Source organism: Agrobacterium sp. CG674 (genome assembly GCF_053521645.1).
In genome coordinates, this window is the sequence record NZ_JBNWDZ010000008.1 from 112,793 (window position 1) to 170,463 (window position 57,671).

At 57.8% G+C, this 57,671-nt stretch carries 53 protein-coding genes (2 of these 53 running past the window's edge); 21 read left to right on the forward strand and 32 right to left on the reverse strand.

The genetic code is table 11. From position 1 onward, the window contains the following. Together rutD and ACQZ51_RS19630 are read left to right on the forward strand one after the other, a co-directional pair. Positions 1-189, forward strand: partial view of a pyrimidine utilization protein D gene (gene rutD, locus ACQZ51_RS19625; protein WP_448779788.1) — the 3' end only. The gene continues 600 nt to the left of window position 1, outside the view; only the last 189 of its 789 coding nucleotides appear in the window; its start codon lies off the left edge, out of view; its stop codon occupies positions 187-189. Between the two features lie 58 nt (positions 190-247). Continuing rightward, a complete protein-coding gene (locus ACQZ51_RS19630) occupies positions 248-772 on the forward strand; it encodes a flavin reductase (RefSeq protein WP_448779789.1) in 525 nt (174 codons plus the stop codon). A 30-nt stretch (positions 773-802) separates the two neighbouring features. On the opposite strand, the gene ACQZ51_RS19635 is transcribed toward ACQZ51_RS19630, so the two are convergent. The 4 genes from ACQZ51_RS19635 to ACQZ51_RS19650 form a co-directional block, all read right to left on the reverse strand. Beyond that, positions 803-2,005 carry a putative bifunctional diguanylate cyclase/phosphodiesterase gene (locus ACQZ51_RS19635; protein WP_448779790.1) on the reverse strand — a complete coding sequence of 401 codons (1,203 nt, stop codon included), beginning with the start codon at positions 2,003-2,005 and terminating at the stop codon, positions 803-805. Positions 2,006-2,378: 373 nt separating this feature from the next. Then, a complete protein-coding gene (locus ACQZ51_RS19640; protein ID WP_448779791.1) occupies positions 2,379-2,561 on the reverse strand; it encodes a hypothetical protein in 183 nt (60 codons plus the stop codon). 146 nt (positions 2,562-2,707) lie between these two features. Beyond that, entirely contained in the window at positions 2,708-3,544 is an 837-nt protein-coding gene (locus ACQZ51_RS19645; RefSeq protein WP_448779792.1) for an alpha/beta fold hydrolase, read from the reverse strand. A gap of 649 nt (positions 3,545-4,193) precedes the next feature. Next, on the reverse strand, positions 4,194-5,555 hold the full coding sequence (locus tag ACQZ51_RS19650; RefSeq protein WP_448779793.1) for an enoyl ACP reductase FabMG family protein: 1,362 nt from the start codon (positions 5,553-5,555) through the stop codon (positions 4,194-4,196). 274 nt (positions 5,556-5,829) lie between these two features. On the opposite strand from ACQZ51_RS19650, the gene ACQZ51_RS19655 reads away from it, so the two are divergent. The 4 genes from ACQZ51_RS19655 to ACQZ51_RS19670 all read left to right on the forward strand — a co-directional run bounded on the left by ACQZ51_RS19655 (position 5,830) and on the right by ACQZ51_RS19670 (position 8,476). After that, positions 5,830-6,624: a DUF1206 domain-containing protein gene (locus tag ACQZ51_RS19655; protein ID WP_448779863.1), complete on the forward strand. Its 795-nt coding sequence runs from the start codon at positions 5,830-5,832 to the stop codon at positions 6,622-6,624. A 122-nt stretch (positions 6,625-6,746) separates the two neighbouring features. Further along, a complete protein-coding gene (locus ACQZ51_RS19660; RefSeq protein WP_448779794.1) occupies positions 6,747-7,445 on the forward strand; it encodes a CoA transferase subunit A in 699 nt (232 codons plus the stop codon). Between the two features lie 9 nt (positions 7,446-7,454). Further along, positions 7,455-8,084, forward strand: coding sequence for a 3-oxoacid CoA-transferase subunit B (locus ACQZ51_RS19665; RefSeq protein ID WP_448779795.1), 630 nt, complete (start codon positions 7,455-7,457; stop codon positions 8,082-8,084). A 131-nt stretch (positions 8,085-8,215) separates the two neighbouring features. Continuing rightward, a complete protein-coding gene (locus ACQZ51_RS19670; RefSeq protein WP_448779796.1) occupies positions 8,216-8,476 on the forward strand; it encodes a hypothetical protein in 261 nt (86 codons plus the stop codon). On the opposite strand, the gene ACQZ51_RS19675 is transcribed toward ACQZ51_RS19670, so the two are convergent. From ACQZ51_RS19675 to ACQZ51_RS19765, 19 genes are all read right to left on the reverse strand, one after another. Then, positions 8,473-9,252, reverse strand: a complete 780-nt coding sequence (locus ACQZ51_RS19675) for an iron ABC transporter ATP-binding protein (protein WP_448779797.1) — start codon at positions 9,250-9,252, stop codon at positions 8,473-8,475. The two genes, ACQZ51_RS19670 and ACQZ51_RS19675, sit on opposite strands and share 4 nt — an antisense overlap. After that, positions 9,249-10,190: an iron chelate uptake ABC transporter family permease subunit gene (locus ACQZ51_RS19680; RefSeq protein ID WP_448779798.1), complete on the reverse strand. Its 942-nt coding sequence runs from the start codon at positions 10,188-10,190 to the stop codon at positions 9,249-9,251. Before ACQZ51_RS19680 ends, ACQZ51_RS19675 begins: the two co-directional genes overlap by 4 nt. Continuing rightward, entirely contained in the window at positions 10,183-11,106 is a 924-nt protein-coding gene (locus ACQZ51_RS19685; protein ID WP_448779799.1) for an ABC transporter permease, read from the reverse strand. Before ACQZ51_RS19685 ends, ACQZ51_RS19680 begins: the two co-directional genes overlap by 8 nt. Positions 11,107-11,156: 50 nt before the next feature. Continuing rightward, entirely contained in the window at positions 11,157-12,059 is a 903-nt protein-coding gene (locus ACQZ51_RS19690; RefSeq protein WP_448779800.1) for a siderophore ABC transporter substrate-binding protein, read from the reverse strand. Further along, positions 12,056-12,367 (reverse strand): DUF2218 domain-containing protein, encoded by a 312-nt coding sequence (locus tag ACQZ51_RS19695; protein WP_448779801.1) that lies wholly within the window; start codon positions 12,365-12,367, stop codon positions 12,056-12,058. Before ACQZ51_RS19695 ends, ACQZ51_RS19690 begins: the two co-directional genes overlap by 4 nt. A gap of 60 nt (positions 12,368-12,427) precedes the next feature. Further along, positions 12,428-14,707, reverse strand: a complete 2,280-nt coding sequence (locus ACQZ51_RS19700) for a TonB-dependent receptor domain-containing protein (protein ID WP_448779802.1) — start codon at positions 14,705-14,707, stop codon at positions 12,428-12,430. 117 nt (positions 14,708-14,824) lie between these two features. After that, positions 14,825-15,805 (reverse strand): FecR family protein, encoded by a 981-nt coding sequence (locus ACQZ51_RS19705; protein WP_448779803.1) that lies wholly within the window; start codon positions 15,803-15,805, stop codon positions 14,825-14,827. 98 nt (positions 15,806-15,903) lie between these two features. After that, positions 15,904-16,443: an RNA polymerase sigma factor gene (locus tag ACQZ51_RS19710; RefSeq protein ID WP_448779804.1), complete on the reverse strand. Its 540-nt coding sequence runs from the start codon at positions 16,441-16,443 to the stop codon at positions 15,904-15,906. Positions 16,444-16,555: 112 nt separating this feature from the next. Further along, positions 16,556-17,422: a sugar phosphate isomerase/epimerase family protein gene (locus ACQZ51_RS19715; protein WP_448779805.1), complete on the reverse strand. Its 867-nt coding sequence runs from the start codon at positions 17,420-17,422 to the stop codon at positions 16,556-16,558. Further along, positions 17,419-18,729, reverse strand: coding sequence for a DUF6005 family protein (locus ACQZ51_RS19720; RefSeq protein WP_448779806.1), 1,311 nt, complete (start codon positions 18,727-18,729; stop codon positions 17,419-17,421). Before ACQZ51_RS19720 ends, ACQZ51_RS19715 begins: the two co-directional genes overlap by 4 nt. After that, positions 18,726-20,000 carry an AMP-binding protein gene (locus ACQZ51_RS19725; RefSeq protein WP_448779807.1) on the reverse strand — a complete coding sequence of 425 codons (1,275 nt, stop codon included), beginning with the start codon at positions 19,998-20,000 and terminating at the stop codon, positions 18,726-18,728. The genes ACQZ51_RS19720 and ACQZ51_RS19725 overlap by 4 nt, the downstream gene beginning before the upstream one ends. Next, positions 19,997-21,724 (reverse strand): IucA/IucC family protein, encoded by a 1,728-nt coding sequence (locus ACQZ51_RS19730; protein ID WP_448779808.1) that lies wholly within the window; start codon positions 21,722-21,724, stop codon positions 19,997-19,999. Before ACQZ51_RS19730 ends, ACQZ51_RS19725 begins: the two co-directional genes overlap by 4 nt. Next, positions 21,708-23,495, reverse strand: coding sequence for an IucA/IucC family protein (locus tag ACQZ51_RS19735; RefSeq protein WP_448779809.1), 1,788 nt, complete (start codon positions 23,493-23,495; stop codon positions 21,708-21,710). Before ACQZ51_RS19735 ends, ACQZ51_RS19730 begins: the two co-directional genes overlap by 17 nt. A gap of 216 nt (positions 23,496-23,711) precedes the next feature. Then, complete coding sequence (locus tag ACQZ51_RS19740) at positions 23,712-24,761, reverse strand: Gfo/Idh/MocA family protein (protein ID WP_448779811.1); 1,050 nt, start codon at positions 24,759-24,761, stop codon at positions 23,712-23,714. Between the two features lie 6 nt (positions 24,762-24,767). Continuing rightward, complete coding sequence (locus ACQZ51_RS19745) at positions 24,768-25,553, reverse strand: ThuA domain-containing protein (RefSeq protein WP_448779813.1); 786 nt, start codon at positions 25,551-25,553, stop codon at positions 24,768-24,770. 61 nt (positions 25,554-25,614) lie between these two features. Next, positions 25,615-26,640, reverse strand: a complete 1,026-nt coding sequence (locus tag ACQZ51_RS19750) for an ABC transporter ATP-binding protein (protein WP_448779815.1) — start codon at positions 26,638-26,640, stop codon at positions 25,615-25,617. Between the two features lie 10 nt (positions 26,641-26,650). Next, positions 26,651-27,484, reverse strand: a complete 834-nt coding sequence (locus ACQZ51_RS19755; protein ID WP_448779817.1) for a carbohydrate ABC transporter permease — start codon at positions 27,482-27,484, stop codon at positions 26,651-26,653. Then, positions 27,481-28,449: a carbohydrate ABC transporter permease gene (locus ACQZ51_RS19760; protein ID WP_448779819.1), complete on the reverse strand. Its 969-nt coding sequence runs from the start codon at positions 28,447-28,449 to the stop codon at positions 27,481-27,483. Before ACQZ51_RS19760 ends, ACQZ51_RS19755 begins: the two co-directional genes overlap by 4 nt. A 68-nt stretch (positions 28,450-28,517) precedes the next feature. Beyond that, entirely contained in the window at positions 28,518-29,771 is a 1,254-nt protein-coding gene (locus ACQZ51_RS19765; protein WP_448779864.1) for an ABC transporter substrate-binding protein, read from the reverse strand. Positions 29,772-30,044: 273 nt separating this feature from the next. Between ACQZ51_RS19765 and ACQZ51_RS19770 the strand changes: the two genes are divergently transcribed. The 3 genes from ACQZ51_RS19770 (at position 30,045) to ACQZ51_RS19780 (ending at position 31,708) form a co-directional block, all read left to right on the forward strand. After that, a complete protein-coding gene (locus ACQZ51_RS19770) occupies positions 30,045-31,082 on the forward strand; it encodes a substrate-binding domain-containing protein (RefSeq protein WP_448779865.1) in 1,038 nt (345 codons plus the stop codon). A 110-nt stretch (positions 31,083-31,192) separates the two neighbouring features. Continuing rightward, complete coding sequence (locus ACQZ51_RS19775; RefSeq protein ID WP_448779821.1) at positions 31,193-31,387, forward strand: hypothetical protein; 195 nt, start codon at positions 31,193-31,195, stop codon at positions 31,385-31,387. Between the two features lie 162 nt (positions 31,388-31,549). Continuing rightward, positions 31,550-31,708, forward strand: coding sequence for a hypothetical protein (locus ACQZ51_RS19780; RefSeq protein WP_448779823.1), 159 nt, complete (start codon positions 31,550-31,552; stop codon positions 31,706-31,708). A 3-nt stretch (positions 31,709-31,711) separates the two neighbouring features. On the opposite strand, the gene ACQZ51_RS19785 is transcribed toward ACQZ51_RS19780, so the two are convergent. From ACQZ51_RS19785 to ACQZ51_RS19805, 5 genes are all read right to left on the reverse strand, one after another. Continuing rightward, entirely contained in the window at positions 31,712-32,593 is an 882-nt protein-coding gene (locus ACQZ51_RS19785) for an SMP-30/gluconolactonase/LRE family protein (protein WP_448779825.1), read from the reverse strand. A 65-nt stretch (positions 32,594-32,658) separates the two neighbouring features. Then, positions 32,659-34,314, reverse strand: coding sequence for an acyltransferase (locus tag ACQZ51_RS19790; RefSeq protein WP_448779827.1), 1,656 nt, complete (start codon positions 34,312-34,314; stop codon positions 32,659-32,661). Positions 34,315-34,385: 71 nt separating this feature from the next. After that, positions 34,386-34,766 (reverse strand): response regulator, encoded by a 381-nt coding sequence (locus ACQZ51_RS19795; RefSeq protein WP_448779829.1) that lies wholly within the window; start codon positions 34,764-34,766, stop codon positions 34,386-34,388. Beyond that, positions 34,756-38,163 (reverse strand): chemotaxis protein CheB, encoded by a 3,408-nt coding sequence (locus ACQZ51_RS19800; protein WP_448779831.1) that lies wholly within the window; start codon positions 38,161-38,163, stop codon positions 34,756-34,758. Before ACQZ51_RS19800 ends, ACQZ51_RS19795 begins: the two co-directional genes overlap by 11 nt. Positions 38,164-38,213: 50 nt before the next feature. After that, complete coding sequence (locus ACQZ51_RS19805) at positions 38,214-38,783, reverse strand: PAS domain-containing protein (RefSeq protein WP_042616760.1); 570 nt, start codon at positions 38,781-38,783, stop codon at positions 38,214-38,216. Between the two features lie 220 nt (positions 38,784-39,003). Between ACQZ51_RS19805 and ACQZ51_RS19810 the strand changes: the two genes are divergently transcribed. Then, positions 39,004-39,201, forward strand: a complete 198-nt coding sequence (locus tag ACQZ51_RS19810) for a Flp family type IVb pilin (protein WP_192065965.1) — start codon at positions 39,004-39,006, stop codon at positions 39,199-39,201. A gap of 5 nt (positions 39,202-39,206) precedes the next feature. Here the strand turns inward: ACQZ51_RS19810 and ACQZ51_RS19815 are convergent, their stop codons facing one another. Continuing rightward, complete coding sequence (locus tag ACQZ51_RS19815; protein ID WP_448779833.1) at positions 39,207-40,103, reverse strand: methyltransferase domain-containing protein; 897 nt, start codon at positions 40,101-40,103, stop codon at positions 39,207-39,209. Positions 40,104-40,164: 61 nt separating this feature from the next. On the opposite strand from ACQZ51_RS19815, the gene ACQZ51_RS19820 reads away from it, so the two are divergent. Genes ACQZ51_RS19820 through ACQZ51_RS19835 form a run of 4 tightly spaced genes read left to right on the forward strand, consistent with a single transcriptional unit; the run spans position 40,165 to position 42,575 of the window. Next, positions 40,165-40,941, forward strand: a complete 777-nt coding sequence (locus ACQZ51_RS19820; protein ID WP_448779867.1) for a ComF family protein — start codon at positions 40,165-40,167, stop codon at positions 40,939-40,941. Positions 40,942-40,987: 46 nt separating this feature from the next. Next, positions 40,988-41,242 (forward strand): glutaredoxin 3, encoded by a 255-nt coding sequence (gene grxC / locus ACQZ51_RS19825; protein WP_042616758.1) that lies wholly within the window; start codon positions 40,988-40,990, stop codon positions 41,240-41,242. Positions 41,243-41,289: 47 nt separating this feature from the next. Beyond that, positions 41,290-42,150 carry a carbon-nitrogen hydrolase family protein gene (locus ACQZ51_RS19830; RefSeq protein ID WP_448779836.1) on the forward strand — a complete coding sequence of 287 codons (861 nt, stop codon included), beginning with the start codon at positions 41,290-41,292 and terminating at the stop codon, positions 42,148-42,150. After that, positions 42,147-42,575 (forward strand): DUF1178 family protein, encoded by a 429-nt coding sequence (locus tag ACQZ51_RS19835; protein ID WP_042616756.1) that lies wholly within the window; start codon positions 42,147-42,149, stop codon positions 42,573-42,575. The genes ACQZ51_RS19830 and ACQZ51_RS19835 overlap by 4 nt, the downstream gene beginning before the upstream one ends. A 7-nt stretch (positions 42,576-42,582) precedes the next feature. On the opposite strand, the gene ubiG is transcribed toward ACQZ51_RS19835, so the two are convergent. Continuing rightward, on the reverse strand, positions 42,583-43,329 hold the full coding sequence (ubiG, locus tag ACQZ51_RS19840) for a bifunctional 2-polyprenyl-6-hydroxyphenol methylase/3-demethylubiquinol 3-O-methyltransferase UbiG (protein ID WP_448779838.1): 747 nt from the start codon (positions 43,327-43,329) through the stop codon (positions 42,583-42,585). A 209-nt stretch (positions 43,330-43,538) separates the two neighbouring features. Between ubiG and ACQZ51_RS19845 the strand changes: the two genes are divergently transcribed. After that, positions 43,539-44,396, forward strand: coding sequence for an SH3 domain-containing protein (locus ACQZ51_RS19845; RefSeq protein WP_448779840.1), 858 nt, complete (start codon positions 43,539-43,541; stop codon positions 44,394-44,396). Between the two features lie 64 nt (positions 44,397-44,460). Here the strand turns inward: ACQZ51_RS19845 and ACQZ51_RS19850 are convergent, their stop codons facing one another. Next, positions 44,461-46,296, reverse strand: coding sequence for a DEAD/DEAH box helicase (locus ACQZ51_RS19850; RefSeq protein ID WP_448779842.1), 1,836 nt, complete (start codon positions 46,294-46,296; stop codon positions 44,461-44,463). A 356-nt stretch (positions 46,297-46,652) separates the two neighbouring features. Between ACQZ51_RS19850 and ACQZ51_RS19855 the strand changes: the two genes are divergently transcribed. From ACQZ51_RS19855 to clpB, 6 genes are all read left to right on the forward strand, one after another. Continuing rightward, positions 46,653-47,930 (forward strand): aspartate kinase, encoded by a 1,278-nt coding sequence (locus tag ACQZ51_RS19855; protein WP_243257962.1) that lies wholly within the window; start codon positions 46,653-46,655, stop codon positions 47,928-47,930. Between the two features lie 168 nt (positions 47,931-48,098). Next, entirely contained in the window at positions 48,099-50,366 is a 2,268-nt protein-coding gene (gene ptsP, locus ACQZ51_RS19860; protein WP_448779844.1) for a phosphoenolpyruvate--protein phosphotransferase, read from the forward strand. Positions 50,367-50,395: 29 nt separating this feature from the next. Beyond that, positions 50,396-51,475 carry a peptide chain release factor 1 gene (gene prfA, locus ACQZ51_RS19865; RefSeq protein WP_042616751.1) on the forward strand — a complete coding sequence of 360 codons (1,080 nt, stop codon included), beginning with the start codon at positions 50,396-50,398 and terminating at the stop codon, positions 51,473-51,475. After that, on the forward strand, positions 51,472-52,335 hold the full coding sequence (gene prmC / locus ACQZ51_RS19870; RefSeq protein WP_448779847.1) for a peptide chain release factor N(5)-glutamine methyltransferase: 864 nt from the start codon (positions 51,472-51,474) through the stop codon (positions 52,333-52,335). The genes prfA and prmC overlap by 4 nt, the downstream gene beginning before the upstream one ends. 383 nt (positions 52,336-52,718) lie before the next feature. Continuing rightward, a complete protein-coding gene (locus ACQZ51_RS19875; RefSeq protein ID WP_448779849.1) occupies positions 52,719-53,606 on the forward strand; it encodes a DUF4167 domain-containing protein in 888 nt (295 codons plus the stop codon). A 1,283-nt stretch (positions 53,607-54,889) separates the two neighbouring features. Beyond that, the gene (gene clpB, locus ACQZ51_RS19880) at positions 54,890-57,508 is read left to right on the forward strand and encodes an ATP-dependent chaperone ClpB (RefSeq protein ID WP_448779851.1); all 2,619 of its coding nucleotides are present in this window, start codon (positions 54,890-54,892) and stop codon (positions 57,506-57,508) included. A gap of 64 nt (positions 57,509-57,572) precedes the next feature. On the opposite strand, the gene ACQZ51_RS19885 is transcribed toward clpB, so the two are convergent. Continuing rightward, positions 57,573-57,671, reverse strand: the 3' portion of a protein-coding gene (locus ACQZ51_RS19885; protein WP_448779853.1) for a M23 family metallopeptidase. 1,839 nt of this gene lie beyond the right edge of the window; 99 of the gene's 1,938 nt are visible here — the last part of the coding sequence; its start codon lies off the right edge, out of view; its stop codon occupies positions 57,573-57,575.

Below are 57,671 nucleotides of genomic sequence, written 5' to 3' on the forward strand. Positions count from 1 at the left end.
CGCACATTGGTCATTGCGGCCAGGGATGACGTGCTTGTGCCCTATACGCGCTCTGTAAGGCTTGCAGAAGGCCTGCCGAATGCCGAGCTGGTTCTACTTGAGGAAGGTGCCCATGCCGTCAACATTACGTGTGCCGAGCTTTTTAACGCCAGCCTGGAGAAATTTCTCTTAGCTCCGGCATCGGCCTGATGGAGGTCGTCCAATGTGCTTGATTTCGTTTGATGTTTTGTTAGGAAGGTTTGGTTAGATGCAGACATTGTCTCTGGATAAGGAAGTTACAATGGAGACGAAGACTGCCGAGCAGCGCAGCCTGGATTTTCGCAACGCCATGTCGCAACTGGCAGGCGCGGTCAATATCGTCACGACTGATGGCCCGGAAGGCAGAGCCGGTTTTGCGGCCACAGCCGTTTGCAGCGTTTCAGACAGTCCACCGACCGTACTGGTGTGCCTGAACCGCAATTCTTCCGCCTATAAATCCGTCGTCGGAAATGGCGTTCTATGCGTCAACACGCTGGCGGCGGATCAGGAGCAGCTGAGCAGTCTTTTCGGCGGTAAGACGCCTGTGGATGTCCGGTTTGCTGCTGGAGAATGGAGCACGTTGCAAACCGGCGCGCCGGTACTGGCTGGTGCGCTTTGCTCCTTCGATTGCCGCATTCGCACCATCCATGATGGCGGCACGCATGACATTCTGATCTGCGACGTTATTGATACGGTCGTCAGCGCCGGCGAAGAAGCGTTGATCTACTTCAAGCGTGGCTATCGCCAGCTCTGACGGGTGCGCCGCAAGCGCTCAAATCTGTATCTAGCTGGCTGACAGAAGTACCTGTCGTGTCAGCGCATCGCTCGCCACTGGGCGGCCGAAGTAATAGCCCTGAAAGGCGCTGCAGCCGCAGTCCAGCATGAACCTGTATTGTTCCTCGGTCTCAATTCCTTCCGCCAGGATTTGAAGACCGAGATCATGCCCCATCTTGCAAATGTTGCGTGCCAGCCTGGCACCGCGCTCTGTCGAAACAGCCCAAACGAAGCTGCGGTCGATCTTTAGCTGCTGGAGCGGCAGTTCCTGAAGGTAACTCAGGCTTGAATAGCCGGTGCCGAAATCATCAAGGGCGATGTTGATGCCGTGCTGTTTCAGCGTCCTGATCTTGCTGATCAGTTGATCCACCTCGCTGACGAACATCGTTTCCGTCAATTCAAGCTTGAGCAGATGCGGCGCGACAGATGCTTGCGACAGCGCTGCGATCACGCACGGTACGAAATCTTCCTGAAAAAGCTGGTCGGGGCTGACGTTGACGGACAGGACGAGATCTCTCGTCTCGGGTCGATCGCGCCATTGGCGGAGTGTTTCGATACTCGTATCCAACGCCCATCCGCCGATGTCTGGCATCAGTCTTGCGCGTTCTGCGACCGGAATAAACTCGTCAGGGGGAATGTAACCCAGACGCGGATGCTTCCATCGCAGCAGGGCCTCTGCGCCGATGACATTACCTGCGTGGTCGACCTGCGGCTGCAGGAACAGCTCGAATTGCTTCTTTGCCAGTGCGTGGCGCAATTCGCGGACATATCTGCTTTCGGGACCAAGCTTGTATTGGACCAGCATGAGGCCACCGCACAAAAGCAGTACCGACATTGCGGCGTTCACCCACGACGTGATGGCTCGCACATCATCCGGCAATGGCGTTGCAAGATTTGTATCCAGGGCGGAGGCGGAAAACAGAATGAACCCTGCGATCGACGTGGCGATTATGCCCAGCTGGAAGCGACTGGGGTCAAGCTGTTGGTTGACGAAACCTGCAAGCGCTACGATGAGGAAATAGATGTGCGAAACGCGGGGTGCCGCCTCGTTGGGCACATCGAACAACAACGAAAAACCAAAGATGAATAGGACGCAGGCGAATTGAGAGATGAGCATTCCCAAGGACATATGCCCCATGCGCGCCGTCAGCCAACCGCCCGATATGGTCGCGAAGAGTAGCCCCTCAAAGAGAACCAGCGACCAGTTTTCCAAGAATACGAATAGTACCAGCCACAGCCCGCTGACGAAAACACCTACTGGAAGTGCTATACGACAGATGAATTCTAGGTGCTGGAGCTGTTGTTTCTTGGTTCGTGCGGTAGAACCTGCTCTGGAATTCTTTGACAAGGTAGCTCGCTACTGCGTTGATCCCGCACAGCTTATCAAAAAAAATCGGTGTCAGCGACGGCTTAGCTTTGCTACTTTTCGAATTGTCAAAAAAGGCGTTAGTAAGGCTTTAAATTTTATTGCGGGGAGGTCAACCCTATTGCTCATTCGAGCACCGCAAAACGGGTTTTGATCGTCCATGTGTGCAAGCCCTGCAACGTCATGATGAACTGCGTGGCACGGGCTTGCGGCACTCGCCTCAGCTTCCGCCGGGGCTGACCTCATCGGCATCATCTTCTGGCAGCGAGCCTGCGCCCGGCGTTTTGCTCTTATCCGTTAAGCTTTCTTTGGCGTGGGGGCCCGCCGGCGGATTATCGACCGGGGCCGGGTTCTTTTCGTCTTTTCCCTCGATGGATTCCTGTGCTGCATTGTCTTTGGTCATATGGGTGATCCCGCTTGGTTTCGTTAACAGGCAAACGTCAGCGGCGAACCGAAGTTCCAGTCCTGTGAACCGGATAGAGGGATATCGACATCTGCGCGCTCCCGCTCCACGCCGTGGCGTGAAGGCAAGAGCGCGCAATCGATGCATTAGCCTTTGATGAAGGCGAGGAGATCAGCGTTCAGCACGTCTGCATTGACCGTGAGCATGCCGTGGGAGAAGCCGGGGTAGGTCTTGATCGTCCCGTTCTTCAAAAGCTTTATGGCCTTGTGGGCGGCATCGGCAATCGGAACGATCTGATCGTCTTCGCCATGGAGAACCAGCGTCGGAACGCTGATGGCTTTCAGATCTTCGGTCTGATCGGTTTCCGAAAACGCCTTGATGCCATCATAATGGGCTTTCGCGCTGCCCATCATGCCCTGACGCCACCAATTCTGGATGACGCCTTCATGCACGGTCGCGCCATCCCGGTTGAAGCCGTAGAACGGGCCTGCGGGAACATCGCGGAAGAACTGTGCGCGGTTGGCGGCAAGCGCCGAGCGGAAACCATCAAAGACTTCCATGGGAAGACCCTCGGGGTTGCTTTCGGTCTTCAGCATCAGCGGCGGAACGGCAGAGACGAGAACGGCTTTGGCGACGCGGCCAGCGGGTTCGCCGTGCTTTGCAACATAACGGGCAACTTCACCGCCACCTGTGGAATGGCCGATATGAACGGCATTTTTCAGGTCCAGATGTTCGGCCACCGCAAAGGCATCAGCGGCATAATGGTCCATGTCGTGCCCTTCGGATACCTGTGCCGAGCGTCCATGACCACGACGGTCATGGGCAACCACCCGGTAACCCTTGGAAACGAAGAACAGCATTTGTGCATCCCAATCGTCTGACGACAGCGGCCAGCCGTGGTGGAATACGATTGGCTGCGCGTCCTTCGGACCCCAATCCTTGAAGAAAATGTCGACGCCGTCTGTGGTGGTGATGTAGCCCATTTCACGAACTCCTGAGATTGTCTGGGTTGAGGGGTGGGGCGACAGTTGCCTGTTGCCTGATGATGACGGTGGTCTCGGCCGCCGCTTACGTGAGAGCAGTGCTGTGGCAGGCTAACGGTAAAAGCTCTCGGTCGTTTTCGGTTCCTGTAATGTATCTATCGGGGATACTATGCTGCTTTGACACCGTGATAATGCTCGGCTCGCTCACCAAGAACAATTGTATCAATTGTTGACATTTTATTGCGATAAAAGTAATAATCGCATGCTGTTTGGCGTCATCCTGTGCAAGGATGAGCTACCTAGGAATTGAGCTGTTTGGACGTCACCGTGCGGTATATCTCGCTGACCACTGACGCTGCAATTGGCGCGGCACAGCTCAAGCCCTGCCTTCGATGTATTGGAGAATGTTAGCAACGGGTATCGATAGATACGCGTACGCCGCCGCGCGCACGCTTGGTATCAGCGTTTCCAAAGGGCTTTGACAGCGTTCGCGGAACGATTTGCGAAAATCAGCTTTGTGATCTGGATCGCGGACTTGCCAACGGATCTACGGCAAGCGCCTTGCTGAGCACGGTGGCCGCAAAATCGCGGCGGGGCGATGAAGATTTATGATGCTGTTGCCGCAACCGGCAACAGCGTCAAGTCTGTGTCAGGCCATCTCTGTCTGGGATGGCGCTGTCGCTGAGGGCTTCGCATATCCGCGTGTCGCATTCAGCTGCTGGGCGACGATATCATGGTTCAGCCACTGCACCGGACCGCGTGGATCGGATGAGTTTCCGAAAATCAGCTGGCCGGTCGCCTCGACAACGAGACTGCTCAGCACATCGCTGATCATCGCCTTGTTGTCGCGGTGCATCTGGGTGATTTCATTCGAGGTGCCGATGGTCAGATCAGCCTGGGCCTGGCTGTTGGGCATGGGCCACGCAGTGAAATCATAGAAAGGACGCATAACGTCGCTGGCCTGCATGTCTTTGATCTTCTGCAGAACGTCATTCATCGTGAAGCCATCGGCCAGAAGCGCTTCGCAAGCCTTCCACTGCTCTTCAACCCAGGCGCCACCATTTTCCTTTTTCAGCGCAAGCAGCAAAGGAATCAAAGGCAGCTCGATGCCCGTGAAGACGTCAGAGGAGTTGGTGCGAATTTCTGGGCAATTGTAGACGGTTGCCTTGACGCCAGCTGCCCATGCGTCCGTCGCGATCTTCTCCAACCGCATCTTGGCATAGCCCTGCGTGTAGTTGGTGTAGGTCTGCCAGCGGTACTGACCTTCGATCAGGATCGCCGTTCCGTGATATCCATAGGCGGTGTAACGCACCTGATTGCCACCGGCTTCGACGCGGGCACGAATGGCTGCACTGTGCTCGATCAGATGGCCGAAGGTGTTGGCAGATACCTCATCGAAATTCTGCAGGATGAGCTTGCCCAGATCGCTATCGAGCAAGGTCTGCGAAGACATGTGACGTGCACCGCGGCCCTTGTAGATGCGGTTGGCAATGGCGAGGAAAACCTTGGCTTTCGGAATGCCACCCGCCATCGTGTGCGCGAAAAGCACATTGCGACCAGCGGGAATCATACCTTCCAGAATAGACATGACTTCTGTCAGCGCATCTGTGAACCGCGTCGTCGCCAGTTGGCGGCACTGCTCGATGTAATCCCAGTCCAGCTTGTCACTCTGCCAGCTCTCAAGCGTCATCTTTGCCACGAGATCTGTTGGTGTCAGGCCGCCCGCTGGAGCATCAAGATCGAAACCGGCCATCAGCGGCACATTGATGATTTTGCCGCCAAGGCGCGCTTCGGCATCAGCAAGCTCGTCCGCAGTCAGCGGGCGCAAATTGTTGTTTTCGTCCCGGCGACCGACGGTAATCCCGACAATGTCCATTCCTGCGGCGCGGGCCTGCTCAATCTGGCCCGTTGCGTAACCGCGGCCAAACAATTCGCCGAATAGAACGAAAACATCGCCTTCGCGAAAAAGGCTGTTTTCGGAACGCTGCGTCAGTGCAAGCGGATTTTCCATGGTGTCAGCTCTTTGCTACATCTGTTGTCGTGTGAATGCTCGTGAGAGCTTTGATCATCACATGCCCGGCCCTGACCCAAATAGGAAGTCATTTTACGTGACCAAATGTTTCAAAGCGTGAGTTTTGCCAGAAACAGTGGGTGAAATGACCTGCGGCGAGACGTCAGAAGCCAGTAATTTCTCTGACCTCCACAACCTTTCTGCGTCTCTGGCGTTAGCACCTCAAGGATGCAGCCCAGGGAGACAGCCAGTGCCACAGGAACTTCGTTTTGAGATGCTTGCAAAGCTTGGCTATGCTGCGCGAGGCATCGTGTTTCTGCTGGTAGCTGGTTTGGCGCTATTTTCCAGCGTGGTCGGTGGCCAGCCGGACAGCAAATCGGCGATTTCGTCGCTGCTGGATCAGCCCTTCGGCAAGATCTGGGTAGGGCTGATTGGAATTGGGCTTTTCTGCTTTGTTGCATGGCGCTTCGCCCAGGCACTCGCAGATAGCGACGGTCATGGGACGGATGGCAAAGCTCTGGTGATCAGAGCCAGTCTGCTCGGAAGTGCCGTGACCTACATCGGTCTTGGAGCCTATGCGCTCAGCCAGGCTCTGTTTGGAGGCGCAAGCGAAGGTGGGGGAGAACGCGGGATGGCGGCATGGATCATGTCCCAGCCATTTGGTTCCTATCTCGCCATCGCTGTCGGGTTAGGCTTCATCGCCGGCGGCGTCGTTACGCTTCTCAAGGGCTTGATGCGCAAATTTGAGAAATACATCACTATACCGGCCCATGTCAGCTGGCTTACCTATGTCTGCATTTACGGCCTTGCGGCACGAGGCGTCGTCTTCGCGGTCGTCGGCTTTCTGTTTGCCTATGCGGGCTTCAAGGTGAACCCGGACCAGGCGGGGGGAATGGGCGACGCGATGGAGTGGTTGCGGCAATTGCCCGGCGGAGCCATCATCTTCATTGTGATTGCCGTCGGTTTGGCTGCATTCGGCACCTATAATCTTATCGCCGCCCGTTACAGAACGGTGCGCGGCCCGAGCTTGGCCGGAATGAAGCGCAGCGTTCAAAAGCAGTTCGGTTGAGAAACCTCAGCAACGCGCGCCGCTCCTCAGCAAAAGTGCTGGTGAATGGATCGGCGTTGAGTAGACTGTCACAATGGGTGGTTCCCGCATGTCTGTGTCGGGTCATTGTTGCGAGAGATTGAATGCAGAAAATCTACGCTGATGCGGGTGCGGCACTTGAGGACGTGCTGTTTGATGGAATGCTGATTGCTGCTGGCGGTTTTGGCCTTTGCGGCATACCTGAATTGCTGATTGCCGCCATCAGAGATGCTGGCACTAAGAACCTCACCATTGCGTCCAACAATGCCGGTGTTGATGATTTTGGCTTGGGACAGCTGCTGGCAACCCGGCAGGTTAGCAAAATGATCTCGTCCTATGTGGGTGAGAATGCCGAGTTCATGCGCCAGTATCTTTCTGGCGAACTCGAGCTTGAGTTCAACCCGCAGGGCACGCTGGCAGAGCGCATGAGGGCAGGGGGCGCAGGCATTGCGGGCTTTTACACCCGCACCGGTGTCGGCACTGTTATCGCTGAAGGCAAGGAGCACAAGGATTTCAACGGCAAGACCCACATTCTGGAAACGGGCATCGTCGCGGATCTATCCATCGTCAAGGCCTGGAAGGCCGATCCGGAAGGCAATCTGATCTTCCGCAAGACAGCTCGAAATTTCAATCCACCCGCCGCCACCTGTGGCAAGATATGTGTTGCCGAGGTCGAGGAGATTGCTCCGATGGGCGGGCTTGAGCCCGATCACATTCACCTGCCGGGAATTTACGTGCACCGCATCGTCCAGGGGCAGCACGAAAAACGGATCGAACAGCGCACAGTCAGAAAACGCTCTTAGGAACATACCATGTGGGATCGTCACCAAATGGCCGCCCGTGCGGCTCTGGAATTGCAGGATGGATGGTATGTCAACCTTGGAATAGGCATTCCAACCCTTGTCTCGAACTACATTCCCGAGGGAATATCCGTCACGCTTCAGTCAGAAAACGGAATGCTGGGCATGGGGCCTTTCCCGCTTGAGGGCGAGGAGGATGCCGATCTGATCAATGCCGGAAAGCAGACGATCACAGAGCTTCCGCAAACCGCCTATTTCGACTCCGCCCAAAGCTTCGGCATGATCCGTGGCGGCAAGGTCGCCATGGCCATTCTCGGTGCCATGGAAGTGTCTGAGGAGGGTGATCTGGCCAACTGGATGATACCGGGAAAACTGGTCAAGGGCATGGGTGGGGCCATGGATCTGGTCGCGGGTGTAGGCCGCGTCGTCGTCGTCATGGACCACACCTCCAAGCAGGGCGAGCCGAAAATACTCAAAGCCTGCACCATGCCGCTGACCGGCAAGGGCGTGGTCGACAGGATCATTTCCAATCTCGGCGTGCTGGATGTTGTGCCCGGTGGCCTTCGGATCGTTGAATGCGCTGAAGGGGTCAGCAAAGCCGAGATCATTGCTGCAACGCAGGCTTCCATCGTAAGCGATTGATACCAATTCAACATTCGCTGGCGCCGTCGTCTCTTACAAAGTCCTGACCCATTCGCTATTATTGACCGCAATGAAACAGGCGCGCCTTGGTATTTATGCCTAGACCAGGCACATTTTGACCGGAGAGTTCGATGGAAAAGAAACAGAAGCTGGAACATTCCGAATTTTCGGGAGAGTTCGAGGATGACGGCGTGACGGTGCTGGTGGATATTTTTCGCCCTGCCGGCACCAACAATGACTGGACGCTAGAAGTCGTCAGTGAAGAAGATGATGTGACAACCTGGGAAGAGCCCTTTGCCACCGACAAGGATGCCTGGGAAGAGTTTCTGGCAACCTGCGAAAAGGACGGCATTCGCAGCTTCCTGAGCGATGACGATGTGGTCGTCCACTAACTGACGTTGTAAGGCTCTGCCATGAACGGCATGGCGATGCGCTGTTGGCCAACCTGTGCAACAGGAATGCCGAAGCCGTAGATCGCTTCCAACGTTTCCGATGTCATCAGCGCCTGTGGTGCGCCATCGGCAACGATCTCACCGGCGCGCATCGCGATCATCCGGTCGGCAAATCCGCTGGCATAGTTGATGTCATGCAGAACGATGATGATGGTCTTGCGGTCCTGATCGGCAATTTTGCGCAGGGATTGCATCAGTTCGCGGGCGAAATACATGTCGAGATTGTTCAGCGGTTCGTCCAGCAGCAGATAATCCGTGTCCTGACAAAACGCCATCGCCACAAGCGCCCGCTGGCGTTGTCCGCCGGAGAGCGTTTCCAGAAACCGGCCTGATAGATCAGACAGATCAAAAAGCTGGAGCGCTTCTTCTACCATCTGATGATCTGCTTGCGTCTGATGACCGCGATTGTGCGGAAACCGCCCGAAACCAACCAGTTCTTTCACCGTCAACCGGCTTGCGACTTGGTTGTCCTGCCGCAGAATGGCGAGTTTTTTTGCAAGCTCGCTAGATGGGGTCGATACGACCGAGAGGTTATCCACGCTGATCGAACCCGTCTGCAAGGGCTGGAGGCGCGCAATCAGCCCGAGCAGCGACGATTTTCCCGCGCCATTCGGCCCAATCAGCGCGGTAATGCCGCCCTTGGGAATGGTGAGGGAAACGTCCTTCAAAATCCGGGCTGCGCCATATTGCAGCGAGACATGGTCGATGCGGATCATCTGCGGCTCCCGCGCCAGAGGAGGATGAGAAAGACGATGCCACCGGTAAATTCGATGACAACGCCAAGGGTCGAACTGTTGCCCAGACCATGCTGGAAGAGCGTCTGTCCGCCCGTGAGCACGATGATGGAGACGAGGGCCGCAGCCGGAATCAGGATGGCATGGCGTCGTGACTGGACGATCCGTTCCGCAAGCGCCACGAAAAGAAGACCGAGAAAGGCAACGGGCCCAACTAGTGCGGTGGAAACGGCAACCAGCAGTGAAACCATCATAAGGCAGATGATCTGGGTCTTTTGCCACTCGATACCAAGACCGATTGCCGCATCGCGCCCAAGTGCGACGATGTCGAGAACATGCCGTGCCCGCCATGTCCAGATCAGCGCGCCTGCGGTGATCAGCGATGCCACGGCCAGAAGCTCGGTGTTCACATCGTTGAAATTGGCAAAGCTTCCCCCCTGCACGACGGCAAAATCATTGGGGTCTATCAGGCGCGACAGCAGCGAATGTAGGCTGCGAAATAGAACGCCGACGACGATACCGGAGAGCAGCATCAGCCCCATATCGAACCGCGCCCGCAGCACCGGCAGAACGAGGCCGCAGGTCAGGCCCATCAGCAGAATGATTTCACCGACGAATTTCAGCCGCGCATCCATCGTCGTATAGGCAAGCCCGCCGAACAGGAAGACGAGCAGGATCTGCCCGAACACGTAAAGCGCATCAATGCCCATGATGGACGGTGTGAGAATGCGGTTGGCCGTAACCGTCTGAAAGACCACGGTGGAAATGGCAATGGCCACGCCCACTTCGATCAGCGCCGCAAGCTTGACGGCCCGCAGGCCGAGAACGAAACCGAGGTTTCCACGCAAGCCAATGGTCATGAAACAGACGATGCTGACAAGCGCCGCGAGGCTTAAAAGGATCATTGGACGTCTAAGCATCGCTGCGCCGCCGAAATAGCAGGAGCAGTAAGAGTAGCGCCCCGACGACGCCCATGACGGTGCCGACTGGGATCTCATAGGGAAACCGCATGACCCGGCCCAAAATATCGCAGCTCAGGGTCAGAATGGCCCCTGATAGTGCTGTGACGGGGAGTGTGGCGCGCATATTGTCGCCCATCAGCCGGGAAACAAGGTTGGGTACGACAAGGCCGACAAATGGGATAATGCCGATGACCACAACCGTAACGGCTGAAATGATGGAGATGATGACAAGGCCAATTTGCAGCATGCGCGGGTAGTCTATGCCAAGACCGATGCTGGTTTCCCGGCCAAGCGCTATGATGGTCAGGCGGTCGGCAAAGGCCCAGGCTGCTGCCACCAGCAGCGCGCCTAGCCACAGCATTTCATAGCGGCCACGCAGGACGCCTGAAAAATCACCATTGCTCCAGACCGACAGATATTGAAGGAGATCGGCCTGCCAGGCGATGAAGGTGGCAGCAGCACCGATCACGCCGCCATAGACCAACCCAAACAACGGCACGAGGTATGGCTGGGTCGGCGGCAGACGGTGCGCGGTCATGAGAAACAGGCCGGTGCCTGCGAGGGCGGCAGCGCTTGCGACCAGCGTCTTGAACCCCAATGTCGCGGCTGGCCAAAGAAATGTGACGAGGAGAATGCCAAGTTCAGCGGATTGGGCGGTGCCAGCCGTTGCCGGCTCGACAAAGCGGTTGCGGGCAATAGCCTGCATGATAAGGCCCGCAATCGCCAGAGCGGCACCGGCCAGAACCGCCGCCAGCGTGCGCGGCAGTCGGCTGATTGCCAGCAATTCTCCCTGCTCGGAAGCAGTCCAAAGGCCGGATAGGGAGACATCGCCCGCGCCAATTAGAAGGCTGACGAAACACAGAAAGGCGAGCATCACGCCCGCCAGTCCAAGTAGCCATTTCCGGTTTGGGTTGTCAGATACCATCATTGGGCGGCGGAAAAAGCCTCTCTGATCGTGGCAAGCACCCGCTTTGTGGCCTGAACGCCACCGGCGGCGATGTAGAAATCGGCTGATGGCAGGTAAACGACCTGGCCTTTGCGCCACGCGGTTGTGGCGGCAACCAGCTCATTATCCAACGTGGCACGTGCGCCCTGATCACCGGAACCGATGGCCGCTGCCCTATCCACCACGAAAAGCCAGTCAGGGTTTGCCTTGTGGATAAACTCGAAGGACACCGCCTCGCCGTGGGTGGCCGCCTCCATGGCATTGACGGCGGAGGGAAGAGACAGCGTGGCGTGAACCCAGCCGAAACGTGATCCGGCGCCGTAAGCGGTAACCTTCGGGCCGTTGGTCATGATGATCAGGGCGTTGCCCTTGCCCGCAACAGCTGCCCGCGTTGTCTGGATCTCGCCATCCAGCTCTTTCGCTATGGCTTTCGCCTCGCTCTCCTTGCCAAACAACGTGCCGTAGTCGGCAAGGCGAAGCTTTGCCTGTTCCACCAGATCATCGCCGTCCATCGTCATATCGATGCTGGTGGCGACTTGGGAGGTGGAGGCCAGTTTGGGTGAGGACCGGCCACCCAGAATGATCAGATCGGGGCCGAGCGAACTCAGCGCTTCCAGATCCGGCTCGAAAATGTCACCGACGGCTTCGGCGTTGTCTTTAAGATGTTCCAGTTGCGGAAGATAAAGCTTCTGCGGCACGCCTGCGGGCTTGATGCCAAGACTGTCCAGCGTGTCGAGTCCTGCGAGATCGAACACCGCGACGCGTTGCGGCTGCCCTTGAATATCAACAGGTCCACGCGCCGTGTTGATCTCGGCTGCTACGGCAGCGCTTGCGAACAGGCCGAAGACGAAAAAAAGCTGCCAGAACCGCATCGCTCTCATGGCCCGGCTGCGCCTTCTTGCGCGGACGGCGACCATTGCAGAGGCTGGAGTTCTTCGCGAAAGGCAAACCGCAAGAGGTGACTTTCGATGACGTGTTGCGTTTCCTTGACCTGTTCCTCATCCGCAGCCGTGACGCGGATCGTCAGCATATCGGCATCCGCATCCATGGTCGCAGTGCCACAGGTGAAGCGGCATTCGCCATGGCCATCCGCGTGGGAAACATCGACCTTGTGGGCGAAATGCTTGCACAGTTGCGCGATGTATTTAGCACCATGCTCGGTTTGCAGCGTCGCTACGGTTTCCATCATCGCATTCTCCTTTTCTGCGCCACCGAATAACCTACCGGTGGCGCTTGGTTCTCCATGGGCTCAGAACGTTGCCTTGGCGGTGATCAGGAAGCTGCGGCCCGGCTCATAAAGAGGCGTGACATTGCCAAATTCCTGCCCATAGCTGGCGCGGTCGGAATAGCTCTCATCCAGAAGGTTCTTCACTTCCGCACGGAAGGTGAAGTTCTGCAACTGCTCCGGCTTCCATTCCGTGAACAGATTGACGACCTCATAGGATTTATAGACCTCGTATTGCGGTGCGATTTCGATATCGCCGCCAACCGTCAGGTTCCACTGGTCGAATGTATGGGCGGCGCTGATGGTGATGATATCGCCACCGGGAGTGGCCAGATAATTGCCGCTATCGGAATCGGCTGGCGAACCGTTCACCTCAACATCGATATGAGCATATTTCACCTTCACATAGGAACTTGTCCATTCGTAACCACCACCGATTTCAAAGCCCGTGGATGTGAGATTGCGACTGCGCAAGGTGGGCAATGCTCCCGGGAAGGGCGCTGGATTGCTGGCATTGTAATTGTAAAGGGGTACACGCGCGTCGTCGATGTCGGTGCGGAACAGGCTTGCTTCGGCCGTAAAGCCATTATGTTCTGCTTCCAGGCCGACCAGATAGTTGTTGGCCGTGACGGGCTCAGGACCATCTGCACCATAGTTCCAGGAAGGGTTGATGATGAAATTTTCCGCTAGCGGGATGCCAGCCCAGACATGGGAGAAGCCAGCTTTCGCGGTGAAGATCTCCGTTAGATCATATTCACCTGAAATGTTGAAGCTCAGACCATTATTGTTGAAGTCGCTATCGTTGACGCCGGTGAACCATTGCTGGTCGGCACGGCCGCCGAAGGAAATCCGCGTGTGCTCCCAAGGCTCAAGTCGCGCCTGGGCATAGATGCCAATATTGCTGGCTCTTTCGCGACCGGCATCAGATGGGTCTTTCAGCGATGCGCGGTCATTGTAGAAATCGAAACCAGCGACGACATTGCCAATATCGAACGAGAACTTGTTTTCGAACTTTCCGTTGAATGTAGAGGTCTTGCCACTATCGTGTTGAAGATAGGTCGGGCCTCTGTAGATCGGTACAGTCACTTTGGTCGAGCCATAGGCCAACATGACTTTAGGGTCCCACCAGCCTTCGGGTGTTTCATCCGTGTATGTTAAAACAGTGTTTTGCCGGTCGAGGCGGTAGTCACGAATCAACGGCTCGCCAGGGCGTCCTCCCGTAACAATGCCCGCATTGGCGCGGTAAGGACGCGGTGCGTCATCGACGACGCGATCATGGCTGATCTCGAAGCGATCACCGCTTTCGAACTCGTATCCAACCTTGCCGAGGCCACTCATGAGGTTGGTCTTCGTGCCATCAACGATATCGCCGTTGCCGCCTTCGAAATTATTTCCGTTACCATAGGTGATGTAGCCCAGATAATCGAAGCCGTCCTTCATGCCATAGGCCGAAAGGCCGGTCACAACAGTTTCGCTGTTGAAATTGTAGGTCGAGGTGACGAAGCCGCCAAATGTCTTTCCGTCTTCCAGAAGGTCTTTTGCATCGCGCGTTTCGTAGTTGATCGCGCCTGCGAGTGCGCCGGGGCCAGCATCGGCGGGCGCAATGCCTGCATCCACATCCACAGCCTTCAGGATCGACGGGTCGATAATGTTTGTCGCGTTGTGGTGGAAGACCTTGTTGTTCTGGCGGGCACCATCGATGCTGACGGCAAGGTTGGTTTCTTCGACGCCGTGGACATAGACTTTCTGCGACATGGGCAGCGAGCTGCCAACCTGAATACCGGCCTCTTCGCGGAAAACATCTGCGACGCTGGTCGGGTTGATCCGCTCCAGCTTTTCCTGTCCGATCACTGTTTCGCCAACACCGCCCTGGCCAGTCGTCTGGCCCTGGACGACGATTGGCGCAAGAACGGTGCTACCATCGGAGGCTGCAACCGGCGCGCTGGCTGCGCCTCCGATAACGGCTGTCCCATTGGAAATGCTGTAGGAAATTCCGGTGCCGGCCAGAAGCTGTGCCAGCGCGGCTTGCTGCGACAAATTGCCGGAAACGGCGCGGGAGGTCAGACCCTGCGATGTGGCGGCGGCCAACGACACCTGCAAACCGGACTGCCTGCCGAAAGCATTCAGTGCCGAAGCCAGTGGCTGGGCTGGAATATTGTAGCTCTGCTGTGCGCTCTGCGCATTTGCTGCTGGCGTTTGCGCCAATGTGACCGTGGCGATGGCCACCGATGCCATCAACCGCAGTGCCAGAACCTGACCCCGGCTCGATTGACCCGAACGTTCCCCGTTTACCTGAAGCGCCATGCCGCCCCGTCTCCTATACGCTTACTCAGCAAGCCCCCTGCTTGCACATGAGGTAGAGACGATCGTCGGGAGAGGATTTTTCACAGGCTTGCGAAAAAACTTATGAGAATTTTAAGATTAGAAGAAGGAGAGCACGCGCAGATACGGCGAAATGTGATGCACCTTGGCACCATAGGGGCTAACCAGCGCTTCCAGTGCGTGGTCCGGATTGGAGAGATCGTAGAGACCGGTCACGCGCCGCGCACCCAGTTCGCCGCTTGCCACTGTGATCCATGAGGGGTGATAGCGCTGCAGTTCTGCAACCACTGTCGCAATCGAAACATCCTGCACGAACAGCTTGCCGTCCCGCCAGGTGGCGATGGCATTTACGTCCATGGCGGTACGGGTAACCTCACCGCTGCCGCGATCCAGCGACACGGAATCGCCCGGTCGCAATCTCATCGAATTGCCTGACTGTCGCGCAGAAAGATCCACAAGCCCATGGGCGAGCTGAATGCTGGCAAGCTGTGGCGTGACGCTGACGTCGAAGGCCGTTCCGACAACGGTGATATCAAGCTCACCGCCCGCATCCACGGTGAATGGCCTGTTTGCATCCGGCTCAACATCGAAGAAAGCTTCACCGGCCAACAGGCGAACCTGCCGCTTAGACCCTGAGAAATCGACCGCGATGGCGCTTTCGGCGCTCATGTCCACCGTTGTGCCATCGTCCAGAACGATGCGGCGTGTTTGCGCCGTCGTCGTTGTGTAGTCCGCTTCGTAATGCGTCAAGGCGGTCGGGCCAACCACGACCGCGATCAGACAGGCCGCAAGGGCCGCAATGCCGATGCCCAGAGCTGGCCGTCGGCCAAACCGGCGCGCTTTTGTGTTTTGTTTGTGGGTCGGAGCCTGCCAGGCGGGCAGGTTGACCGGGATTGTCTCCCCCATGATTTCCCAGGTGCGACAGGCTTTCGCCCATGCCCGCTGGTGGGTGGGAGATCGCCCCATCCAGGCCGCAAAAGCCAGATCATCACTGTTGGAGCGCGATGGCTCGCGCAGGCGCAGGAACCAGTCCATCGCTTCGTCCAGCAGTTCTTCATCTGTTTGGTTGTGCCGCGTCACGTCATACCCGCTTCGGATCCTGTAAAGCTCATATCCGACTTTGCTGATCGAGTGTAGTACGATTGAGGCGGGCAAATTTTTCGTGAAAATAACGAAGATCAGGAATTTTTTCTGTCAAGCGCGATGGCGATCTTCATCATGGCGGTTTTGACATGCCGGTGAGCCGTTGCAACTGATATGCCCAAATGGTCGGCCACGGCCTCCAGCGTGCAGCCGCCATGCCGGTGCATTTCTACCGCGATTTGAATATCCCGCGGCAGAGAGGCCAGAACGTGCTGTGCGATGCGCACTTCATCACAGAACATCGTTGTCTGCTCCGGCGTTTCGGTGGCGCGCGGAACGATCCAGAAGGGCGGGTCAACATTTTGCGCCCGCTGTTCGATCTTGCGACGCTTGACGATGTCGAGAGAGAGATTGCGCACGATGCGGTAAAGATAGGCCAAGCCCTCACGCGCGCTCTGCGTTGGGGAATGGCCGTTGCCGAAGCGCAGATAGGCTTCCTGCACAATGTCCTCAGCCGCATCCCGAGAGCCCAGAATGCGTGCGGAATAGCTGATCAATGCCCCGCGATGCCCCATGAAAAGGGTATCGGCATCGATGCTGACATCCAGTTTCTGCTTCGCCTGTCCTTCTTGCACGCTGTCTTCCGATAGGTGATAGATCGACCAAAAGTTGCTCACACGTCGTGAAGACGCTGCGGAGCGACTCTCTAACAGCAAAAACATGATCTAGAAGTCATATTTGAAAACTTTACGGCCTCGCGCGCCGGATGGGCCTTGTTCCCCTTAGTTCAAAGGGGTTTTCAAATCCAATTGCGCGGCGAAGAGCTTTGCAGTCGTCGCGGAGAACTCTTGAGGGATCATCGCCGAACCATTCAAGCGAAATGTCGGCATGCTTCACATCGTCCAGGGCAGGGATCAGTGCGGCATAGTCTATTGCGCCCTTGAACAGGGGTGTCATGCCGGTGCGGTCACCCGCTGCCGAATAGACATTGCCGGGTTTGAAAACTGCCAGGTGGCGGCGCTCGGTGATGTTCTTGAAGTGATAATGCTGCACGAATTCACCGATCTCTCGGTGAAGCGCCACGGGATCATCCCCCGCCTCCCAAACATGCAGAACATCGAAATTGATCGCTACTGCCGGGTGGTTGATCTCCTCGAGCAGCCGAATGGTCGATACCGCACTGTCGGCCAGCGTATCGGGATGGGTTTCGATCAACAGGGTCACGCCATGCTGCTGAACGACGGCTGCAACGTCACGAAGGCGGGCGACGAGATGGCTGCGTTCCTCGGCGGATGTGCTCGCGCTCGCCTTTCCCCCGGCAAATGTCCGGATCTTGCCCGCTCTCCAGCGACGTGCGAGTTGGCAAAGCTCGACTGTCCTCTCACGCAGCACCTCTATATCGCCCTCAAGCGGCAGGTAATCGCTGATCATCGGAACAACGAGCCCATAATTATGAAGCCAGTCGGCATTCTTATCGGTCTGGGCTTTGAGATTGCGGGCATGGGCGCCCCATAGTTCGATACCATCGAACCCGCTTTGTTGGGCAAACCGTGCAATTTCCCCAAGCGAGATCAGCTGGTGGCGGAAGGTGATCGTGCATAGGGAAATGTTCAACCGGCCAGCCTCCGCTGAGCAGTCGCAGACGACGCACAATTTTCCTCGCGCCATTGCGAGAAGACCTCGCCAAGTCTGGTCTTGAGCTTTGTCTCAAGGCGGTCAGCCTCATCCAGTTGCGCATGGACGGCTGTCGCCTGCGCCGGGTCTTGTGTCTGGGAAAGTCTCATGCAGGCATAGTGAAGGTTCTTGAGCGACTGAACGAGGGCTTCGATCTCTTCGCACCACGTCTCGAATTCCGCAGATGGCAGCTTTAGAGCGCGCCAGAAGAAGGCAAAGCCGTGCTCATAGGCGTATTTCCGAATGGTTAGGACGGGCAGTTCACGAACAGCAAGCTCGAGGTCAGACAGGGTTAGCCCAGCCTCACCATTGAGATGGGCGGCAATGATGGTCCGGACTGCGTCCACAATGGGATTTCGCTCAACAATCAGGCAGCTTTCAAAATAGGCCCTGAGATCATCAGCGTCAGGCGCCCGCGCCTGCGCAATATCAAACACATAACCGCCGCCGACTGTCGGCTGCATGATGGCGTGGATCACCTTGTCGCGTTCCATCACCCCTTCCCAGCGATAATCGGGATCATGGACGAACCACGTCGCGTCATCTCCGGTTTCCTGCAGCATCAGATAGTGCGGAAACGGGTTCTGGTTGAACTTGTTCTCGCGCTCGGGCATGTGGAACATGTCCAGCATCACCATGACGCAATCGGTGTCCTTGCATGTGCGAACCAGCTCGGTCATCACAGCCAGATTGTCCGCCTTGCTCAAGGCCGGGTCGTACCATTCGCGCATCTGGACGCCGTAGAGCCGTTCAAACCATGAGCGGAAAAACTCCTGGCTGATATCGCTGGCGTGGTAGCGCAGCTGGTAACGGTCACTGACGGCAAATTTCGTGTCCCAGATGCCGCAATAGAAGGCGCGGTGATCCAGACCGCGCTTCTTCAGCCCGTCGCAGACGCAACTGACGAAGCAATGCACTTTGATGTCGTAATAGGCTTCGCCGTGAACGCCCTCATCGGTTTCGCCGCCGGTCATCGGAAAGCTCGGCACAGGCAGAGACGAGGTCTCCGGCAGATAGAGGCGCACCAGATCATCGACAGTCTGGATGTCCTCACCCGAGATCGCCTTTTCCGGCATGGCAAGGCCAAATTCCAGTTCAAGGTTCAGGAAGACCTGAAGCACCAGAACCGAATCCAGGTAGAGATCTTCATTCAGGCGGGCATCTGGCCCGAACCCATCCATGTGCGGATGCGACATATGGTCGGTAAGAACGGTTTTTACGGCGGAATAGATATCGTCCCGGGTCATGATGCCACTCCGGGCTGGGCGGGAAGAAATGCACCGGCGGCATGGCGCGCGGCAACATCGCGACGGCTGATCTTGCCATTGGCCTGACGGGGAATATCCGCCACCTGGATCATTTCCGATGGCAACTGATGGCTGGCCAGCTGTTGGCTCAGCCATTCCCGCAACGTGGCGGTCGAAACCGCGGTTTCGGCGCTGTAGAGAAGGGCCACGCGCTCTCCGGCAAACCGATCGCTTTTGCGGAAGGCGACGGCGTCCGATATGCCGGGCATGGCGGTTGCTGCATCTTCAACGTCTTTGGGATAGACGTTGAGGCCAGCGACATTGATCATGTCGTCCATGCGGGACACGAACACCAGCATACCATCGGCTCTGATATAGCCGAGATCGCGGGTGTGGATCGGCTGCCCATCGGCCTTGTCGATGATGATCTCCGATGCGGCGTCGAGCTCTGCGCCTGCTTTGGCCGTCACATGCGGCAGAACGTAGCCCATGTCCTGGGCGGCGGTGAGGTCCGGGTTGATGGCGACGCAGCCTGCTTCCGAGCAGCCATATTGCTGGAACAGATTATCGCATTTTTCGCGAATGCGAACGAACCAGGGTTCTGGCAAAAGCGTGCCTGAGGTCATGGCTGCATGCATTTTTTCTCCCACTGGCAAGAGCTGCGCCAGCATGTGGAGGATAGCGGGCGATGAATAGAGTAGGGGCCGCTCCGTTTCGCGCATGACTTTGAGGATATATTTCGGATTTGAGGTCTCGACCACGATGGGGGCGATGCCGCGATGCAAGGCAACCAGAATGCCGCAGATCAGCCCATAGGAATGGGTTGTCGGGCAGGCGACGATGGGCGTCATGGTGGCGGAGGCGGTAAAACTCTCCACGTAGCTCGCAATCTCGGCGTCGATACTCTGCCATGTCCGCGCAATCAGTTTCGGTGCACCTGTGGTGCCGGAACTCATTTGTAGCAACTCGCCACCTTCGCTAGCCGCAATACTTTGTGGAAGGACTTCACCGGCAAAGCTGTTGTAAAACAGCTTTGCGCAACCCGCCTGCAAGGCCAGCTTTTTCGCTGCCTCAAAGGGTGTGCTGGGGTGGATAGGCAAGACGCTGGCACCGGCATCCCGGATTGCGAAAAACAGGGCAAGCCATTCAGCCGTATCGGCAAAGCACACGGCATAACGCTCGGAGCGTGAAAAGCCCGCCAATGCGGCAAGCTCTGCGGATCGCTTTTCGAAATGCGCTTTGTCATAAAACTGGTCGCCAATGGTGATCATGGCATGGTCCTCCGTTCGGCTGAAGCTTTCACGAGGAAGTTCGGCACGGTGTGGTGATATTCCGGCTCGCGAGCGAGCAATTTTCGGGTGAGAAGAGATTCGGTGCGGATGGTTGGATCGTCGTAGCCAAGTGTGGCCATACGTTCACTCGCACCATGTTGCGCGGCGTAGGTTGCGAGCAGGCTCTGCACCCGCTGCCAGAAGCTTGCCTCGGGAAGCTGGTAGGCATGCTCGAAAAGATGGGCGATTTCTGCCAGATTATAGACAAACAGCGTATCGACCACCAGTTCGCGCAAAGAATCCATATTGTCCGTCCAGTAATACTGGTCCGGCTCGGCGTTTCGATAACGCGCATCCAGCGCCATGAAATCCGGAGCCTTTGCCGGCTCGCGCAGGAAGGAGGGGCAGAATTCGACGCTTTCGTGGAAATCCCGCAGCATCAGCCGCACCGGCCAGCCGTTTTTGTGCACCAACAGCATGTTCTGGCCATGCGCTTCGACCGCCAGACCATGATGGACGAGGAGGTGCCAGACCGGGAGAACGGAAATTTCCAGCAGGCGATTGAGCCACGGCATGAGGCCGAATTGCTCGACCCACGGCGCGACGAAGGGTTTCTGGTCCGCTTCCAGCATCATCAGGGCGTTGAAGGGAATAACCTCTTCGCCGGGTTGCAGCTTGGCCTGCGCACTCTCGCGCCAGATGGCACCGATGCGGCCTGAAAGATCGCCCTCACGCTCTGCCAGAATGCCTGCATATTCGCTCAGAATATCAAGAGGATATGCGTCATGAAACGCGGCGTCCCCATCCACCATCCCGCCGATCCAGCGTGACAGAACAGGTGCGGTGCAGACGGAATGCGGATCGAGAACGCGCAGGGACGATGTGTTGACGACTTCAAGCGGCAGCTTGATGCTCGCCGCCAGCGGTCGGTCGAGATTGTGCAGGCTTCGCAAGGATTGGCTGGCGATATAGCGGTCGCCGAAATGCCCAAGGCCATGGAGTGTGCCCGCAGCGATCAGGCTTGCGCCTGCTCCATCCTTCAAGCGTTGCCATTGCCATGGATGCATCGGCACTAGCGCAAAGTCCTGCCAGTCGAGACCTTTTTCTCGGCGGGCGTCGTCAATCTGGCTCCATGTGTCCGCGCCCAATTCGCGCTGCCAGAAATCCGCCTCATCAAGGTCAAGTTGCTGGCGAAGATCGCTACGCTCATGCAATGCCCAGAAAAGCTGGAACGGCTCTGCCGTCTCAGGACCGAAACGCTCATTGTCTGCGGTGGTGAAACCAAAGCGTGCTTTGAAACACGGATGGTAAGGGTGCCCCTCATGCATCGCGCCATCCAGCTGCGCAAAGCCCAAGTCGCGACGGTTGCGCGAGGGTATGTTGTCCTCATTCCATTGGCAGAGCGTTGCCGTGTGGTTGAGTTCACCCAGCAGTTTGCTGCGCGTCACATCATTGCCGGGAAGGCCCGCGACGATGACGTCCAGCGAGGGTCGTGCCCAGTCATTGTCACCTATCTTCACTTCCACCGAGTGGGCAAGAATACGCGGACGACCAAAGGTGCCAAGCGATGCCTTGCAGCGGTATTCCTGTCCCTCGACAGTAAAGACCAGCATGTCGCCCGGCTCGATGCGGAACGGTACCAGACCTTCAAACAGCGCTGCGGCCACCAATTGCCGCAAGACCCTGTCCTGCGGTGTGGCGGTGATTTCAAGAGGCAAGGGCATGGGGCCTCACAGTGTCGGTCATGATGCGTGCGCTTGAAAACAACGGGTTCGGCATTTTGCGATAAAGCCCGTGATCAACAGTCGAACTCAGCTCGTCCATATCAGCCAGTCGGGTTGCCAGATTGGCCTTGGTGCCGATATCGCCATTATCCAGAATATGCCGGATGAAATCGAGACCGAGACCGCCCATGGAGAGCGCATGGCTCTCCAGCCGCTCGCGCAGCATGCGCAGCAGTGCCGTTTCCTCAGCCAGCCCATCATGCGCCAAGCGGCTGATGACGGAAAACACCTGATTGACGATCAGGTAATAGGCAAAGCGGTCACGGATTTCCGTTTCCGGGAAATAGAGGGAGTTGATGGTTTCTGTTTCCGGCACGATGGCGGCAATCGCTGCCTGGTGCTTTTTGGAAAGGTAGAAACCCTGATTGTCCCGGTAATAGCCCATGCGCGGATAGCCGCTGCCGATGTCGAGGAGGCTGTTCTGCTGGTGGGCCTCCAGTGCGATGCCGTATCTCTCATAGATATCGATGACCGGCAGCACGGCGCAGTCAACATAGGTCCTGAACCAGGTGAGAGCGGAGGATGCGATGCTGCCTGCCTCGGTTGCGTGAACGCGACGGATCAGCCGCTCCATGCGTGACAGGCGACCGGGAAGGGCCTCAGCCGTCAAGGCGGCAAGCGTGACAATGCCCGCAGCGCCCTCTGCCCGGAACGGATTTTCCCGGAAGATGGTCTCGAAGCCGCTTTCTCTGCGGCCGGGAATATCGAGCGTTATGAAGGCAGGGTCCCTGATGATGCGGAATGAGGGCATGTTTGCTGAAAGGTCGAGACCATCGATCAGCCTTGCCATGGCAACGCCTGCATCCAGTTCATCGCGCCCGTTGATGCGCACCGAATTGGTGATGCGAACAGGGAGCGAGAATTTCAGCATCCACTCTGCTTCATCGCTCCAGACGGTGCGCACGGATGATGTGGCGGTGAAGGCTGCACCGGCAGGCCCCAGCGCCCGCAGGCTGCCATCGCGCATCAGGATTTCAATATCAGGATCAAGCATCAATGCCTGCGCCTGCAAGGGGTGCATCGGCAGGAGCGTTTCATCGTCACCGATGGTCAAATCCCGCGCGCTTCGTCCGGCAAGCTCTGCAATGATCGCGTCGGCGGGCTGGCTGGTTGCGGAGGCTTGGGCGATCAGGTGGCGCTTGGCTGCGAAATAATGCAGCTGAAAACGACCGTTGAACTCCGGCGCATAGGTCTTCTGCTGCCAGAATGTCATGCCCTGCCGGCTTTTCGGTGTGGGATGCAGCCAGTGGCCGTAGACGAGAGATTGTTCTGCCGCGATGAAATCATCGCGCTCGTCGGCATTTTCCAGCGCATGTTCTATATTGGTGCTGATCTGCTGATGGCTGTCCATCACGCGCAGCAGAAGCTCAGTTTCGCAGCGGTTGAGATTGCCGCGTCCGGCGACCGCCGGTTTGCGATAGGCCTCCCGCATCAGCGCCTGCACGGCTGATATGGGTGACCAGTCGTGCCAGACGGTTTCGGAAAGAGAGCGCTGCCATATGCGGCCAAAATGGTGCGGACCGCACAGCGAGGCGGATGTCACCTCGGCCCTGATCACCATGCGCTCGCCGCTCAGCAGCCATTCGACGCTGTCGATCTTGCGCGGGAATACGTCATGATGGACGGACGCACCCGCGTCGATCTCGCGCATATAGCAATTGGCGAAGCTTTGAAATGTGGCTGCCTCCGCAGCTTTCCAGGCAGCAGGCATTATACGATTCGCCCGCGCTGGCTATTGATCGGAAAGCGAGGTCGGAATGGTGCTGAAAAATGTCGATCTTGCATCATGCGGTTCCTCGTCCAACTCCTGGATGTGCCATGATGGAGAGACGACCGAGCCGCGTGATTTTTTCACGGAAGGGAAATTTTCTTGCAACGAAAAAGGGGCCGCGTGTGAACGGCCCCTTCGATTTCAAGCTTTAATATGTCAGGCGGAGACGGCGATCTCGCGCCTCTCGCGGTCGGTAACGATGGAAAGATCGAGAACCTTCTGGAGATTGGCGGCGTGGCGGAAATCTGGGTCGGCCGGTCCGCCCTGCATCACGGCGCGCGCGAATTTCTCGTAGTTCGTCTCGACAGGGTCCACCTCGATGTCGCGCCAGACGGCCTTTTCCACATCATCGCCCAGGCAGCCACGCAAAGTGGAATATTCAGGCGTGTGGATGACCTCGACAGCTCCCTTGTCGCCATGCAGGCGAAGCCGCAGCTCGTTGAGATGCCCTGTTGCCCAGCGGCTGGCGTGAATGACGCCCATGGCACCGTTTTCCAGTTCCGCCGTCATGGTGAAACTGTCATTGGCGTCGAGGTCGTAAACGTCGATCTTGTTGCCTTCATATTTGTCGAAGGTCTTCAGGCGCGTGAAAATGCGTTCCACATCGCTGCCTGCGCCATAGGAGGCGAAGTCGAGAATGTGGATGCCTACATCGCCCAGCACGCCGTTCGACCCATGCTTGGTGGACAGACGCCAGAGCCATTTGCTCTCGGTCATCCAGTCGCCCCAGGCCTTGGAAACCAGCCAGCTCTGAAGATAGGAGGCTTCCATATGCCGTAGCTTGCCGATCTTTCCGCCTAAAACCATCTGCCGCGCGACCTGCAGCGGGGCAACATTTCGGTAGGTCAGGTTGACCATGGCGACGAGGCCGGCTTTTTCCGCCGCATCTGCCATCTCAGCCGCCTTGACATAGGTTTCCGCCAGCGGCTTTTCGCAGAACACGTGCTTGCCTGCGGCCAGAAGTTTCAGGCTGGTCGGATGGTGGATGGCATCCGGCGTGACATTTGCAACGGCATCGAATTCGCCCCATTCAATCGCATCGTCGAGCGAGGTGAAGGTCGATGGAATGTTGTGGCGGGCGGCGAAAGCACGCACGACCACATCGTCCACATCCACAGCGGCAACAAGTTCAACGCCTGAAATCAGCGAGAAGTGCATGGCATGGGTATTGGCCATGCCGCCTGTTCCTAGAATGACAAGTCTCATGATGGATTACCTGTACCCTGCTTCGCCAGCGGAGTGCAGCTTGGGACCGCGCTCCTCGATTTTTTCCGGTGCTTCCTCCACCGGCACGTTGGGCGCATCGTGAATGGTTTTCAGCGCACCGGCGGGATTATAGGCCCACTTTACCGAATTGCTGATGACCTTCTGCACGTTGGCGTCGTGATAGGTGGGGTAGGTTTCGTGGCCGGGGCGGAAATAGAAGATGTTGCCCGCGCCGCGACGCCATGTGAGGCCGGAGCGGAAGACTTCGCCACCCTGGAACCAGGAAATGAACACGGTTTCAAGCGGTTCGGGAACGGAAAACTGCTCGCCATACATCTCTTCGTTCTCAAGCTCGAAATGCTCTGGCAATCCTGCCGCAATCGGGTGGCGGGGATTGATGGTCCAGATGCGCTCGCGCTCACCCGCCTCGCGCCATTTCAGCGCGCAGGGTGTGCCCATCAGGCGCTTGAACGGCTTGGAGAAGTGGCCGGAATGCAGCACAATGAGGCCCATGCCTTCCCAGACGCGTTTTGCCACGCGCTCGACGATCTCGTCGTCCACAGCGCCATGGTCCTTGTGGCCCCACCAGATCAGCACGTCAGTCTTGTCGAGCCGCTCCTGCGAAAGCCCGTGTTCCGGCTCCTGAAGTGTGGCTGTCGTTGCGTTGATCTCGGGTTCCTTGTTGAGGGCGTCCGCAATCGCCGTGTGCATGCCGTTGGGGTACAGGGCACCAACTGTCTCGTTGATATGCTCGTGAATATTCTCGCCCCAGACGACGGTATTAATGGTCATGTCTATGCTCCCTGGTGAACCGGCGCGGCTGGACAGCCGCCCGGTGAAGATGGTTGTTCAACTATGCGGCACGCGAACGGGTTCCGGGCAGCGCATTGCCCTGCGCGTCGAAGCGGTGAATATGTTCAGCCAATGGTGCCAAAGTCAGCTTGTGGCCGGCTTGCCGGGCGGACACGCCTTCCTCGCGCACCACGACTGGCTCTTCCGTGCCCATATCGACATAGATATAGGTGTCAGACCCCAGCATTTCGGCATGCACAATATCGCCTGTCCAGCCGCCGGTGCCGTCGGTCGCGGTAATGTGTTCGGGCCGGATGCCGACGGTATGAGCACCATAGGCTTCCGCAAGCTTGCCGGTCAGAAAATTCATCTTCGGAGATCCGATGAAGCCTGCGACGAATGTGTTGACGGGTGCTTCATAAAGCTCCAGCGGCGTACCCACCTGTTCCACACGGCCATCCCGTAACACGCAAATCCTGTCTGCCAGCGTCATGGCTTCTACCTGATCATGCGTCACGTAAATCATTGTTGTGTCAGGCATAGTGCGGTTCAATTTGGCGATTTCGAGACGGGTCGCCACGCGAAGCGCCGCATCGAGGTTGGATAGCGGCTCATCGAACAGGAAGACCTTGGGGTCGCGCACGATGGCGCGACCAATGGCCACGCGCTGGCGCTGGCCACCGGAAAGCTGCTTGGGCAGGCGTTGTAGGTAAGGCGTCAATTGCAGCATGTCCGCTGCCGCCTCCACCCGTTTGCGCCTGTCTTCCTTGCTGGATCCGGCAAGCTTCAGGCCAAAGGCCATATTCTCGAACACGGTCATATGCGGGTAAAGCGCATAGGATTGAAACACCATGGCCACACCCCGCTGTGCGGGCGCAAGCCGGTTGACGACCTCGTCCTCAAAGGAAAGCTCGCCGCCGGTGATTTCTTCCAGCCCGCAGATCAGCCGCAAAAGTGTGGACTTGCCGCAGCCGGATGGGCCGACAAAGACCATGAACTCGCCGGAGTGAATATCCATGTCGATGCCCTTGATGACATCGAAAGCGCCGAAGGATTTTTTGATATTGCGCAGTTTTATGCTGGTCATGAAAAGTCTCCTAACCCTTGACGCCACCAGCCGTGAGGCCGGAAATGATGCGCCGCTGGAAGATCAGAACGAGAATGACGAGGGGCACGGTGACGATGACGGAAGCCGCCATGATCGTTCCCCATGGAATTTCAAATTGCGAACTGCCTGACAGAAGCGCGATGGCCACCGGCACCGTTCGCTGGTCGTTTGATGACGTAAAGGTCAGCGCAAACAGGAACTCGTTCCACGCGGCAATGAAGGCCAGAAGGCCTGTCGTGACCAGCGCTGGCCACATCAACGGCATAAACACCTGCGTGATGATGACCCAGGGCGAAGCGCCATCGACAATCGCTGCCTCTTCGATTTCCATCGGCAGATCACGCATGAAGGTTGTCAGCACCCACACCGTGAAGGGCAGTGTGAAGATCATGTAGGAGAAGATCAGCGCGAGTGGTGTGTTGAACACACCCGCCCAGCGGATCAGCTCGAACAATCCGGCCAGAACCGCGATTTGCGGAAACATGGAGACAGACAGGATCGTCAGCAGCAGAAGCGAGCGTCCCTTGAACCGGACACGCGCCAAGGCGTATGCCGCTGTCACGGCCAGAAACAGCGACAGCACCACGACGCAGGTTGCAACCAGCAGCGAATTGCCCAGATTGCGCAAAAAGCTGTCATTGCCCAGCACGTCGCTGTAATTGCTGAAGGATATGTTCTTCGGCAGATAGTTGATCTCGAACAGCGCCGTTCCTGTCTTGAAGCTTGTCAGAATGGCATAGTAGAACGGAAAGATCGCAACGATCACGATAATGGCGACAAGCGCATAAAACGCCGTCGTCTTGATGAAGCTGGAAGCTGTCATCGTGCTCCTCCATCCGTGTTAACCCGGCCAAGCCACATATAGATGATGGTGATGGACGCGATGATGAGAAACAGCATGGTGGATGCCGCCGCGCCATAGGCGAACTTGTCGAAATCGAACAGGTTCTCGCGGGCAAGCACAGACATGGTTCTGGTCTGGGAATTGTTCGGCGTCAGAATATAGATGAGGTCGAAGACCCGCATGGCATCCAGCATGCGGAAGATGACCGCGACCATCAAGGCAGGGCGGATCATCGGCAATGTCACACGCCAGAACACCTTGATGGGGTGAATACCATCGACCTTTGCGGCCTCATACATATCCTTCGGCACCATCTGCAAACCGGCCAAGATCAGCAGCGCCATGAAGGGCGTGGTCTTCCAGACATCGACGATCAGCACAGCCGTCATCGCTGTTTCAGGGTTGGCGGTCCAGGCGATCTTTTGCGATATCAGGCCAAGGTTTAGCATCATATCGTTCAGGATGCCGAACTGGTCATTCAGCATCCAGGCCCACATGCGGGCCGAAACGATGGTCGGAATGGCCCAGGGAATGAGAATGGCGGCCCGCACCAGCCCGCGACCCTTGAACTCCGCATTCAGGACCAGCGCGACGATGAGCCCCAGCACGGTTTCGATCGAAACCGAAAGCATGGTGAACTTTAACGTGTTCCACACGGCTGCCCACCAGGCCGCATCTGCCAGAAGGCCGCGATAGATGGTGCGACCGCTGCTCAGCGTAATCCAGGAAAGATAGTTCTTGAGGCCGACGAATTGCGCGTCGGAAAGATTGGTCAGCGACGCATCCGTCAGGCTGAACCATACGGTACGGACCAGCGGCCAGCCAGCCACGAGCGCCAGCGTCAGAAATGTCGGGGCGAGAAACAGCCAGGCGGAGCGCAGACGCTGCGAATGCAGGTCAGAGCCTGCCGAGGCCGCGGGCCTGTCAGGGGGTATCGTTTTCATCAGGGATTTCCACCATTGCTGAAGAGGTCAAGCGGCCGGTGAAAGGCGCTCGACCTCGATGCGCCAGATTACCAGCTGTTTCCCTTGAGATCGGTCAGCTCGACTTCGAGAAGTTCGAGGTTCTCGGCAGCGGTGCCGGTTCCCGATAGCGTGTTGTGAACCGCGCCCCAGAACTTGGCGGAAACCTCGTTATACTTCACCTTGGTTGCCGCCGATGGACGTGGCACAGCGGTCTCGAAGATCGGCTTCCACAGTGGCATGAAAGGCTGCGCGGCTGCGACATCCTTGTCGTCATAGAGCGAGGCGATGGTCGGCATGTTGGAAAGCTCGATCGCCCGCTTCTTCTGTGTTTCCTCGGAACCAAGGAATTTCACCAGAGCAATCGCGGCTTCCTGGTTCTTCGAATATTTCGAAACCGCAGCGTTCCAGCCGCCCAGAGTGGAGGCACCTTCTTCGCCCTCGGTTCCCGCTGGCAGTGGCACGACGCCGAACTTGCCCTTGATGGAACTGTCATCGCCATTGCCCAGCGCATAGACATAGGGCCAGTTTCGCATGAACACGGAATTGCCCGTCTGCCAGATGCCGCGTGCTTCCTCTTCCTTGTAAGCAAGCGCGCCCTGCGGAGAGATCGTGCCGATCCAGCTTTTGGCCATCTCCAGAGCCGCTGCCGCCTTCTCATTGTTGATGCTGATATCGCCATTGGTTTCAACGATGCGCCCGCCGCCCGCCGATGCGATCCACTCCAGCGCGTTACACGTCAGGCCCTCATAGGCGCTGCCCTGAAACACGAAGCCCCACATGTCCTTCTGGCCGCCTTCGCGTTCCTTGTCCTGAATTTCCTTGGCGGTCTGCGACATCTCTGCCCACGTCTTGGGTGGCTGCTTGCCGTATTTCTCCAGCAAGTCCTTTCGGTAGAACAGGGCGGGTGCATCCGTGTACATCGGCATGGCCACCAGCTTGCCATCGACTGTCTGCGACGCGACGACGGAAGGGAAATGCTTGGCAACGACATCCTTGGCAGCGGCGCTCAGATCCACGAATTGCTCAGCCAGCTGTGGGGCCCAAACAATATCTGTCTGGTACACGTCAACATCGGTGTTTCCAGCGGCAAGCCACAGGCGATACTGGCTGAATTGTTCGCTTGACGATGGTGGCATGGTCACAAGCTTGACCTTGTGGCCGCTCTGTTTTTCAAACTCCACCAGACGCTCACGGATAAAATTCAGATTCTTGCCGGTCGAATTCGCCGCCATCGAAATCTCGGCAGCCTGCGCAGATACGCCTGCCGCCAGCACGGCGCTGCACAGCGCAATCACTCTCATTGAATCACCCATTGTCAAACCTCCTCCATGACGCGCCCAATCTTTTCCCAAAATTGAAAGCGCTTTCGACTTACGGAAGCTGGCAAATTCTCATTTGTCTGTCAATAGGCGCTCAAAGAGTTGAATATCCTTCATTTCTGGCGCCTTATGATGAGGCCTAGGCGATTGAGGGGCGTAACCTCATGATCAATCGAATAAAAATTGAAAGCGATTTCAATTATTGCGCTTGAATCTTTTTTCTGATGATCGCATTCAGTAGAAGACGGGGGGATGATGAAGCTCAAGGAATTTGCCGAAAAAGTAGGGTTGTCGCCTACCACGGTCAGCCGCGCGCTTGGCGGCTACCCGGAAGTGCGCCAGGAAACCCGCGACCGCGTGGCCGAGGCTGCCCGCAAGTATGGCTACAGGCCAAATGCGAATGCCGTTCGCCTCGCAACGGGCCGGGCAGGGGCCATCGGCGTTGTGATGGGGCGCAGTGGCGGCGGGCATTTCTTTTCCGAATTCATGGGCGGCATGGCCACGCGTCTGGAGACCGAAGACACCGATATGCTCGTCAGTGTCACGACGGACAATGACATGGCGCAGGAGCTTAAAATCTTCAGCCGTCTGGCCGAAAGCGGGCGGGTGGATGGCATCATCATTCATTCGCCGCGTCCCGATGACGAACGCATTGAACTGCTTCACAAGCTCGGGCTTCCCTTCATTGTCCATGGGCGCTCGAAAACGCGGCTTGAACATGCCTGGCTGGATATCGACAACCACGCGGTTGCCCACCTGTCCACGGTTCATCTTCTGGAGCGCGGACACCGAAAGATAGCGTTCATCAACGGCCCGCAGGGCAGAACCTTCGTCATCGATCGTGAGAAGGGCTATCGCGATGCTCTGGCATTGATGGATATCGGGCCGGATCCACGGTTGATGATGTCTGCGCCGTTCAGCGAGGAAACGGCGTTCCAGTTTGCCCGCTCCCTTCTGGAGCAGGCCTCCCGCCCGACTGCATTCGTGGCAGGCGCCATGATGACGGCGCAGGGTGTGTACCGGGCGGCAAGCCAGCTGGGCCTCGTTATTGGCCGGGATGTGTCGGTGATTGCCCATGACGACGTGTTTCCCTACCTCACGCCTGAAAGCATGCTGCCTTCTCTTTCAACCACCCGTTCGTCCCAACGCAAGGCGGGAGAGCGTGTGACAGACCTGCTGCTGCAGATCATTGCGGGGCGGCCGGTGAGCGAATGTCAGGAGCTTTGGCCTGTCGATCTCGTTCTGCGGCAATCATCTGGCCCACTGAACGAAAATTTGAGCGGAGCAGCGTAACGGATTATCAAGCGGACATGTTATATTGTGGTCTCGCGGATGATTTGGTGCCGGTCTGGAGGGAACGCGGGCACCAATCGAAGCGTTGAGATGTCAAATGGGAGGAAGCCATGTTCGATTTCTTGAAAACACCACGCGTCTCCACCGTCTCGGACGATGAGACCGGCACCTATGCCGACGCTTTCCTGCAAATGGCAGAGCTTCAGGCTGCCCGCACATCAACGCCTGAGCCGGGTCATGAAGCGCATATTCGCGATTACGGCAACAGCCGGCAGGTGGCCCGTGGATCTCTCGGCTTCGCCTGATCTTCAATCTATTTGGAACCCCATGGGGTTGCCAACGTTTACCTTATGAGACTGCAAGACGGGCAGGACAGAGTTCAACTGGACCTGAAGTGGCGAACGAAAGTGGACCATGGGGCGATGTGAGACACTGACTGCCCGTCGCAATTTGTGAGGTGAAAACTGATGACAGTTATACCCGTCGAACCCGTTCCGGGCGATATGCCGCCGCTTGCTCCCCAGCCGGATCTTCCGCCCGTTCAGGAGCCTGAACCGGATACATTGCCGGACACCTTCCCTAATCCCAACCCGGATGAGAATGACGACATTCCACGGGTTCTCTAGAGGTTACCTCGCAAACCTGTGAACCGGTACTCCGGGCGCAGGCGCATCAAACGCAATGACGGTTCCAGCTACGCTGGTGCCGTCATTTTCAGTTGTGAGGCTCGTGACATAGAGCGTCTTCATGTCAGGTCCGCCGAAGCAGGGCATCGTCGGCCCCTTGAACGGCAAGGTGTAGATTTCAACGATCTCGCCATCTGGCGAAAAGCGGTTCAGCTTTCCAGCCTGAACGCCCGCACTCCAATAGAAACCCTCGCTATCGGTCGCCCCTCCATCGGGTCTACCTTCGCCATCTTTGAAATCGTGCAGGCGCTGTGGAGCGCCGATTTTCCCGGTCTGTGGCTCGAAATCGAAAACCTGGAGCAGCAGACCACTGCTATCGGAGTGGTACATTCTCTGCCCGTCCGGGCTCCAAGCCAAGCCGTTTGACGTGAACATGTTTTGATCGATCTTACGCTGTACATCACCGTTTGGCGCGACACGGTAAAGCCGCGCATTGGCAGTCGGCGGCACCGCCTCATCGCGTGTCCCCACCCAAAAATGGCCATCCGGCCCTATTTTACCATCGTTCAGACGGCTGTCAGGCCGCCCCTCATCAGGGTCGCACAGCAACTCGAGCCGACCATTGGCCGGGTCTAGGAGGTGCACGCCGTTTTGAAGACCGACAACGATCATCTTGCTTTCACACAGGCCAAGACAGCCGACCGGAGCCGGCATCTCGAAACGCTCCAGCTTGCCGCCATAGCGAAGGCAAAAGACGGCAGGCGCCGGAATATCGACAAACCAGAGATCACCCGTCCGCTCATCCCAAACGGGTGATTCACCGACTTTCAGCGGGACATCAATGAGTTGTCTGAATGTTGGCTCGATCGTGCGTGGCAGTTTCATTATTCTCTCCCCGTCCGTCACCGGCGCAAAGCCCGGAGCTCAAGGCTTTTGGTGCGAAGGTGCCTCTATAATCCCAAACCCACAGCCTGTGTGCGGTGGATACCTTTTGGCACGAAAGCAAACTCATCGGCCATCCCCAGAATGTCAGCGGCGATGTGCAGTGTCGAAAGCCACATCTCCGTGCCTTGCAGACCCGGTTGCTGGCCGCTCGCAAAGGCAAAACCTTGATTGTCCTGCCACATCTGCGCGCAGCGCAGTATAACGCTCTCGGCAATAGCTTCTGCGTCTGGCTTCCTCGCATCCGTCTGCTTCAGGCACAGCCAGAGCGGATGGACCGTGTCGAGCAGATTGCATGCGGTAAACGTCTCGCCCGAAAAGCCACCGTAATTTCGGTAGTTGGTGATGACGGAATTGATCGTGGCCTCGGGGTAGGGCACTGGCAAGCCAAACTGGGCATAGGTGCCGCGCGTCAGGCGGTAAAAGCCGTTGACCGGTTGCAGCAGGCCTTCCGTCGCCGTCAGCTTGCCCCACAGTCCCGTCGTCCGGTCGGCATGCATGGTCAGCCAGCCGAACAGGGCTTCCCTGCCGGTTGCAACCCCGAAATAGCGTGCATTGAAATAGAGCGCGGTGCCGATGGCATCGATCCGGTCCCCGCACCGCCAGGCGCGGTTGCTCCATGGCAAACCATAGAGCCAGCCACAAAGGGAAGCCGCATCCATTTGCGCTGATGTCACGGCATGCTGTGGATGAGACCCCAGAACCTCCAGCGCATAGCCGATGGCCAGCACATTGTAGAGCGCTGCAGAATCCTCGAAAATATCGCTGTCGGGCTTTGGCTGCAAAAACGGATCCGGGAAAAACCCGGTGGCCGGATCTTGAAATCCCCGCAGCCTCGTCACGAGTTCCTGCGCCTCATCGCCCTTTGGCACGCAGCCAAAGCCTGCTGCGATTTCGATGGCGTCGCACTCATGTCTGAGGCTTTGATGGGGAACACCATTTGCGCCCGGCGACAGATAGTGGCCATCGGTTTTCGCCCGCTCCACAATGGTTCGCCATTGCGCGGCCCCGGCCTTGCCGACCCTCTGCAAGGCTTCAGAAACTTCGCTGCGGCGCGATTTTGTTAAACCGGCCTTTTCGCCCCGTTTGCGAATGACTTTGGCTGGCACACCGCCCGCAATCGCCATGTCGGGAATGTCTTTCACGACAACGGAACCGGCAGCGATGACGGCACCGTTTCCGATGGTTACGCCATCGAGAATAACGGCATTGGCGCCAATCCACACATCGTCGCCAATGGTGATGCCCAGCATCTCATGCTTTTGCTGATAGATCGGCACGTCGGGATCATCGAAGCCGTGGTTGAAACCGACAATCGAGACGAGGGAAGCTATGCGAACACCATCGCCGCAGCGTACCTTGCCGGAGATGCAGGCATAGGGGTTGACGCTGCAATTGGCACCGAACTCCACGTCACCGCGCACGATGGCATGGCCCGCAATCCAGGATCGGTCGCCCAGTTTCAGCCGTGAAGTGAAAATCTGCGCGTCCCGCGCCACATAGGCAGACTGCGCTATATCGGCTCCGGCAACTGCTGAAAGGTTGCGTTTGATGGCCCGCTGGGCTGGAGCGTCGATGTCTTCGGGCAGGCGTTCCCATGTCAGGATCTGAAGCCTGTCTTCCCGTTCAAGAAAGTGGCTCTGCCCGGCTTGCATCTCGTCCATCGTCCGCACTCCTCATATCGAGGCGCTTTTGTCGCCCGACATGACAGGCGAGACAAGGGAAAATGTAAAGATCAGCCAGTGCGGCGGAAGGGTTCAATCTGTGTCACAAGCTGGTTCACTTCTCTCACGAGGCTGGTCGGCAGGCACGGCTTGGGACAGAAGGCAGATTGCGGATAGACCTGCTCCAGCGTGCGGCCATCCGCATGGCCGGAGTGAAACACGAAGGGAATGTTGGTGTCTCTCAGCTTGTCGGCGACAGGAAACACATCTCCGTCCACCAGCCGCACATCCAGGATGGCGCACGTAGGCTTGTTCTCTTCAAGGTAGGAAAGCGCTTCAGCCGTGCTTGGAAAAGGTCCTGCAACGGTCCAACCCTCGTCTTCGAGAGTCATCTGTATATCCATTGCCACGAATGTTTCGTCTTCAACAAGCAGTACAGTTTTATGCGACATGTCGAACCTTGATCGGCATCGTCAGAGTGTGGGTCAGCCCTTCTCCAGCGATATCAGTTGAGACTGTGCCCCCGAGTTGCCTCGCAGCGCCAGCCAGAAGAACTGTTCCAAATCCAGCTTCTCCTGGGGCCTCAACGGCCTCAGGGCCAATTTCGTTCCATGTCAGATGAATATGCGCGTCACGCTCTTCCCACTGAATGTGCAGCTTGCCATCCGGCTTGCTTAGAATGCCGTGCTTGAGGGCATTCGTGGACCATTCGTGAAGAATGAGCGTCAGTGGCGTGATGAAGTTGACGGAGATCAGCAACTCACCGCCCTTGATGTCCATCGTCGCGTGCTGGTTATAGGGCGTCAGAATTGTTTCGATGAGATCGTGAATGCGAACGGCCGATGTGCGTTTCTGGTTGGAAGCAAGCGAATGCGCGCTCCCCAGCGCCAGAATCCGGCCCTCGACATCCTGCACCAACCCGCCAACAGTCTCATGCTTTCGCGCTGCCATGCGCAGAATGCCGCCGATCATCGCGAAAAGGTTTTTGACGCGGTGGTTCATCTCGTTCAGCATCAACTCGCGGGCTTCGGAAAGCTCGTATTCGGCGGTCACATCCACACTCACGCCAATCACTCGCCCGGGGTTGCTTTCGTTCACATGGCGCGCAAAGGTTTTCAGCCAGCGCGGCTGGCCGTCATGGCTGGTAATGCGGGATGTCAGCTCGAATCCCGTATGGTCATCGATCGCTGTTTCCAGCGCCTTGCGCAGTTGCTGGCGGTCTGTGTCGCTGAAGCTTTCCAGCACCGCCTGAAGTGCCGGTGTTCCATCGCGGGTCTGAAGCAACTCCATCGCCGTCCCGCCCAGCACGAACTCACCCCGGTCCGGCAGGAATTCCCACACACCAATACCCGCTGCCTCGATTGCAAGCTGATACCGCTCGCGTTCGGCGTTCAGCTGGCTTTCAACCCGCAGCGCGTGAGAAATATCGGTCATGATGATGGTTGCACCGTCTATCGTGCCATCGGCGGTGCGATAGGGCAGAATGCGCAGCGAAAATGTCCGCTCCTGCTCGCTGTCATTGACGGTCTGGTTATATTCGACGCCGTCTTCCATCACGGCGTGGACGCGTGTGGAAAAGTCGAGAGACGGGAACCGGCTCGCTACCTCAAACAGCGGGCGTCCACGGTCGGTCGGCTGCAACGGGAATATGGCTGTGGCCGCACGCGTATAGGAGCGCAGCCGCATGGCGCTATCCAGCACGATCACGGCAAGGCTAGTGGAATCGAAGAAATTCCGCAGGTCCGTATTGGCGACTGTCACCTCATCGACCTTCGTCTTCAGCTCGTCATTGACGGTCGATAGTTCCTCATTCGTCGATTGAAGCTCCTCGTTCATCGACATCATTTCTTCATTGGAGCTTTTCAGCTCTTCATTGGCCGTTTCCAGCTCTTCGGTGGCTGAGCGAAGCCTGTGCTTTGCCAGACGCAGCTCCCGTTCCAGCGCCTCGACATGGTCGTCGCCCGGTTCCAGTTCCACCAGCTCGCTGGCTTCCAGCGGGGTAAACACCGATGTTTCCTGAAAAACGAGCAGACAGGTGTCGCCGTCGAGAGGATCACAGATGATCTCTGTCTTCAGAGACCCGAAATCCGTCAACACATCCACATTGCGCGCAATGATGCGCTTGCCACTGGCACGCGCCTGCCGCACCAGAGCACCCAGATTTTCCCTCACACCGGGGCGCGCCAGCGCTGCCGCGCTGGTTTCGCTGGCACCCGTGGGAAATTCGAAGAAGCGGCTCAGGCGACCATAGGCGGCAACAATCTGCCCGTCATTGTCCAGCACGACACTTGCAGGAACATAGCGCTCAAGCAGCTTGGATGCGGCAAGTTGCTCGATGGGTTCGGGCGTGCGGGCCACTTGCCCACGCGATTGAGCAGAGCGTCTGGCATTCTGCTCGCCGGGCAGCGGAATAGGGTATGTCGGAGAGCCGGGAAGGCGCTCGAACAGTCTGGCTTTCTGGTCGATGACGGAAAACACAGTGTCGAACCGACCAACGGTTTCAGACGAGCCGAGAAACAGAAAGCCGCCTGGGCGGATCGCATAATGCAGAAGCGGCATGACCGTTTTCTGCAATGTGTCGTCAAAATAGATCAGCAGGTTGCGGCAGGACACCAGATCGACCTTGGAAAAAGGCGGATCCTTGATCAGGCTGTGGCCGGAAAACCGGATCATGTCGCGGATCTGGCCGATGAAATTGAACCGCTCCTTGTGCGGAATGACATATTGCTCCTGCAATTCATGCGGTATGTCGGCCAGCTGCGCGATCGGATAGGAGCCTTCCCGCGCAATCCTCAGCATGCTTTCGTCGATATCGGTCGCAAAAATCTGCACATTGCACGGCAGGTTGAGGGTTTTGGCGGCCTGCGCAAACAGAATTGCAATCGTATAGGCTTCCTCGCCGCTGGAGCAGCCGGGTATCCAGACCCGCACGCCCTCCTGGCTGCCGGCGGAATCCTGCATCAGCCTCGTGATGGCGTGTTCGTTCAGCACGTCGAAGGACGAGCGATCCCGGAAAAAGCGGGTCACATTGATCAGAAGATCACGAAACAGCGCCTCGCATTCGTCGTGGTCGCGCTGGACGCGCTGCAGATACTCATAGCCTCGGCTGATGCCCAACACATGCATGCGCCGCTCAACCCGCCGCACGAAGGTGGTCTGCTTGTAACCGGCGAAATCATGACCGATGGTGCGGCGCAGTGCCGAGCACAGGTCATCGACAATGTCGGCAACGTCATTGCGTTCCCGCTCTTCCGCACTCTGGTTCTTGCGGAAGAAAAAGCCGCCAATGCAGGACAGGATCTGCTGCGGTGGCTTCACGAAATCCACCAGCCCCGTGCCTGTCGCAGAAACCGGCATACCATCGTATTTGGCGGTCGATGGCTCCTGAACGACGCAGAGGCCACCATTTTCCTTGATGGCGCGAAGTCCTGTCGAGCCATCTGCCCCGGTGCCGGATAGAATGACACAGGCCGCATTCGATTGCTGGTCGTTTGCCAGCGATATGAAGAAGTCGTCAATGGGACGACGCAGGCCGCGCGGCTGCGCAAAGTCGTTGAGAACAAGGCGTCCCTGTTCGATGCTCAGACCCTTGCCCGGAGGGATGATGAAAACCGTATCAGCCGTGATGGCTTCGCCACCCTCGCATTGCAGCACGTCCAGCCTTGTGTGTCGGTCCAGAAGCTCAGCAAGCATGCTTTCATGGTGCGGATCAAGATGTTGCACCACCACGAAGGCAAGCCCGGTCGGCACATCGGCTGCGCTCAGCATCTCACGCAGAGCTTCCAGGCCACCAGCAGAAGAGCCTACGCCGACAACGGGCACGGAATGAGCGATATTTTCCTGAGACAAAATGGGTCCTTGAAATGTCCAAAGCTGGAGCGATCAAAAAACGGGAACGATCAATACGGGGTGTTTTGTTCCAGTTCCGCCAAAGTGAGTTTTGCCTGAGCTATCGTGTTGGTGGAGTTTGCAATCATCGCAAGGGTCCCCTCGATCATGATATTGTGGTCATCAAGCAGCGGCTTGAGCGTCTTCAGGGTGTCGTCCAGCTCCAGGTCATAGGCTTGAAGCAGGTGCTTATGGGCACGGCTGACATCGAACTGTGAGGCAAGGATGTAGCGAACCTGTCCCGAGTTTGCCTTCAACTTCGACATGAAGAGCAAATTCACAAAAGGACTGCTGTCCTTGCGAAAATTGACGATTGTCGTGCGCATCGTCGCTGGACCGTCGGCTTTGAGAAATGCGTGGATCTTGCCACGAGCCTCGGTGTTGGGCGCATTCGTTCCGTTCTGGCTGGTCTGCAGCATTCGGCAGTTTTTACCAACCACGTCGTCGCTGCCATAGCCCGTCAATGTGCAGAATTTCTGGTTCACCAGGGCAAGATGCTGGTCACCGCCAGCGTGGGACAGAGCAAGGGCGATAGTCGATTTTTGGAAGAAATCCTGAAGGGGAGGATCAATCTCTAGCAGTGGCCTATCGCTCTTCGTTCATATCTGGGTATTCGTTTTTATTATAATATTCTTCTTCATGAAAGGTTTCAGCGGTGAAATTAAGACGGCCAGGCTGTCGACGCATTCCGTGCGGCGGCATGGTCGGTCTCGGCGTAACAGTTTGCACATCTTATTGCGCTAAGTTGCCCGTGGGTTTCATCTGCGTGTCTCGAACGCGCGGGGGTAAAGGGTGTTGGGCATGACAGGCAGAACGGATTTCGTGGCACGCAAATTGATGGCTCTGGCTGCGGACAGCCGAGGCGCGACGGCCATCGAATACGGCCTTATCATCGGTATCATCGCCGCTTCCTTGATTCTGGGCATGGAAAGCATTCGAGATAATCTGCTGGCGATCTTCAAGCTTATCAGCGATACGCTCGCCAACTCACTCGCCTGATTTTCCTATTCGTCACCGCGCTTCGGCAGCTTGATTTCGGTTGTTTTCAGCGCGTCCGCCAGCCGTGTCTTGGCAGAGCCGGGTCTCAGCGGCTTTTGCTGGCTCTCATGCGGTGCCCAGCCCGATACGAAGATGATCGAGAATGTCGCGCGGATGCGGCCATCGGGGTCACTGTATCTTTCCGCGTATAATTGCGCGGCGCGCATCAAAAAACTGCGGTTCAGCGGTCTTTTGCTGCGTCCTATCATCGGGTTGGCCATGCCCATGGCGCGCAGGTCACGCATCAGCGGCAGGATCGAATCGTAGCGCACCGTATAGGTTTCCGTATCCGTCACCGGCAGCGCAAAGCCCGCCCGCTGCAACAGTGCGCCAACATCACGCACATCGGCAAAGGGTATGACACGGGGGCTCGCGCCGCCGCTCATCTCTGCCTCGGTTGACAACAGAACATCACGCAATTCCTGTAGCGTGCCAGCTCCAGGAATGGCGGCCATGAAAAGCCCGTCGGGCTTCAGGGCGCGGCGGATCTGTATCAGGGTGCCCGGCGTGTCATTGGTTAGATGCAGGCTGAGCGGCGAAACCACCAGATTTTGCGATTGCGGCTCAAGCGGCAGATGCTCGATGGGTGCCACCAGCATCTGCTCATCGCCGTCTGCGAAAGCCGGATCAATCTCAACGCGCCTGACGCTCCCGACCTTGCCGGTTTCCAGCAGACGCCTTGCCGTTATGCCTGTCGCGCCGTGCAACTCCACGGCATTGTCGAAATAGCGCTCGATGATGGCGATGCGATCGGCAAGTTCATCCGCCGTTATATCGAGCAGAAACGCAGCCTTTTCATCGCGCACGCGCCAGGCGCGCATGCGGTTCTTTTCGATCAAGCCTGTGTCAAAAACGATATCCATGCCGTCATCCATCCAAATTTTGCTATCGCAAAGGCACCCGTTCGAGCCTATTGTCAACCTCATGGTCCAGTGGGAAAAGCCTGTTGCAAGCGATGTCGAGGTGGGTGTGCTGCGCGCCGTCTGGCGTGCGGTGGCCGATCTCGTCTATCCGCCATCCTGCGTGGGGTGTGGCTGCAAGACCAGACAGGGCGGCGCCCTGTGCCCGATCTGCTGGGTGGACGTTCAGTTCATCGAGCGGCCCTATTGCGAGGTGCTCGGCATTCCCTTTGCGCGTGACCACGGCCCCGGAATCCTGTGCGCTCAGGCCATCGCCGAGCCACCGCCCTTTGAGCGCCTGCGTGCAGCCACGGTGCATGATGGTCCAGCGCGAAAGCTCGTCCATCAGCTGAAATACATGGATCGCACCGACCTCGCGCGTCTCATGGCGCGCTGGATGCTGCGCGCCAGTGATGGGGCGGTTGCGGCCTGTGACTGTATCGTGCCGGTGCCGCTCCACAGGCGGCGCTTTCTGGCACGCCGCTTCAACCAGTCTGCCGAGCTTGCGCGGCATGTGTCCGTTCTGGCCAGCAAGCCTCTGGTCGCATCTGCCCTTGTCCGCATTAAACCGACCAGCCGGCAGGTGGGCCTATCGGCGCGGGCGCGCAAGAAAAATGTGCGCGGTGCCTTTGCGATTGCGCCCGGTCGCGAGTCCGACTTCGTGGGCAAGCGTGTCGTTCTGGTGGATGATGTCTACACCACAGGTGCCACGGTTGCGGCCGCCGCCCGCCGTTTGAAGAAGGCAGGTGCCCGCGACGTCACCGTTTTGACCTTTGCAATGGCGATTTCCGGTCCTATATGAAACGTCAGAACATGTGGTTTTATCAAGAGTGCAAGGACCGATAACAATGGCTTCCGTCACGATTTACACACGCGATCTCTGCGGCTTTTGCGCCCGCGCCAAGTCTCTTCTGCAGAGCAAGGGCGTTGCCTTCACCGAGTACAATGCCACCGAAAACCCTGATTATCGCCAGGAAATGATGGATAAATCGGGCCGCAACACCTTCCCGCAAATCTTCATCGGTGAAAACCATGTTGGCGGCTGCGACGATCTTCACGCGCTGGACCGCGATGGCAAGCTCGATCCGCTTCTGGCCGCCTGAGACAAGCACGATATTCCAATAAAAAGACGTGAAAAGGGACCGAACAGATGAGCTTCAGGGCCGCAGCAATCCAGATGTGCTCAGGCACAGACCCCAAGACCAACGCCGCGGCAATGGAACGCCTCATTCGTGAAGCGGCCGAGCAGGGCGCTGTCTATGTTCAGACACCTGAGATGACCGGCGCGATTCAGAAGGACCGCGATGCCTTGCGCGCATGCCTGAAGGACGAGAAGGGCGATATCATCGTTCTTACGGCGGCAAAGCTGGCGCGTGAACTCGGTATTTACGTCCATGTTGGTTCAACCGCCATTGCCCGCACCGATGGCAAGATCGCCAATCGCGGCTTTCTGTTTGCGCCCGATGGAGAGCGCATCTGCACATATGACAAGATCCACATGTTCGATGTGGATCTGGACAATGGTGAAAGCTGGCGCGAAAGCTCAGCCTATGAGCCGGGCACGGAAGCGCGCGTCGCGGACCTGCCGCTCGCCAAATTCGGCTTTGCCATCTGCTACGACGTGCGCTTCCCGGCGCTGTTTCGTGCCGAAGCAATAGCCGGAGCCGAAATTCTGACAGTGCCTGCCGCCTTCACAAAGCAGACGGGCCAAGCCCACTGGGAAGTCCTGCTGCGCGCCCGCGCCATTGAAAACGGCGCCTTCGTCATCGCTGCAGCTCAAGCCGGCACGCATGACGATGGCCGCGAGACGTTCGGCCACTCAATGGTCATCGATCCCTGGGGCAATGTGCTGGCCTCAGCCGGTGGCGAGGGGGAAGAGATCGTCTATGCCGACATCGATCCATCCGCTGTGGCGGGTGCACGCGCCAAGATCCCCAATCTGAAAAACGCCCGGGATTTTAACCTCGATACGGTCATCAACACCGTCATTGCAGGGGCGGGCGCGCAGTGATCCGCTACGCGCTCAATTGCGAACAGGCCCATGAGTTTGAGGGCTGGTTTTCCGGTAGCGCGGATTTTGACGGCCAGCTTCAACGCGGGCTGGTCACCTGCCCTGTTTGCGGCTCCCCGAAAGTCGGCAAGATGCTGATGGCGCCATCAGTCTCCACGGCGCGAGAACGCGAGCAAACGCGCACTTTGGCCATGGATACCGCGCAGAAACAGGCATTCGCCAAGATCAAGGAAACGCTCGCCAGCATCCGCGCCAATGCGGAAGATGTGGGCGATAAATTTCCCGAGGAAGCCCGCAAGATCCATTACGGCGAAAAGGAAGAGCGTGGCATCATCGGGCAGGCCTCGCCTCAGGAAGCCAAGGCGCTGATTGAGGAGGGCATCGCCGTTGCGCCGCTGCCCGTCCTGCCGGATGATGTGAACTGAGGCGTCGTTACGCCGGGCGCTTGGCCAGAACCATGTAGTTCACGTCCATGTCGGGTGACAGGTTCCAGCGGTCCTGCAACAGATTGTAGAACACGCCCGTGCGGTGAATGATATGCATACCGGTGGCGACGACAGGCTTTTCCAGCTCGTCCGGGCGCACCAGCTTTTCATATTGGTGGGTTCCGCGCGGCAGCCAGCGAAGCACGTTTTCAGCGGCAAAAATCGCAAGAGCCCGCGCTTTCAACGTTCTGTTGATGGTGGCTGCAAACATCAGCCCACCGGGCCGCACCATCTTGGCGCAGGTTCCCACGAAAAGCTCGACATCAGCCACATGCTCCACGACTTCCATGTTGAGAATGATGTCGAAGGTCTCGCCCGCCTCAAACAGCTGCTCAGCCGTCACGGCGCGGTAATCGACCTCAACATTATTTTCGCGTGCGTGTGTGGAAGCGATGCCGATGTTCTTTTCCGACGGGTCAGCACCCACCACACTGGCGCCCATGCGCGCTAAGGGCTCAGACAGAAGGCCGCCACCACAACCAATGTCGAGCACGCGCAGTCCTTCCAGTGGGCGATGCGCCTTGGGGTCCCGGCCAAAGTTCTCGCAGGCGCGATTGCGAATATAGTCGAGCCGCACGGGGTTGAACTTGTGCAGCGGGCGGAATTTCCCCGTCGGGCTCCACCATTCCGCAGCCATGGCTGAAAACCGGTCCACTTCACTCTGGTCGACGGTGGTCTTTGCGGCTTCGCTCATGGTGTGCTCCTTCTTGTCCTGCCTCCTGAAGTCGGATGCCTGACCCTCGAAGTCAAGGGGGTGGGGGCTGCTGCGCCCTGTTGTCGCGGGCAAAAGGAACCGATTTCGGGGCATTTCCGTTTCATGCTGCGTTCATCATCGGGCGCGTATTTTCACACAGTTGAATGCCTGTAACGGCGACCAAGCCTTTTGCTTGAGGGAGAATGAACGTGAAGAAGAAACTGTTTGGGGCTTTTGCGCTTCTCGCGCTTGTCGCCGCCCCGGCACTCGCGCAAGCGGCGACACAAGGCTTTTCCACCGCCAACGTCAATATGCGTTCTGGTCCCAGCACCGCTTATCCAGCTGTCGTTGTCATTCCCAATGGCGCACCGCTGACAATCCACGGCTGCCTGTCTGATACACCATGGTGTGACGTCTCGTTCAGCTATGGTCGTGGCTGGGTTGCCGGACGTTATGTTCAGGCCATCTATCGCCAGAACCGCGTCTACGTCGAGCCACGTTATTACCGTGACCTCGGTGTTCCCGTCATCACCTTTGAAGCCGGACGCTACTGGGACAGATATTACCGCGACCGCGATTTCTATCGTGAACGCGACCGCTGGCGTCGTCCCGCCGGTGGCGGGTACTGGAATGCTCCGCCGCCACGCGGTGGTTATGAACGCCCGCGTCCACCACGCGATGAATGGCGTGATCAGCGAGACCGTGACCCACGCGGTCGTGGTCCAAATGATGGCCGCTGGGAAGAACGCTACGGCGACTGGAACCAGAACGACCGCCCACGCCCGCCACGCGATAATGATCGCCCGCGCTGGGATAACGACAACCGCGACCGCGATCGTGACCGCCCACGGTGGGACAATGACAATCGTGACCGTGATCGCAACAGAGGCGACGTGAACAGGGACCGGGACATGAACCGGGATCAGAACCGCGACGCGAACGACCAGCGCCGTCAGAATGATGAGGGCAGCCGTCGTCCCGGTGTCAACCAGGCCCCGCGTCCACCTGAGGGTGGCCAGCAGTTTGGCTGCATCGTCGGCTCTCCGGGCTGCCAAGCCCCTCGATAAGATCGATACTGTAGAACGAAAAAACCCGGCGGATCATATCCGCCGGGTTTTTGTTTAGGTGCGATCATTTTTTCTTTGGAGCGCGCTTTTCAAAAGGCTTGTCTTTTTTGCCTTCGAACTTCGCTGGTCTGTCACCAGCGGGCGCCTTCTTCTTCCAAGGCTTGTCTTCCGTGCGGCGTTCGCCACCGGCTGCTGGCTTGGCGTCGAATTTACGCGGTGGTCTGGCCGGACGCGCTTCTTCGCGGGGGCTTGCAGACATGTCCGGCTTGCCGTCCATAGCCTTCACGCGGATGCCCTTTTCCAGCATCATGTCCTTGCCAAGCGCAGATGTGAAGCGCTCAACCGCATCAGCGGCCAACTCCACATAGGTCTCGGTCTGCTGCATGCGGATCGCGCCAATATCCTGGCGTGTCAGCTTGCCAAAGCGGCACAGCATTGGAATGAGCCAGCGTGGCTCGGCATTCTGCTTGCGGCCAACAGACAGCGTAAACCAGCCGCTGTCGGAAAAGTCGGAACGATCCCGGCGTGGCTCGTTGTTTTCAACGGTCTCGAAACCTTCGCGGCGCGGCTTGCGGCTACCATCCAGCGAAACTTCGGCGATGTCCTCAGGTGCGGAACGACCCGCATGGTAAAGACGCACGAAAGCGGCGGCTACCTTTTCAGGGCCGTGCTGTTCCAGCAGCTTGTTGACGAAGTCGCGCTCGTCATCACCAACATTTTCCGTCAGCGAAGCATCGGCCAGAAGGCGTTCGCCATCGCGTTCGGTAATCTCTTCGGCAGATGGCGGGCGAACCCAGGCCGGGCTAACCTTGGCACCTTCGAGAAGGCGCTCGGCCTTGCGGCGCTGGCTCATCGGCACGACAATGGCGCTGATGCCCTTCTGTCCGGCACGGCCAGTACGGCCAGAGCGGTGCAGAAGCGTATCGGAATTGGTCGGCAGATCGGCATGGATAACGAGTTCGAGACCGGGCAGATCGATACCGCGTGCGGCAACGTCGGTCGCCACGCAAACGCGGGCACGGCCATCACGCATGGCCTGCAACGCGTGCGTACGCTCGTTCTGGCTCAATTCGCCAGACAGTGCCACGACGGAGAAGCCGCGATTGTTCAGGCGGGCAGTCAGATGGTTGACGGCGGCGCGGGTGGAGCAGAACACGATGGCATTGCGGGCTTCATAAAAGCGCAGCGCATTGATGATGGCGTTCTCGCGGTCGGATGGCGAAACCACCATGGCGCGGTATTCGATATCGACGTGCTGCTTCTGCTCGGATGTCGTTGCAACGCGCACGGCATTCTTCTGGTAGCTTTCGGCAAGCTTGGCAATGGAGCGCGAAACCGTGGCCGAGAACATCAGTGTGCGGCGCTCCGCTGGCGATTCTTCCAGAATGAATTCCAGATCTTCGCGGAAACCGAGGTCGAGCATTTCGTCGGCCTCATCCAGCACCACGGCGCGAATGGACGAAAGGTCCAGCGCCTTGCGCTTGATGTGGTCGCAAAGACGACCAGGCGTGCCAACGATGATGTGCGCACCGCGTTCCAGCGTGCGGCGCTCGGCGCGGATATCCATGCCGCCAACGCAAGACGCAATGGAAACGCCAGTGAACTCGTAAAGCCATTCCAGCTCGCGCTTCACCTGCATCGCAAGTTCGCGGGTTGGGGCAATGGCGATGCCGAGTGGCGCACCGGCGGGGCCGAAACGGCCGTTCTTCTGTAGCAATGTCGACGCAATGGCCATGCCGAAGGCAACGGTCTTGCCAGAGCCCGTCTGGGCGGAAACAAGCGCGTCCTGTCCTTCCAGTTCAGGCGCAAGCATCGCCTTCTGAACAGGTGTCAAATCTTTATAGCCGCGTTTTTCCAACGCCTGTGCAATCGCCGGGGCGATACCCTGGGTTTCTGTCATATACCGTCTTTCGGATATTGGGCTGCCTGCATCCGCTTGAAACCATTAGATCATAAGGGTTATAAAGCAGCCGATACGGGCCATTTCGGCCATTCAGCCAGTTGTAATTGACGCGCTCATACTGGAAATGTTGACGTTTGTACAGGCCACAGCGGTACGGTTGACGCATTGAAACACGTCTGGTGGGTCGGCTCGCCTCATGAAAGGCGTACCGCACGGTCCATAAACGGCATTGCGTGCACCCTGCCTTTTCGATATGAGACCGGCAACTTGAGGCTTTTTTGAAACGAAAAGCCGGCTGGGTTGTGCTCTTGTCCGCTGCATCTGGCGGCAAATTGGGATGGTACTGGTCAACTATGGCTCGCATTGTCATGAAATTCGGCGGCACGTCCGTCGCAAATCTCGAACGCATTCATAATGTCGCGCGGCATGTGAAACGCGAAGTGGATGCTGGCCATGAAGTGGCCGTTGTCGTTTCCGCCATGTCCGGCAAAACCAACGAGTTGGTGGACTGGGTTCAGAACACGCCGAAGGTTGCCGGTTCCAAGGAAACGTCCTTCTACGACGCGCGCGAATATGATGCCATCGTCGCCTCGGGTGAGCAGGTCACATCGGGTCTTCTGGCCATCGCCTTGCAGTCCATGGGTGTCAATGCACGCTCCTGGCAGGGCTGGCAGATCCCCATTCGCACCGATAACGCCCATGGCGCCGCCCGCATTCTTGATATTGATGGCTCTGATATCGTTCGCCGCATGGGTGAAGGCCAGGTGGCCGTCGTTGCCGGTTTTCAAGGTCTGGGCCCGGATAACCGCATTGCGACGCTTGGTCGTGGCGGCTCGGATACGTCGGCTGTTGCCATCGCCGCTGCCGTCAAGGCAGACCGTTGCGATATCTATACCGATGTCGATGGCGTCTACACCACCGATCCACGCATCGTACCGAAGGCGCGCCGCCTGAAGAAGGTAGCATTTGAAGAAATGCTGGAAATGGCGTCTCTTGGCGCGAAGGTTCTGCAGGTTCGCTCGGTCGAGCTTGCCATGGTGCACAAGGTTCGCACCTTCGTGCGCTCCAGTTTCGAGGATCCTGATGCTCCGGGCATGGGTGACCTTATCAATCCGCCCGGTACTTTGATTTGTGACGAGGAAGAAATCGTGGAACAGGAAGTCGTAACCGGCATCGCCTATGCCAAGGATGAAGCACAAATCTCGCTGCGCCGCTTGTCAGATCGGCCGGGCGTGTCTGCTGCCATTTTCGGACCTTTGGCTGAAGCCCATATCAATGTCGACATGATCGTGCAGAACATCTCCGAAGATGGTTCGCGCACCGACATGACCTTTACCGTGCCATCGGGCGATATGCCCAAGGCCATCAAGGTTCTGGAAGACAACAAGACGCAAATCGGTTTTGACGTCGTTCAGAACGAAACGGGTCTGGCCAAGGTATCGGTCATCGGTATCGGCATGCGCAGCCATGCGGGCGTTGCCGCCAGCGCTTTCAAGGCACTTGCTGAAAAAAACATCAACATCAAAGCCATCACGACATCGGAAATCAAGATTTCCATTCTTATTGATGGTGCCTACGCGGAACTTGCAGTTCGTACTTTGCATTCTGCTTACGGTCTGGATAAGAGTTGATTCTGTAACGTCGATACACGTCATCCGATTCTTTTCGGGGTGATGAATGGTTGACGTTGCATCGACTGCGCATCCCTGCCGTCCGGCTTGCTGTGCAGGCTTTGTTTTGGTGGATCCTTTCATGCGGGTCGTCTTGGCGCGCATGCGGAGGTGTCAGGGAGCACCGCAATGAGAGACCTTTCTGCAGGTCCACGCGTTCTTCTCAAGCGGCTTCGCGAGATGATGGCGGAGCACCTTGAGCCACAGGAACGCCTCGACCAGATCGTTCGGCAAATCGCCAGCAACATGGTGGCGGAGGTGTGCTCCGTCTATGTACTGCGCTCCGACAGCGTGCTCGAGCTTTACGCCACCGAAGGTCTGAACAAGGATGCCGTGCATCTTGCCCAGCTGAAAATGGGGCAAGGTCTTGTCGGCACCATCGCCGCATCTGCCCAGCCGCTCAATCTTTCCGATGCGCAGGCGCATCCCGCATTCCGCTATCTCCCTGAAACGGGTGAAGAAATTTATCATTCCTTCCTGGGCGTGCCGATTTTGAGATCCGGTCGCACTCTTGGCGTTCTTGTCGTTCAGAACAAGACCAGCCGAACATACCGGGAGGACGAAGTTGAAGCGCTTGAAACAACCGCAATGCTCATTGCGGAGATTGTGGCGAGCGGTGAATTGAAAAAAATCACCCGCCCCGGCGTGGAACTGGACCTGACACGGGCCGTCTCCATCAAAGGCGATGCCTATGGCGAAGGCATTGGCCTTGGTCACGTTGTTCTGCATGATCCCCGCATCGTCGTTACCAATCTTCTCAACGAAGATGCCGAAATGGAAACCCGCCGCCTGGCGGAAGCCATCGGCTCTCTTCGCCTGTCCATTGATGACATGCTCCAGCGCCGCGATGTCGCCACCGAAGGTGAGCACCGCGAGGTTCTGGAAACATACCGCATGTTCGCACATGATCAGGGCTGGGTGCGGCGCATGGAAGAAGCCATCCGCAACGGCCTGACAGCGGAAGCCGCTGTGGAGAAGGTCCAGAGCGACACCAAGGCGCGCATGATGCGCCTGACCGATCCCTATCTGCGCGAGCGGATGCACGATTTCGACGATCTGGCCAACCGTCTGTTGCGTCAGTTGATGGGCTTTGGCATTCGTGGTCCGGAACAGGATTTCCCGGCGGATGCCATCGTTCTCGCCCGCGCCATGGGTGCGGCGGAACTTCTGGATTACCCGCGTGAAAAGCTGCGCGGTCTGGTTCTGGAAGATGGCGCGGTCACCAGCCACGTCGTCATCGTGGCGCGTGCCATGGGAATTCCCATCATCGGGCAGGCGGCGGGTATCGTCGCGTTCGCGGAAAACAACGACCCGATCATCATCGATGGTGATGACGGACAGGTGCATCTTCGCCCCGTCGCCGATTTGCAGCGTGCCTATGAGGAAAAGGTTCGTCTGCGCGCCAAGCGTCAGGAGCAGTTCCGTGCGTTGCGCGATGTTGAGCCTGTCACCAAGGATGGTGTCCGGGTTGATCTGAAGATGAATGCCGGCTTGCTGGTCGATCTGCCGCAGCTGGAAGAATCCGGTGCTGACGGTATCGGCCTGTTCCGCACCGAGCTGCAATTCATGATCGCCTCCAACATGCCCAAGGGCGAGGAGCAGGAAGCTTTCTATCGAAGCGTTCTGCGCAACGCCAAGGGCAAGCCGGTCACCTTCCGCACGCTTGATATCGGCGGTGATAAGGTCGTCTCCTATATGCGCGGTCAGGAAGAGGAAAACCCGGCTCTCGGTTGGCGCGCCATCCGTCTGTCGCTGGATCGCCCCGGCCTCATGCGCACGCAGATGCGCGCGCTGCTGCGCGCGGCGTCAGGGGCCGAACTGCGCATCATGCTGCCGATGATCACGGAAGTCGCCGAAATCCGCGCGGCCCGTGAGCTGTTCCAGAAGGAGGTGCAGCACCTGTCGAAATTCGGCCATTCGCTGCCGCGAAAGCTACAATTCGGCGCCATGCTCGAAGTGCCCTCGCTCATGTGGCAGCTGGATGAGCTGATGTCGGAGGTCGATTTCGTATCGGTCGGCTCCAACGACCTCTTCCAGTTCACCATGGCGGTGGATCGCGGCAATGCCCGCGTGTCGGATCGCTTCGATAATCTCGGCAAACCGTTCCTGCGGATCCTGCGTGATATCGTTCGCGCCGGAGACCGCAACAACACCAAGGTCACGCTGTGCGGCGAGATGGCAAGCAAGCCGCTCTCGGCCATGGCGCTGATCGGCCTCGGCTTCCGCTCCATCTCCATGTCTCCCACATCCATCGGCCCGGTGAAGGCAATGTTGTTGGGGCTGGATGTCGGACTGCTGTCTGAGGAGCTGGAAGCGGCGCTGGACGATCAAAAGTCGGTGGAAAGTCCGCGTCAGCTGCTTTTGCGCTTTGCCGCGACCCATTCTATCCCTATCTGAGAACCAACAGAAATTGGAGTGCGTGACAGGTGGCTAAGCTCCCCGTCGAAAAAATGCGTGAGCTTGAGCGTCGTTTCGGTGAAATCGAAGCGCGCATGGCGTCCGGCCCTGCGGCAGATGTCTATGTGAAGCTGGCGTCGGAATATTCGGAATTGCAGCCGGTCGTCAAAACCATCCGCGAATACGAAAAGGCGCTTGCCGAAACGGCCGATCTGGAAGCGATTGCCGCCGATAGATCCAGCGACAAGGACATGCGCGATCTCGCCGAAGCCGAGCTTCCCGAGCTTCAGGCGCAGATCGAGCAGCTTGAGAAGGACATGCAGATCCTTCTCCTGCCCAAGGATGCTGCCGACGAGAAAAGCGCCATCGTTGAAATTCGCGCCGGCACCGGTGGTTCGGAAGCCGCGCTCTTCGCGGGCGATCTGTTTCGCATGTATGAACGCTTTTCCAGCACCAAGGGCTGGAAGGTGGAAATCCTCTCGGCCAGCGAAGGCGAAGCGGGTGGCTACAAGGAAATCATCGCGACGATTACCGGGCGCGGCGTGTTTTCCAAGCTGAAATTCGAATCCGGCGTCCACCGCGTCCAGCGTGTGCCAGACACGGAGGCCAGCGGGCGTATTCACACATCTGCAGCAACCGTCGCGGTTTTGCCGGAAGCCGAAGAGATCGACATTGAAATCCGCCCCGATGATATCCGCATCGATACGATGCGCGCATCCGGCGCCGGTGGCCAGCACGTCAACACCACCGACTCCGCGGTTCGCATCACCCACCTGCCAACGGGGTTGATCGTCACCAGCTCTGAAAAGTCGCAGCACCAGAACCGCGCCAAGGCGATGCAGGTTCTGCGTTCGCGCCTCTACGATATCGAGCGCCAGAAGGTGGATAGCGAACGGTCCGCAGACCGCAAGAGCCAGGTGGGTTCGGGTGACCGCTCCGAGCGCATCCGCACCTATAATTTTCCGCAGGGCCGCGTCACCGATCACCGTATCAATCTCACGCTCTATAAGCTGGACCGCATGATCGAAGGTGATATCGACGAAATGGTGGATGCGCTGATTGCCGATTATCAGGCAGGCCAGCTCGCCCAGCTTGGCGAACAGCAGTGACGAAGCCCGTCAGCACGCTCGTTGCAGAGGTGCGCAAACGCCTGGAAACAGCAGGTGTTGCCGATCCCGTGACGGATACGCGGCTGCTGATCGGTAGCGTCATCGGCTTTTCGCTGACGGATTTCGTGCTGAATGGCGCCCGCATCGTCAGCGATGGCGAGGCAGCACAGATCGAAACCATGGTTCTGCGCCGCGAGAAGGGCGAGCCCGTCCACCGCATTCTCGGTCACCGGGAATTTTACGGTCTGGACCTCATCCTCTCATCCGGCACGCTGGAGCCAAGGCCGGATACGGAAGTGCTGGTCGATGCGCTTCTTCCCCATTTGCGGCGCATTGCTGCGCAAAAGGGGCAGGCGCGGATTTTGGATATGGGTATCGGTACCGGTGCCATATGCCTGGCGCTTCTGCACGAATGCGTGGAGGCATCGGGTGTCGGCAGCGATATTTCCCGCGATGCGATTGAAACGGCAGAAAAGAATGCAGCGCGGCATGGCTTGAGCCCGCGTTTCAAGACCGTGGAAAGCGATTGGTTCGCGAATATTTCCGGGCGCTTTGACATCATCGTGTCGAATCCGCCCTATATCAAGAGTGCAGACATCGAAACGCTTGATCGCGATGTGCGCAATTTCGATCCCATGGCAGCGCTTGACGGTGGTGCGGATGGTCTTTTCCCATACCGTGTCATCGCTGAAAAAGCGGTGGATTATCTTGATGTTGGCGGTTTGATCGGGCTGGAAATCGGCTATGATCAGAAAGCGGATGTGACAGCCATTTTTGCAAGCTACGGATATCGCTGTGTGGAGGCAGTTAAGGATTACGGCAGCAACGACCGCGCTCTGCTCTTTTCCAGGCTCGATTGACTGTCACGATGATGGTTATGTGCATTGATATTTTGCACAGCAAAAGAAAAGGCTTGGATTTCGAAAGGAAGCGGGCTAGTTTGCCCGCAACATGTTGGGTGGCTGAGGGCGAATTTAGATTCGCTGGGTTTTGATCAGTCCCGAAGCGGGTTTTTGTGGAAACCCTGAAGGCTGGGCATTCCCGGCATGTGATTCAGGAAACTTTGTTCGCAGGCAGCTCGATGCAGCATTTGCGCATCCGGGCATTAAACGCGAAGTCTTGGCCTTTTGGTGCACGTCGCGTAATGGGAGCAATTTCGGAAAACCGGACTTTGATATGCGTCCATCCGTCATTGTATCGTAACAACGAAATTATCAGAAAACAGAATTCAGGTGAGCAATTGATGAGGCCAGGACAGCAAAACAAGCGCGGCCGGGGGCGTGGTAGCAATAACAATGGCGGCGGCGGCGGTGGTAGCAGCGGTAGCAACAACAATAATAACTTCAATCGCAAGGGCGGCAACCCGCTCACGAGAAGCTATGACAGTTCTGGCCCTGACGTTAAGATTCGTGGCACCGCCCAGCACATAGCCGAGAAATATTCCACGCTCGCACGTGACGCCCAAAGCTCCGGCGACCGCGTTATGGCTGAAAACTATTTGCAGCACGCCGAACATTATAACCGTATCATTGCCTCGGCGCAGGCCCAGATGCAGGAACGTTTCCAGCGCGATGAGCGCGGCGAGTTCCAGCAGGAACGCGACGGCGACGATATCGATGGCGATGACAATGACGACGTCATTGTTTCCATGCCAGGCCAGCATGATCAGCAGGACCAGCAGCGCGCCCAGCGCAACGATCAGCCACAGCGCAATGATCAGGCCCAGCGTAACGATCAGCAAGAGCGTCAGGATCGCCCTGAAAGACAGGAGCGCCCTGAGCGCGCCGAGCGTCAGGACCGCGGTGAACGCCGTGATCGTCGCGAGCGCCCCGCAAGGCCCGAACGCCAGCCCCGCGAGGAGCAGGAAGAGGTGGCTGCAGCGCCAGTTGCCGCACCCGTTTACGACGCAAGCTCTGCACCTCAGCCGGTCATCGAGGGTACGCCCAAGGAAGTAGCGGTCGAAGAGGAAGCGCAGGTTAACGCAACTGCGACGGAACGCGCACCGCGTCGTGCTCGCAGCGCCACCCCTCGTCCCCGTCGTCCACGCCGCACGGCGGGTGAAGACGGTGAAGCAGCGCCTGAAGGTGGCGAAGGCGACGCCGCCCCAACGCTGGAAAATGCTGGCGAATAAGCCAGTTCACCCTGTTAGGTCATAAGTTTGAAAAACCCCGGTTCGCCGGGGTTTTTTCAGTTTCGGCAGTTAGATTGCGCATCTGAAAATAACCCTTTGCAAAACAATGACTTATTCAAAAAACCGGAAAATCCGCAAAAAATCGATCTGCAGTTTCTCAATGGCGGGCGAATCACCAGCACAATGTCCCCGTTCCGCCCTCGGATACACCGCAAGGCGTTGCGGCGAGGCGGAACCGGCGCTGGTGGTGATGAGGCTACGCAACCTTTCATCGCCGGGGTCTGGCAGCGATCTCCCCGGTGGTAACGGGTGAGGGGATAGCGCGGGTTTCGGACCGGCTGGCGTAGTCTCCTCCATGTTCGATCCGGCCTGATGCTTGCGCGTTGCGAATGCCTTACGGCTTCGTAAAGTGTCTGCATCAGTCCGGTTCGTCATCCACCGGGCGTACCGACAGCCCTCCGCCTATGGTCGAACGCGACCGGATGGCGGACCGGCGAAAGTCAGGCGGTACACAGGAACACGCTGCATCTGCCCCGCATCGCAAATGGTGCGGACGGATCGTGAGGGCGGGCATCGGCTGATCGGCGGATGCCTACCTTGCGAAAAACTGATCGCTTGTGCCCGCGCCTCGATCAATCGGCGCGGAGTTCAGGCGAAGGCAGGTGTGGCCGAACTGGCAGGTGGCATCCTCTATGGGTGCCGCCGCCCGGAATGGGGAAGGGTTGGACCTTGGTTATGTCCGACCGGTTTTTCGGCAAGGTTCGCCCTCGCCATCCGGGAACAGCCAGCCGTGGCAAGAGATCGTGGGCGGACAATAACCGCTGAACGGGGCGCTGAAAGGTGCCAATACTACTACTACCCAACGAGGCAACTTCCAGCGCCCCGTCCGAAATACCCATGGCCGCAAAACGGCGATGGTCAGACTGAAAAGATCAAGCGACGGGCAGAACATGCCGCGTGAACGGCGAAGCTTGGCCAAAGGGATTTCGGGAACTTTATAAGAGCGTTCGATCGACTTGGTGCTATCGCGTGAAATGTGCGTCGCCCTCGTCTAAAAAATCAACGCAAGGCTTCATCCAGCCTCTTTAAACCTGCAAATTCGCGTACCATATCAAGCCTACCAGAGCAGCGTGCCAAACCATGGGGCGGCATGTCGTTCAAGGCGATAGAAGCCTCTATATATAAAGGCCTTTTTCGCAGCGGGGCTTGCCGCTTCAGGGAGCCTCAACCCTAACATTCCAACCTGTGCCGAGATCGGGCAGGGCGGTAAAAGGAGTTATGAGATGAATATCGAAAAATATTCCGAACGCGTTCGCGGTTTTCTGCAATCGGCACAGACCTACGCGCTGAACGAAAACCACCAGCAATTTGCAGCCGAGCACGTCCTGAAGGTCCTGCTCGATGATGATCAGGGCATGGCAGCAGCCTTGATCGAGCGCGGCGGTGGCAACGCCAAGGAAGCGCGGCTCGCCAATGATGCGGCTCTTGCCAAATTGCCGAAGGTTTCCGGCGGCAATGGCGGTCTTTCACTGACCGGCCCCCTCGCCAAAGTCTTTTCCACCGCAGAAGACATAGCCAAAAAGGCCGGTGACAGTTTCGTCACGGTTGAGCGTCTGTTACAGGCTCTTGCCGTCGAAACCTCCGCATCCACCTCCGCCTCCTTGAAAAAGGCTGGCGTGACAGCGCAGGCGCTCAATCAGGTCATCAATGATATCCGCAAGGGCCGCACCGCGGATGGTGCCAATGCCGAGCAGGGCTTTGATGCGCTGAAGAAATATGCCCGCGATCTGACCGCCGAAGCGCGGGACGGTCGGCTTGATCCCGTGATCGGTCGCGATGATGAAATTCGTCGCACCATGCAGGTTCTGTCGCGCCGCACCAAGAACAACCCGGTTCTGATCGGTGAGCCCGGCGTCGGCAAGACGGCGATTGCCGAAGGTCTGGCCATTCGCATCATCAATGGCGATGTTCCTGAAAGCCTGAAAGACAAGAAGTTGATGGCGCTGGATATGGGCGCCTTGATCGCCGGTGCCAAATATCGCGGTGAGTTCGAAGAGCGTCTGAAGGCTGTTCTGAACGAAGTTCAGGCGGAAGCTGGCGGCATCATTCTCTTCATCGATGAAATGCATACGCTTGTTGGCGCGGGCAAGGCCGATGGCGCCATGGATGCGTCCAACCTGCTCAAGCCGGCGCTTGCGCGCGGCGAGCTTCATTGCGTCGGTGCCACCACGCTGGATGAATATCGCAAGCATGTTGAAAAAGATCCGGCTCTCGCCCGTCGCTTCCAGCCTGTCATCGTCAGCGAACCGACGGTCGAGGACACGATTTCGATCCTGCGCGGTTTGAAGGAAAAATACGAGCAACATCACAAGGTTCGCATCTCCGATTCGGCTCTGGTGGCTGCCGCGACCCTGTCCAACCGCTACATCACCGATCGCTTCTTGCCGGATAAGGCCATCGATCTCATGGACGAAGCCGCATCGCGTCTTCGCATGCAGGTGGATTCCAAGCCCGAGGAACTGGACGAACTGGATCGCCGGATCATCCAGCTGAAGATCGAGCGCGAAGCCTTGAAGCAGGAAACGGATGCCTCCTCGGCGGATCGCCTGAAAAGGCTGGAAGATGAGCTGGCCGACACGGAAGAAAAGGCCGATGCGCTGACGGCCCGCTGGCAGGCGGAAAAGCAGAAGCTCGGCCATGCGGCGGATCTGAAAAAGCAGCTGGATGAAGCCCGTAACGAGTTGGCAACTGCCCAGCGCAATGGACAGTTCCAGCGCGCCGGTGAGTTGACCTATGGCATCATTCCGGGTCTGGAAAAGCAACTGGCAACCGCCGAACAGCATGATAGCAGCGGTGCTGCATCCATGGTTCAGGAAGTGGTGACAGCCGACAATATCGCCCATGTCATCTCGCGCTGGACCGGCATCCCGGTTGACAGAATGCTGGAAGGTCAGCGCGAGAAGCTGCTGCGCATGGAAGACGATCTGGCAAAGTCCGTGGTCGGACAGGGTGAGGCGGTTCAGGCCGTGTCCAGAGCTGTCCGCCGTTCGCGTGCCGGTTTGCAGGATCCCAATCGTCCAATCGGCTCGTTCATCTTCCTAGGGCCAACCGGTGTGGGCAAGACCGAGTTGACCAAGGCCTTGGCGCGCTTCCTCTTCGATGATGAAACGGCCATGGTTCGCCTCGACATGTCGGAATATATGGAGAAACACTCCGTTGCCCGCCTGATCGGTGCACCTCCCGGCTATGTCGGCTATGAGGAAGGTGGCGCATTGACGGAAGCCATCCGTCGGCGTCCCTATCAGGTCGTTCTGTTCGACGAGATCGAAAAGGCACACCCGGACGTCTTCAACGTTCTGTTGCAGGTGCTGGATGATGGCCGCCTGACCGATGGTCAGGGCCGCACCGTCGATTTCAAGAACACCATCATCATCATGACCTCGAACCTCGGTTCCGAGTTCCTGACGCAGATGGGCGACAATGATGATGTCGGTTCGGTTCGCGAACTGGTCATGGAACGTGTCCGCGGCCACTTTCGGCCGGAATTCCTCAACCGCATCGATGACATCATCCTGTTCCATCGCCTGCATCGCAATGAAATGGGTGCCATCGTCGAAATCCAGCTGCATCGCCTTGTCGCGCTGCTCAGCGACCGCAAGATCGTGCTGGAACTGGATGAGGACGCCCGCAACTGGCTGGCTGACAAGGGTTACGACCCCGCCTACGGTGCCCGCCCACTAAAGCGCGTCATTCAGAAAAACGTGCAGGACCGCCTGGCCGAGCTCATCCTCAACGGCGAGATCCCCGACGGTTCCCGCGTCAAGGTAACATCCGGCACAGACAGGCTGCTATTCAACATCAAGCCCCTGTTGCCAAATGTGGAAACCGCCGACGCGGCATGACGAAACAAAAAGGGCTCCTGCAAGGGAGCCCTTTTTATGTGTGCTGATCTAGATGGAAATGGTGCTAGCGGCTCGCAACCTGATCAGGCTTGGTCTCGATATTCAGCAGTGTATCGATACGACGGCGTTCATCGGAAAAACGAGCCAATGCTTCGCCGGAGAG

Excerpts from the sequence above, each read along its gene's own strand:
- ACQZ51_RS19630 (WP_448779789.1), top strand. The coding sequence starts at position 248 with ATGCAGACATTGTCTCTGGATAAGGAAGTTACAATGGAGACGAAGACT.
- ACQZ51_RS19640 (WP_448779791.1), bottom strand. The coding sequence starts at position 2,561 with ATGACCAAAGACAATGCAGCACAGGAATCCATCGAGGGAAAAGACGAA.
- ACQZ51_RS19645 (WP_448779792.1), bottom strand. The coding sequence starts at position 3,544 with ATGGGCTACATCACCACCACAGACGGCGTCGACATTTTCTTCAAGGAT.
- ACQZ51_RS19650 (WP_448779793.1), bottom strand. The coding sequence starts at position 5,555 with ATGGAAAATCCGCTTGCACTGACGCAGCGTTCCGAAAACAGCCTTTTT.
- ACQZ51_RS19655 (WP_448779863.1), top strand. The coding sequence starts at position 5,830 with ATGCTTGCAAAGCTTGGCTATGCTGCGCGAGGCATCGTGTTTCTGCTG.
- ACQZ51_RS19660 (WP_448779794.1), top strand. The coding sequence starts at position 6,747 with ATGCAGAAAATCTACGCTGATGCGGGTGCGGCACTTGAGGACGTGCTG.
- ACQZ51_RS19665 (WP_448779795.1), top strand. The coding sequence starts at position 7,455 with ATGTGGGATCGTCACCAAATGGCCGCCCGTGCGGCTCTGGAATTGCAG.
- ACQZ51_RS19670 (WP_448779796.1), top strand. The coding sequence starts at position 8,216 with ATGGAAAAGAAACAGAAGCTGGAACATTCCGAATTTTCGGGAGAGTTC.
- ACQZ51_RS19675 (WP_448779797.1), bottom strand. The coding sequence starts at position 9,252 with ATGATCCGCATCGACCATGTCTCGCTGCAATATGGCGCAGCCCGGATT.
- ACQZ51_RS19680 (WP_448779798.1), bottom strand. The coding sequence starts at position 10,190 with ATGCTTAGACGTCCAATGATCCTTTTAAGCCTCGCGGCGCTTGTCAGC.
- ACQZ51_RS19685 (WP_448779799.1), bottom strand. The coding sequence starts at position 11,106 with ATGCTCGCCTTTCTGTGTTTCGTCAGCCTTCTAATTGGCGCGGGCGAT.
- ACQZ51_RS19690 (WP_448779800.1), bottom strand. The coding sequence starts at position 12,059 with ATGAGAGCGATGCGGTTCTGGCAGCTTTTTTTCGTCTTCGGCCTGTTC.
- ACQZ51_RS19695 (WP_448779801.1), bottom strand. The coding sequence starts at position 12,367 with ATGATGGAAACCGTAGCGACGCTGCAAACCGAGCATGGTGCTAAATAC.
- ACQZ51_RS19700 (WP_448779802.1), bottom strand. The coding sequence starts at position 14,707 with ATGGCGCTTCAGGTAAACGGGGAACGTTCGGGTCAATCGAGCCGGGGT.
- ACQZ51_RS19720 (WP_448779806.1), bottom strand. The coding sequence starts at position 18,729 with ATGACCCGGGACGATATCTATTCCGCCGTAAAAACCGTTCTTACCGAC.
- ACQZ51_RS19725 (WP_448779807.1), bottom strand. The coding sequence starts at position 20,000 with ATGATCACCATTGGCGACCAGTTTTATGACAAAGCGCATTTCGAAAAG.
- ACQZ51_RS19730 (WP_448779808.1), bottom strand. The coding sequence starts at position 21,724 with ATGCCCTTGCCTCTTGAAATCACCGCCACACCGCAGGACAGGGTCTTG.
- ACQZ51_RS19735 (WP_448779809.1), bottom strand. The coding sequence starts at position 23,495 with ATGCCTGCTGCCTGGAAAGCTGCGGAGGCAGCCACATTTCAAAGCTTC.
- ACQZ51_RS19740 (WP_448779811.1), bottom strand. The coding sequence starts at position 24,761 with ATGAGACTTGTCATTCTAGGAACAGGCGGCATGGCCAATACCCATGCC.
- ACQZ51_RS19745 (WP_448779813.1), bottom strand. The coding sequence starts at position 25,553 with ATGACCATTAATACCGTCGTCTGGGGCGAGAATATTCACGAGCATATC.
- ACQZ51_RS19750 (WP_448779815.1), bottom strand. The coding sequence starts at position 26,640 with ATGACCAGCATAAAACTGCGCAATATCAAAAAATCCTTCGGCGCTTTC.
- ACQZ51_RS19755 (WP_448779817.1), bottom strand. The coding sequence starts at position 27,484 with ATGACAGCTTCCAGCTTCATCAAGACGACGGCGTTTTATGCGCTTGTC.
- ACQZ51_RS19760 (WP_448779819.1), bottom strand. The coding sequence starts at position 28,449 with ATGAAAACGATACCCCCTGACAGGCCCGCGGCCTCGGCAGGCTCTGAC.
- ACQZ51_RS19765 (WP_448779864.1), bottom strand. The coding sequence starts at position 29,771 with ATGAGAGTGATTGCGCTGTGCAGCGCCGTGCTGGCGGCAGGCGTATCT.
- ACQZ51_RS19770 (WP_448779865.1), top strand. The coding sequence starts at position 30,045 with ATGAAGCTCAAGGAATTTGCCGAAAAAGTAGGGTTGTCGCCTACCACG.
- ACQZ51_RS19775 (WP_448779821.1), top strand. The coding sequence starts at position 31,193 with ATGTTCGATTTCTTGAAAACACCACGCGTCTCCACCGTCTCGGACGAT.
- ACQZ51_RS19780 (WP_448779823.1), top strand. The coding sequence starts at position 31,550 with ATGACAGTTATACCCGTCGAACCCGTTCCGGGCGATATGCCGCCGCTT.
- ACQZ51_RS19785 (WP_448779825.1), bottom strand. The coding sequence starts at position 32,593 with ATGAAACTGCCACGCACGATCGAGCCAACATTCAGACAACTCATTGAT.
- ACQZ51_RS19790 (WP_448779827.1), bottom strand. The coding sequence starts at position 34,314 with ATGGACGAGATGCAAGCCGGGCAGAGCCACTTTCTTGAACGGGAAGAC.
- ACQZ51_RS19795 (WP_448779829.1), bottom strand. The coding sequence starts at position 34,766 with ATGTCGCATAAAACTGTACTGCTTGTTGAAGACGAAACATTCGTGGCA.
- ACQZ51_RS19810 (WP_192065965.1), top strand. The coding sequence starts at position 39,004 with ATGACAGGCAGAACGGATTTCGTGGCACGCAAATTGATGGCTCTGGCT.
- ACQZ51_RS19815 (WP_448779833.1), bottom strand. The coding sequence starts at position 40,103 with ATGGATATCGTTTTTGACACAGGCTTGATCGAAAAGAACCGCATGCGC.
- ACQZ51_RS19820 (WP_448779867.1), top strand. The coding sequence starts at position 40,165 with ATGGTCCAGTGGGAAAAGCCTGTTGCAAGCGATGTCGAGGTGGGTGTG.
- grxC (WP_042616758.1), top strand. The coding sequence starts at position 40,988 with ATGGCTTCCGTCACGATTTACACACGCGATCTCTGCGGCTTTTGCGCC.
- ACQZ51_RS19830 (WP_448779836.1), top strand. The coding sequence starts at position 41,290 with ATGAGCTTCAGGGCCGCAGCAATCCAGATGTGCTCAGGCACAGACCCC.
- ubiG (WP_448779838.1), bottom strand. The coding sequence starts at position 43,329 with ATGAGCGAAGCCGCAAAGACCACCGTCGACCAGAGTGAAGTGGACCGG.
- ACQZ51_RS19850 (WP_448779842.1), bottom strand. The coding sequence starts at position 46,296 with ATGACAGAAACCCAGGGTATCGCCCCGGCGATTGCACAGGCGTTGGAA.
- ACQZ51_RS19855 (WP_243257962.1), top strand. The coding sequence starts at position 46,653 with ATGGCTCGCATTGTCATGAAATTCGGCGGCACGTCCGTCGCAAATCTC.
- ptsP (WP_448779844.1), top strand. The coding sequence starts at position 48,099 with ATGAGAGACCTTTCTGCAGGTCCACGCGTTCTTCTCAAGCGGCTTCGC.
- ACQZ51_RS19875 (WP_448779849.1), top strand. The coding sequence starts at position 52,719 with ATGAGGCCAGGACAGCAAAACAAGCGCGGCCGGGGGCGTGGTAGCAAT.
- clpB (WP_448779851.1), top strand. The coding sequence starts at position 54,890 with ATGAATATCGAAAAATATTCCGAACGCGTTCGCGGTTTTCTGCAATCG.